Origin of the sequence: Pseudomonas sp. LAIL14HWK12:I1, assembly GCF_003202095.1 — a bacterium.
GTDB lineage: Bacteria > Pseudomonadota > Gammaproteobacteria > Pseudomonadales > Pseudomonadaceae > Aquipseudomonas > Aquipseudomonas monteilii.
The window spans coordinates 1-57,671 of record NZ_QJKG01000009.1 but is presented as its reverse complement, the minus strand read 5'-3'; the positions used below and the strand labels follow the sequence as shown (position 1 = coordinate 57,671).

Below are 57,671 nucleotides of genomic sequence, written 5' to 3'. Positions count from 1 at the left end.
GCATCAAGATCGATTTGCCTTGGCCAACGATACCCTCGATAACGCACCTGCCGGCTACAACCTCTTTAATCCCCTGAATCGCACGGCTACTAGCTTTACTGACTAGGCGTGGTGGATAATAAAAATCCGTAAGATTTACGCCCTTGTCGCGAGACCACATGGTTTTGACAGTATTTATATTTAAAATAATGCTCGTCAGATTACTCACCGAGTTAACGGCATTCCACTTCATTTTCCTGTCGGCAAACCTAGCGGCAAGCCCATTGATTACTGTTGACACCACAGGTGTCAACGCTTTGGACAAAACTGCCGCACTGACTTCGATAGTCATGATATACGTCCCTGCAAGTAAAATTTAGTCAGAACTAGCATTCAACCGTGGCAATCATTTCGGTCGTCATTGCCTCCCCCTGGCGGGGCACCTTATCACCGAGAAGATTACGGCTGCGAGTAGATCTGGTCAATCACCCGCCTGCTATGGCCATGCACCGCCTAGGCTGCCTTGTGCTGGGTCTTTTTTTCTTGGTCATGGTCAGCATCTGCAGCGTGAAGAGGGAAGCTTGGATTACTTGGAAATTATTGCGAGAAGCCGTATTCCGCGTAGCGACCCATTGGCTATCATGCTAACTCGTTAAAAGCGATAATCGACACGCAGACTAGCGCTGCGCGGTGACCCGGGGTAGTTGGAGTTTATCACTGCCCGCCTTGGCAGAAACGAAATACTCACGATTAAACAGGTTATCGACATTCAGCGTCACGTCGTAGTGCTCGCTTCGATATCCGCCGGCCAAGTCAGCCGTCGTGTACGAACCAAGCGACACCTTGTTGTTCGGTGAGGTAAAGCGCTCACCTTCATAGCGCCCTCCACCTGCGACATAGAACCCTCCGCCTACCCGCCATATCACCAGAGGCGTAGGGAACAATCAGTCGAATCTTTACGCATGATGGGATGACTGGCTATCTCTGCGCGAGCCCAGGTATCCCAAAAGCGCGCAAGGCTTACAACCCCCCAACCGGCAAGACCCATCTGTTCGGCAAATTGCAAGGACACTGCCGGGGTTTGCTCCAGCCATTGCTCCAAGTCATCCGCGTCATAGGCTCGAACGTCTGCCCACTCTCGTTGGCCCTTCTTTTGCGACAACCAATCAGCTTTTTTTACCCAACGCCTCGGCGTCACAAACACAAAAGCTATTTTAGAACGCTCTTGCTGATCTACTTTTTCAACACGCTTCTGATAATCCGAATTGGCTTTTGCCTGGACGTCTTGATCGCAGCCGATTTCCCAGCGGGACAAGCCGAGCGGAATCCAGGCATTACACTCTTGATGGAAAACTGTTCCATCCCACCCGGGGACGTAGGTGGAGTCGCCTGCTGGGAACGACAGGAGAGCCGTCACCGACGGCTCGCAGCAAAGCCGCCTGATCAAGCGTGGCAGCGCCGCTTGCGCCTCCTTCGCATGAGTATTGGCCCAATCGACGATGTGAGAGGCTGTAATTCGCATGGTTTACCCCGAGGCAGGACCAGTCCCAGTACAAGTCACTGCGAGTGTACTATTTGGACGGGCACAGATGCGCAGGGGAACACTGGAAACGCCTGGCTACGCAGGGCTTTGGCGCCATAGAAGAATGGGTTCATGACCGGGGCGATGGCAGATAGACTCTAACAATTGTGCGTCACCCGCGCCGACCTAGCAAAGCGTTGGCCTCAGGGCGTATTGTTCATGAGTCACGTCGTCGAGGAAGCTGCCGTGAAACGTACCCTGATTGGGATAGCAGAGGCTGGAGAGCCGCTGTTGCGACAAGCATTTGAGGCACTGCGCCAGTTGCATGAAGCCGAGGATGCGGGTGTGTCCGAGCCTGAAGTCGAGCGTCTTCGGCTGCTGGCCGACTCACTCTACCAAGCGGTCATTGATTTTCAGCTGATCAACGCTGGGCATTCCCCATCGACCATCCATTGAGGCGCAGACGAATGGCTCAGAAACCAGCGGTACTTTACCCTGATCATCGAATGTATACAGACGCCGTGGAAGCGATGAGGCAATACCACGAAGCCCAAGCCTCCGGCAGTCCCGCCGAGCAAGTCGAGCGGTTGCGAAAAATCGCCGAATCGCAGTTTCAGGCAGTAAACGAATACCAACTTAAAGCCTTAGGATGCAGCGTTCGCCAGCCGCATTGATGGTGACGACTGACTGTAGGCCCTATTACAGCCAGTGCAAGTAGCTGCACGCTTCTCGACTGATACGAAACGTGGCATCCGAACACCTGTTGCAGCTGCTTGCTACCTTTAAGGCTGGCCAACACCCCATAGAAGCGGCGTTAAGAAATAAACTGTAAAGCAAGCGCCAAATATTTCATGCCGTTCAATCCAAGCATTGACGAATAGACCACCTATCCACTAAGTAAAGTGCGCAAGGTACTGATAATATTGGAGTAATTCGACCAAACCGTTGTTTTCTGCTCAAGCGCTTCAAGCTTAGACACTGCAGCAGAATCAAGGGCGGTCGTAATATTGATAGTCCCAATATGAGTCTGACCCTGCGGCGGTGGGGTATCAACACGCTTCACGTCAGCACCTGGATTGAGAGCACTGTATCGCTCCTTAGACACAAGAAATATATCAGGGCGCAGCGCTTCGTAAGAAACGCTGCCCCCAACCTCGATTACCTTGCGCATCCTCTTCAACTCAGAGTCGATGCGTATAGCGATCGACGCATATATAGTATGACTAATTTCATTTTTTCTAACGTGCTCTCGCCAGCCGTATAAGTCCACTGGATTATCAAACGAATAAAGATCGGAGAGCCCGATATAGTTCAAGCGATTCAGAGCAGAAGCACCCAAGGCTATCGCACACGAGTGGACTTCAATGGCCAGCACACACAATTCTGGCGGCCCGAACGAGCCTGAAATGTCGTCATCCCGTTGAGTGGGATAGTTCTTGATAAGCAGACTAAAATACTCATCGTGAGCCTTCTGCAACAAATCAATGACTGCAATTTTCATCGAAACCCTTAACCCTCCATAAACCAACGGTGTTTCTATGCTAAAACAAGACATGAACGTTAGGCCACCTTCGAAGCCCTACTGTCATCCTCATCGGGCAGATAACCAAGCTCCTGAAGTCCCGCGACAATACCTGGAGCAAGACCATTCTTTTTTTGGAAGTATTACCCCAACAATAATGCCAGCACCAAAGTGGTCACGACCAAGGAAAGAATGAGTAACCCATGCTCAATCCTCCAAACAGCTACGCTAGTAAAAAATTAAGCACCGCCCCACGACAGGCACATCATCCAAAATTTCGCGATAGCCAAGCTGCTCCGAGCCGACCACCGACAACATAAAAAGCAAGAAGAACAAGAAAGACAAATCTAATAATTTGGCAGTTCTAGAAACAAACTGACCGAGCAGCGGCTTAAACCACAAAATCGAAGCCCAACGATGGCGCTTGAATTTCGAACAAGAGGTCGATAAAGGGGGTCAGCTCGGCGGCTTTATTTACGCCGCATACTGCATTCAAGACAGCGGAATATTGAAAGCGCATCACATCTTCGTTAATTGTGATGCGCTTTATATCAGCATATTATGGCTTGCTCAAACGAAGAGTAAGCTGCTGACCTTAGAGTGAACACCTTTTTCAGCACCTTCTAGCGGATCGCACTCTCAGTTTATACTGATGATTTATGAAAGCAAATGCGCTTCTGAAAGCTTGATCGCTCGACCCTTTTCTTGAATGTTATCTGGAGCAGCCCGGACAGCCAGTTTAGTACCCACCTTGATCCTGCGCCACCGCTGAAAATCGCCATTCACTAAATTGTCAAAATGCACAAAATATTCTTGTCTCTTTTCGCATGTGGCGAACAAAAATGTGTTGGTCCCCCCCACGCGACCTTTAGGAATCCGGGTGACAGTTGTAATGGTAAGATCTTTGTCCTGCGCTTCGAACTCATGAAGGTCATCATCCGACCCGATAGAGGCAATTTGCGCCCAAGAATTTTCCTTGAAGGGATTATTAGGCAGGTTTAGCTTCGAAAGACTTTTGATTAGCTGGTAAACATAATCGCTTTCACGATACTTAACATATTCAGTTGAGTTAATGAGGTGTTTGCTAATAAAGTCCAAGGTGGCAGTCGCAAATTGGGAGTCGTTTTTGTACTCTTTGCGATCCAGCAAAAAGGCCAGTTCATTAAAAATGTTTTTCGCCAGAAGACAGATGCTTTTGGTATATCCATCATTTCTGAAGACATCGTCCAAAATTTTTATTGCACGCTGCAATGTGAGCGACGTGAACTTTGGATCATCGTTTGCAAAACCTTCTGCTTGACGTTTTAAGGCGCTTGCTCGGAACGCACCATAAAGACCTCGCAATTTACCTTTAGTTTTCCACTCAACCGTTTCATCAATTAGGCGGTCATGCTTGTGATCATACAGAAGGGTGAGAAATCTCCCATTAATGACCTCGATTGCAAATGATGCATCGCCATCAATTTCGTCTCCCCAGCCATCTTTGATAAGCTCGTTGAATACGTCGCGTGATTCCTCGTACTCATTGATAGAGTGAAAATGCATGGCCAAGAAAAGTTTATTGCTAGGGTCTTCTGGATCCTGCTCAACTGCTTTTTCGTACCGAGCTCTAGCCAGGTCTTTTGCATTCAAAGCTTCGTAAATCTTCCCGTAGCCTCGGTTGAAAATTGCGGTGCTGTTATAAAGATGATCGGCCTCGGCAAACTTTTTACTCAGGAGGATCGCTCTTTCTGGTTTCAAATAAAACTTCTGCATCGAGCGATTAAGTTCGGTGAGGAGGATTTTCAAGCTTTGATGAAGGGTAATAGGTATGTAGTCCCAGCGATGAGCGGGGATTCTTTGGTGGGCTTGGCGAGCATCAATTTCCCGAGCTTGGGCTTTACGTCTACTTACGAGGAGCTGTATTTCGCGGCGTGTATTGATATTTTTTGCATTTGTCAGCAGCAGGTCTGTAATAGAGCCGCTAAGCTTAAAAACTTCGCCGTCATCGGTGATTTCCCGGCCTAACAGACTTGTATTGCTAAGCTCAAAAATTGCAGATGCTAATTCGTCGCGAGACAACTCTAGAAGTTCGCATAGGTCAGAGCGATCACTATTTCCTGCTACGAACAATGCTTCCAAAATCTTGATAGAATTATGCGAGAGGCTTTCAATTAAGTTGTTATACGAAAAATCAGCGATTTCCTTGTTCGCCACATTTATTGACTGAGGAATGTCTTTCCCAGAAATAAACAGATCCAAAGTTAAGCGTATTGCTAATGGATTGCAATGACACTTGTTTGCGATTTCTTCCAGCTTTGCTTCTGGAATGGATCCGCCGCCCCGACGAGTAGAATACATTCGCGCCAGAAGCGATGCTGATTTTGGTTTCAGAGCTTCAAGACTAATAATACTTGCATTGTTAATAGAGATTCGGCTTGTTACAAGCAGCCGCCAGGCTTGGGGCAAGGAATAGTTAAACTCTTCAAACTCTCGCGGATGATCTATCAGAAGGGTTTCAAGGTTATCTATAAATAGAATTATTTTAGAGCTGCCAAAAGCAGAATAGCTTTCTTCGAGAGTCGCGCAGTCTGCTTCAAAAACTCTGTTCAGCTCAGAGAGAATACTGGATTTTATCTCGTCAATCGTCTCAACAGCGTCGAGTTTTTTGAGGCCGTCAGCGGTTAACATTTCGGTTTTCATCGAAATGAATATACAGCAATCACACCATTCGCTCGTTTCAGGTATTTTCACAAGCTTGTCAAGTAGATCCAGTGCAAGCGCCGTTTTTCCAAGTCCTCCTGGGCCAATAATCGCCACAGTATTTACACGTGGATTCTTCAATAACTTTAAGAGGTCGCCGCCTTCTTTTTGCCTGCCAACCAATCCCGTAATTGCGTGATCAAAACGATCCGGCATATTATTCTTGATTTGCCAGATTGATTTGGATAGCCACTCCTCTGGCGGATCAGTAATCTCTCCCTTCTCAGCTGAGGCTAGGGATCGCCTAACGCTTTCTAGGCCTAGAATGTCAACAATTGGATCTGACGCGACAGCCGCCAATCGATACCAGTACGGATCAATAAAGCGCCTATTAGGATGAGATACCGAATTTCGAATTTCATAAACCTCATACTTTACAAATAGCTCCCTCAGCGCAACTAGGTAGCTGTTTGCTGAGGTGTCTTTTGTTAGCTCTATTAAGATTTGAAATAACTCGTCAAGATATGTAGCCTCGATCACATCCTTAACTTTTGTCGCATCGAAAGCTCGCCGACTGTCTTTTTCTCTATCTGCAATATCTTGAATTAGCTGCTCTGGAAATCTTGAAACGTCTAGCTCACTTTCAAGCACAAAGCTTCCCAAAGCTTGCTCCATATCATGGAGAACCATTGCCGCTTTTCTTCTATTGAGAGTATTGCTCATAAAGATTCCATTCTACTCTAGAATTTTGATGCTAGATGGGAGCCGGCACAGCTTTCAACAAACGAATTGATAGGAGCGCCTTCAGCTTCAACGTCAAGGCCTTTTGATATCACATCGCTAAGCTGCTTTCCACTCCGGCGGCGTCTAGTAGTAGCGAACCAACAAGGAAAATAGGCGCGCCTCGCAACCGGGTCACTTGCGATAACGCCAAAGCGAAGCAGCTAGGCAGCTTGGCGGATGCGATCCTGTGACCACCGCTTGCAGGGGCGAAGCCCACGGTGCCAATAGCCACCGCATGGAACGCGCCGAAGGCCTGCTGCCGCTGCTGGAACACTGCATCAAGACCCCAGGCGTGCGCGTCATCGACTGCCCAATCGGAAGATATGACAGTTGAGATAGCCCCAATACGGTCGCGATTGACCCATGTGCCTGCGTACGAGGTATCCGCGGGACCTCGGTGCAGGAGATGACCGACGATCAAACTTGTGAAAGAAATTCAACGCGCCCATTCGCCGAACGGTGCGTGGGACTCAATGTAGCGCGCGGCCGATTGCACATCACGCCAACCGACATAGGCCATCAATGCCTCGGTGCTCCACTGATTGCGGCTGGCCCAGGTAGCGAAGCCACGACGCAGCGAATGCGCCGAATAGCCCTCGGCCTCGATCCCGCTACGCAGTAGAGCCCGGCGCAACAGACGCGACACACTGTTGGCATTAAGTGGCTGCACGCCGAGATGCCCCCAGCGATCAATGCCACGAAACAGTGGGCCTTTCTCAATACCGCTGAGCGTTAGCCACTGTTCGATGGCTTGTACCGGACATAGGCGCTTCAGCGCCGGCATGGTCAGATTGCGCCCGCGGTTGTCCCGGTCGGTCTTGCTGCTTGCCAGGAACACGTGCATGCCTACTCCCGCCTCGATCCGCACGTGCTCGGCCTGCAGTCGGCACAGCTCGTCGCCACGAAAGGCGCGCCAGAAACCGAGCAGGATCAGCGCCTGGTCGCGGGCGGCACGCAGTCGAAGTGCGGGTAGTGCACTGTGCACGTCGGCGCTCAAGCCCTCAATGCTGGCTTCCAGCACCTTGAGCGGCAACGCCGGCGCCTGTTTCACCGGCTGCGGGTGCAGCGCCTGGATGCCGCGCAAGGTGTCGCGCACTTGGGCCGCCTTGGTCGGGTCGACAAAGCCGCGCTGCTGGTGCCACTGGGCGAGTGCCGCGAGGTGCGTGCGTAACGTGCTGGCCGACAGCCGTGCCCCGAAGGCTGCCAGGTAGCGCACCACGCTGACGCTCGACGCCGGCAGCAGCCCGCCCCACTCCCCTTCGAAGTGCTCGATGGCCTGGGCGTAGCGGCGCGCGGTGCTGGCCCGGCGTGCCGCCTGCTGATACCGCTCCGCGTCGCTCACCTGACCTCCCGTGTATCGCGCTTACGCGCTCAATCCCGCAAAACGCCTATCAGGTTCGAGAAATCTGCATTCTCGAACGCCACTCCGTCCGAATCCCGGTCGCGTTTCGGGCACCGTTACAGCTGTAATCGCATACTCCGTAAACCAGTACGAAATCGTAGGAGAGCCGCCATGGCGCGCGGTGGCATCAACCTCGCTGTGGTCAGAACCGCTCGCGAAGCCCTGCTCGCCCGCGGCGTACATCCGAGCATCGATGCGGTGCGCGTCCAGCTCGGCAACACCGGCTCCAAAAGCACCATTCAGCGTTACCTGAAGGAACTCAGTGCCGGTGAACGGGCGCAGCGCCCTCCTACGCCGGATGAGGAACTGCAGGGGTATGTCGAGGACCTCAGCGCCCGCCTTAATGCGCTGGCCGCCGAGCATGTCGCCGAGGATCGACGCCAGCTCGCCCTTGAACGCATCGCCCAGGAACAACAACGCCTCCAGCAACAGGCGCAGCTGGACCAGTTACAGCAGGCCCACGCCACCCTGCTCCAAGAGCTGGGGGCGCTGCGCGCGTATGAGCGGACGCTGCAAGCGCAACTGCGCGAAGCCGACGGCGAGCGCCGGCGCTTGGTACAAGTCGACCGCGACTTGCAGCAATTACTGGAAGAGCGCGCCCTGCGAGTGCAGACGCTGGAGGACAAACTGCGCCAAGCGCGTGAGGCCCTCGCGCACTACCGCCAACAGCACCTGACGCAGCGCCAGGAAGAGCTCCAGCGGCATGACACTCAAACACAGCAACTGCAGCACGAACTGCGTGAACTCCGATTGGACCTGCAGCACAAGTTGGAAGAACTGAGTAGCTCATCCCGGGACAATGAGCGACTAGTCAGCGAATTGCGCGCCGAACGGCAACAAGCCCACCGCCGTGACCAAGATCAAGCACATCTCCGTCAACTGCACCAGGACACTGACGCTGCATTACGTCTGGCCCAAGAACGTCTCAACACGTTGTCGGCGGCAAATGCCAGTCTTCGCGAACGGGTGAAACGCCATATCCTTAAAGATCGCCATGTCCATCGGGAGCTACGCGCCCAAAAACAGCGGGTTAGCGAACTTCAAAACCTGCTCAATGAGCACCCTGCAGCGAAACCACTGGAAGGGTGAGGTTCCTACAACGACCAGCCGCTACTGGCCGATAACCGCAAGCGATGCCGGCTTATGCTTGCTTAGCGCCCGCATCGAGCCGGTACCGATCGCGCTGGTGGCGCTTGAGCGCCTCTGCGACCCGCCTGAGCAGCTTCGACGGCACCACTTCTTTCGCCAGTTGCAACCAGGACGATGGCGATGACTCAGGCTGAGCCCGCGACAGCAGAAGGTGCACCGCCGTGCAGCCGGACAAGTCCCAGCGTTCGAAGCAATGAAAGTCCTGTAATACGTCCGCAACCTGATCCAACCCGTCCCCCAGCTGTTCGAAGCCTGCAAACGCAGAGGGCCAGCCCACAATAGGCTCAAAGAAGTGCTGTGCGTGCAGCGCATCCAGCAGTTCGTACAATCGCTGGCGGGCGCCGCAACAGGGCTCGCCCTGACAGACCAGTGCCAAGTAAATGAGGAAATGGAGGCTGCACCAGCGTCGCTGCGGGCGAATCCGCCAGTCTGTCGATCCCATTATGGCGATCACACACCCGAGGTTGTGCCAATCGGGACACTCGCACAGACGCCGCATGAGCACTGGCGCCGGATTAGGAAATACGTAGCCGGACCCCAGGTGCAGGCTCAGCGCCTGACCGTCGGTGTGCCGGCGCTTGTCCGAAAGCGTTTCCAAAACATCCCACAAGGGGTTTGTGACCACGTCCTGCAATGCCGGAAGCACAGCCTGCCACTCTTTCAAAAAGCGCTCTTGCGGCAGACTGCCTTCCCAATGTGCCGTGTATTTTTGGTTCCACGCGCCACGCGATGACAGATAAGGATGAAATCGCTGCGTGACAGCATCTCCGAACTGTGCCAGCCCGCGGCTACTCATCTCAACACCTGCCAAGGCTGGCACCGAGTGGCTCAACACCACTCCTTTGATAGGTCGGACGAGTGATTGACGATTCATGGCGGCGTATTCAGCAGAGAAACACCAAAAGTGAAGCAGGTTTGGGATTAGCTGCCAGGAGTGAACCGGTCAAACCACAACATCTGAATATAATACTCATAGAATTTCCCATACATTCAAAAGTTTGCAGTTGGTCGTCGGACCACTTACACGGAGTCGTACTGGTACGAAATACGTTCGATAATGAACATATCGGCTACTTCACGCACGCATGGCCAAGGTGAGGGGGTGATCATGAAGTCCTGTTACTGCCGACTCTGGATCGACAACTGTCAGACCATCCGATCCAGTACCGGCGTCGAGCTGCGGTTTACGCCTTCAAAGTCCTTGGAGCCCTTTGGCCTGCAAGCAAGCACTCACACCCTCACTTGGCTCGCGCATGTGTTCATGCAAGGCGATTCATGGTTTAACCCCAAAGAATTTATCCCACCTAGCGGACGTGGACATGCCCCGCATTACCCCAGCCGCAGACGCCCAGGCAGCAGTGGCCCGACCTCTGAAGCCATGCACCTCATGCCGGGCAGTCTGCAAGTGGTGATATTCGATCCACATTCGGGTCGCATAATAGGGACTGCGGCAATTCCGGCTTCGCAAGATACGTTGTTTTGGGGATTTCGAATATTCGCAGCGCTCGAAGCGAAGCGGGCGGCGCAACGCCGCCAGTTAGAAGCGCTGAACAGGCGTTTTCACTTGGACAATGCCGACGAGTTCATCAACGCCATCTTGAGCCGTGAACGTCAACGTCTCGGCGGCAAGTAACGAGAACCCGCATGATTGCCTGCGCTCCAGGAGTTCAGCTTATGGTTACTCCATATGATCTGAATGCGCCACATTCAGGCTACACACTTGAAATGCCCAAGCCGCTGAGATTTGGAAGGTCCCGCAAGCTGGTGACCTTCGTTGCCTCTCGCAAGAACCAAGTCTCCATTGGCTGCGAAACCTTGCTGGAAGCTGACTTCTGTATTCACTTGGAATACCAGTCAGCCGTCGCTGCCTATCAATCGCAACCCTTCACCATTCGCTTTAGCAAATCGAAAACCCGTTACACCCCCGACTTTCTGGCGACTTTGGTGGACGGCAACCAGGTTGTGTACGAAGTGAAAAGCGATGCAGGTGCCCGCAATCGAAATTGGCAGATACGGCGTGCGGTACTCGAGCAATTGTTCAGCCAAAACGACTTGCGGTTCGAATGCGTTGAACAGTGTCAGTTCGATCACCCTGTGCAGATCCACAACCTTCGGATGCTCTATCACTTGGGCTACGACGGCAATCTCGCCAGGGTACCATATATGCTTCGCCTACTTCAGGAGCAACCTGAAAAGTGCGCCTCCATCGCTTTTCTGCTAAAGCACGGCGTTTCGCAAGCTGACCTGACTTGCGCGCTATTTAATCAGCAGTTGCATTGCCATCTGCACCGCCCGCTAAACTTATTGAGCTGGGTGTGGTGACTGCGATGGATAGCCTGGAAATGCACGTCGGCGAGCACTATCAATATTACGGCTCGGATTACCAGGTGGTCGTGGCGGAGGGCAGTCGCTATCAGCTGCGCTCGCTCAAGTTCAGTAAGCAGATCGTGATCCAATCATATGAGCGGTTGGCAAAGGCCTGGTGTAAAGGCACCTTAGTCAAAACCCAAGAGGCACCGTTCGCTCCACGAGCAGATCTGATTCTCGACGCCTTGAATCCTCACCAGCAGACCGCCCTGGCCAAACGGTTACGCTATGTATTACCGGTGATAGAGCACTGGGGCGGCCATCTGCCCCGCCAACCGGTACTGACTCTGCTTACCGAAGTTGCCAAAAAAGAAGGCGAAACGAGACCGAGCTATGGCGCCCTTTACTTATGGGTCAAGGCTTACCTGAGCATGGGCGAGAATAAGCTCGCTCTCGTTCCCCGAACCCGAAGCTCGCCAATCCGGCGTGTGCTCAAGCAGCCCGAGATCGTACAAGAGATCATCAAGGTCAATCTAGCTCAATTGTTTTTTACACAGACACCATGCAAGAAAACCGACCTCATTTTCGCTATCCAGAGTGCCATTGAGGCCTGCAATGAAAAACGCCCACCTCACGATCAGCTGACCTGTCCTTCTACCAGCACGCTCTACCGTATTATTACCGAGTTGGATCGGTACGAGACCGACTGTCACCAGCTAGGTTACCTTCGTGCCATAAAAAAACAGAAATGGAGCCGTAAGTGCAAACGACCCTTTGCAGTGTTTGACTTAGTCGAAGGCGATACGCATACGTTCGACGTGGAAACGGTTGATGGAAAAGGTCAGCTCATCGGACGTGTTTTCCTGACCGTGTTGATCGAAGTACGCACCCGAATCATCTTGGGATGGGACATTTCCTATAATCCGGGGAGCGCCGAAAAGACGATCCGCGCGCTGAAACAGTCCCTGTTGAGTAGCAACCCCTTTGGTGGGCTGGCTCGCCGTTATCGATTGGACAATGGCAGCGAATTCGCCAATGTCCGACTGAAAAGCGTTCTCAACGACCTAGGCGCAGATGTGACCTACTGCGAACCTAGGAATCCGGATCAAAAACCGCACCTCGAAAGTTTCTTCAAGACTTGGACCACCTCCATCGCCCATTGTATGCCCGGAACGACATTTTCGGGTCCAAACCCATATGATTCCGAAGCCAATGCCTGCCTGACGCTGAATGACGTTAGAAATAATTTCGAACATTGGCTTAAGACTGTCTACCATCCAGGTTCCCATGACGGCTTGGGTAAATCGCCCCAAGAAGCTTGGGACGAAGAGCAAGTTAATTCCACCGCTTTCGAACAGAAACGGTACAGCGAAGAGGATCTTAGGCGCCATCTGCTGTGTGTCGCCTATATCAAACCTAACAATGGCCGATTGCGTTATAAAGGACTTGCCTGGACGGGTCCTGCCGTAAGCTATCTGGCCACCCTGTACTCCGGAAAACCACGGCGACTGCGGTTGCTGTATGACATCTCCGAGCTTGGCACAGCGTGGGTTTGCGACCCCAATACGCCTAGCGAGCTGTTCGAAGTCATGGCGGTCGATCCCGATTATCAAAATGGCCTGACCATGCATATGCATGAATTAATAAGCGCTCGTCTGAGGGCCCGCAAGCAATCCCCCTGTTACAGAGCCGCATGCGAGGCGCGGGTTGAGATCATTCGCGAACTGGCCAGCGAAAAAAACAAGACTCAACGGAAAACATGCAAGCGCGCAGAAGAGCGTGGAGATTTCAAATCGAAGCGGAATTTACCCGTTCCCTCTGTCGCTCTAGAGGCTGACGGCAACAGTAGGCGTCAATTGCATCCTGGTACCCCATCAGATTACGCGAGCCTGGTGACCAACCATGATTGATGAATTGAAGGCTGAAGCCCTGAGCGAATTCAGTAAACAGACCGTGTTCTTTCCCAGTTATCAGTTTGCTTATTCGCAGCTCTGCAAGGCTCTGGAAGCTACCGAACTGCGTAAAACGGCGAGCTGCGCCTTCATCATCGGGCCGTCGGGTTCAGGAAAATCCCGTCTTTGCGAGTTATACACCGGTTCTTTTGAACCACCGCATACGGAGCGAGATGAAGACGGCATATACAAAATCATAACCGCTCTTTATTGCACGGTACCAGCTCCGGTGACGATCAAGGGAATATGCACCACGCTACTCAAAAAGCTCGGTATTTACCCGGCACATGGCGACGTGCATGCACTTAACGAATTACTTCTCGATCGCCTGAAAAAATGCCGGGTCAAAGTCATCATCTTGGACGAAATTCAGCGACTGCTAAAACCGGAAGCGGAAAAGTCTCGCGGCGTGACGCTAGATTGGCTGGTGACCCTGCTGAGCAGGAGCGAAATTCCCATCATGCTGGCAGGTACTGAAGAGTGCAAGCTTCTACTCAGGGGAAAAAAAACTTCCTCACCCTTTATTAGGAGATATTGCTACGTCGCCTACCTGGAACACTTTGAATTCAGCGAACTCAATACGTCGGATTACTACATGACACTTAAAGTTCTTGATCAAGAACTATACAGACTCATGAATTACAAAGGAGAAATCCATCTCCATGATCTCACGGTCATGGCGCCGCTCTACGTGGCAAGCGTTGGAGACTTGGAATATCTTCGCCAAATTGTATACGAAGCTGCTTCCAACGTCCTATGCCGCAACGCAAGCACTCTTATTCGCCAGGATTTTGTTGAGGCGTGCCGCAGCCTTCATCTTCCAAAACAGCTCAGCGAGACCAATCCGTTCGACTTAACGCTGAGCCAATGTCTTGAATTGATATCAGTATACAACGATGAACAAGCTCTTCTACGTGCCAATACCGCTTACTGATGAAAGCCCATACAGTTTAATCAGAAGAGCAATGCTGGCTCACGGTTTTCACTCAGTTCATGAGTTTAGCTCAGTTTGCTTGAGGCAATCAGCACTGGACCATCTCGCGATAACACAAACGGCTCCGATTACCCGGTTCCTGGCAGCAGAAGCAGACACCTTTGCCACTACCCTTCTTGATAGCTTTTACCAAATAGTAAAACGCGCTCACGCTCGACATCTGGTAGTTAGCGGAGTTGAAGTACCTATAAGATACCTACGATTGACGTCATTTGCCTTCTGTGACGAATGCTTTAAAGAAGGTTGGCAGCGTCAAATTCAAGACTTCACACTCGCAGAGTTTTGCCCGTATCACCAGAAAAAATACTTGATGCGCTGTCCAGCATGCGGAGGCGCCATAAAATGGTGGCATGTGCTATCTGGACGATGTCATTACTGCGACCATATGCTCACATGTCGCTCAGCCTCGTCTAGAGAGTGTAGACCTGAAGAATATCTTGTACAAAGCCTAAGAACGCAAAACCAAGCGTACTTTGACAAGATTTTCCAAATACTACGTCAGTTGGGCAGCCCAACGGCCAAAGCACCTGTCGCTCCTGAAGCGACCCGCTGTCAGATAAATGAAGCAGCAATGCTCATTGCTAATAGCGACGTTCAAGGACTACTACAACACTTATCCTCCTTACATAACACCTACCCTGAAATCGACAAATTGTGGATAGCCGCACGCTTTTCAGGCATCCACACCCCTGCAAAAACTGAAGCCATCAACATGTTTTTAGAACAGGATACTGCAACCCGCGAAAAAACTCACAACACCACACCCTTTCTATTAACCTTCAAACAAATCAAACGCAAACTGCAAAAGGAAGGCGTTTATTTCCCCAACCCTAGACAATTACGCTTGAGTCTGAATCCAACAAAAAGACTCTTCAGCATTGATGACATTTGCGCAGCATACGCGGCACATGAACAATATCAAGACATGGGTGCAGGACGCCTACCTAAACCCAAAGCAGAACTTTGCACTGCCAAAGAAGCTGCCTGTCGACTATATATCAAGCCGCAAGTGATACAGACCTATGCTCGACATGGTCTAATCTCATATTATTCAGGAGGTCACAATAAAAAATTCTTCCTTACAGATGACATCGACGGCCTTATCAGTCGACTACAACCCCCTCGTTACATTGCAGGGACTTGCGACATAAAATTGAGAACGCTACACAGAGCGATCATAGAGCTTAATCTTGAACCCACCTACAGCTACGGACTTCACTGGTCAAATTGTTTATTTACCATGGATGACATTCAGTCAATAAAGACCCTATTGAATGACAATACAGAGCACACCCGTCAGTCCTTCCGACTCATTCTCCCTGAACTGCCGGCCGACCCCATATTCTTCAAAAACTACTCAACATACACTGGAGCAGTTAAACTCCTAAAAATCCAAAGCACAACCCTGCACCAACTTATAAAATGGCATTATCTGCATAATTGCTTGATATCCAAGAACAAAATCTACATCCCCAATACCGAGCTTTTAAAATTTCGAAACAAATATATCAACAGCAAAACTGTCGGAAAAGAACTAAAAATACCTACATTTATGCTATTCGATGTATTGCAGGCATTAGGCATTCAGCCAATAGTCTTTCCTGAAACCGGCCTGATTAGAGCTGACTTGTTATACAAAAAGAGCGAGATCTCAAAGATCCAGTCTACGTTATCTATGGAAAGCCCTAACGAGCCACAAAATTATTTAACCATCGACAGCGCCCGCAAACGCTTCGGCGTTAATGAGGACACCATAGTATTCCTCGCGCACCACAACTTCATTAGCCACCTACAGGGAAGACGAAAAATCTACTTCCGCCCAGGTACGGTGGACCTTTTTTTCAAAAAATTTTCAGTCCTTGAGCAACTACTTGCCTTTTTAGGGTTCCCCTCACGCCCAACATCTAAACTTATTGACACACTATACAAATATGCTTCTCGTGAAATTTCAGTCAAAAGCAATACGGCAGAGTTCTATCGATTCAGTCAATATATATTATCATTCCTAGACGCCGAAACACCTGTAGACTCCCCACTTCTGAGCATAATCAAAGAGGCAGCGAGCCAAAGTTCATCTATCGTGCGCCATATTTCACCAAACTGTATTTTACTCAGCCAAGCTCTAAAGCAGTACCAAATGACGAACAATGATTTCATTGGAACATTCGTAATAAAAGGTTTCGTATCAACAACAAAGTTCAACGGAGAAAAATACTTAACGAAAGAAGCCTTCGAAAAAATCCAATGCATTCTTCAAACCTACATCACCTGCGCAATGGCTGATCGCTTGTATTTTTACAAAACTGATACCAGCAGGTGCTTAATCGCGCGGGGAGTTTTAAAAGTAGAAGTGAATGTATCTGGGTTAATCGCCAAGCCATTATTACGCCTTGACAAAGTATTAAATTATCTCAGTCACAACCCTGTAAGCTCATATCTAAAGATCGCGCAACCTTAGGCACTTCCACGCCAACTCACTCACCAAACTCACGACACGGACTGAATCGCCCTTGGTTTCGTAGACACCTCCAAGCCTCATAATGAGGCCCAAATTGCCAAACCCTCAAGGTGCATCCCAGCGACTACTACGCTTGGTTGGCCGAGCCTCAATCTGCCCGAGCCAAAGAAGATCAGCGCCTGCTTGGCTTGATCAACCAGGCCTGGTTAGAAAGCGGCGGCGTGTATGGCTATCGCAAGATTCACGATGACCTGCGAGAGCTAGGAGAGATCTGTGGGCGAAATCGAGTCGGTCGCTTGATGCAGGCAGAAGGGCTGCGTTCGCAAACGGGCTATCGCCGTCGTCCTGAGTTTTATGGCGGAAAACCAACAGTGGCATCGCCCAACCATCTGGCCCGGCAGTTCAAGGTCAGTGAGCCGAATAAGGTCTGGGTGACCGATATCACCTACATCCGCACCTATGAAGGGTGGCTGTACCTGGCGGTAGTGCTGGATCTGTTCTCTCGCCAAGTCATTGGTTGGTCAATGAAGCCCAGGATGAGCAGCGACCTGTCAAACCCATGCCAAACTATTCACTTGCTTTAACCCTATAGCAATACGTATTCAGCAACATAAATTTTTTTGAAAAAATCGGTTCAAGGCTTCTTGAAATGCACGCCAGATGAGGTCAGCTGTGTCAATTCTGGTTGAAATTGATCGAGAAGACCTGGGTGAACTGCTCAGTGCGATCAAGGCGGTCCTGGCTGGATATAACTATTTCCCCAGCCAGGCAATCAATAACAACCCGACTACCGGCACCGACTTGCAACTTTTCCGCCAGGTGAATGACCGCGAACTGATGGTACTGCAACTCTTCGCCCAAGGCCGCAGCAACAAGGAAATTGCCAAAGGCATGTTCCTCAGCAGCAAAACCGTCAGCACCTACAAAAAGCGCCTCATGCACAAGCTTCAGGTCAACACGCTGGTGGATCTGATCGAGATGGCCAAGCGCAACGCGCTTGTCTGAAGGTGGTCATGGCCCGCACTATCGCCCGCCTGCTGCTCGCCCTGCTGCTATCAAGCGGCGCGACACAGGCTACCACTCGCGAAGCGTCGTCCTACACGTTGCTGGCAAGGTCATCGGCCGGTCCGGCCCAGCTCCTGTTCACGCCCGAACAACGGTTATGGCTCGAAGGCCGTCAGGAACTGGTACTGGGAACGTCGGCGCCCGACTACCCACCGTTCGACATCACCAGTGGCGGCCGCGCCTACCAAGGCCTGACCGCCGAGTATGCAAGCCTGGTCGGCAAGGCCCTGCAGTTACCCGTGCGGGTGCTGCGTTTTCCCAGCCGGCAAGCGGCGGTGGAGGCGCTCAGGCAGGGTGATATCGATTTACTCGGCAGCGCCAATGGCTACGAAGCGGCCAACGACGGCCTGGTGCTGTCACAGCCCTATGCCATCGACCAACCGGTACTGGTAACGCGCGAAGATGAAAACCGGGCGATGGACACGGACCTGACCGGCATGCGCCTGGGCATGCTCTACCACTACCTGCCCAAACAGGAAGTACACAGCGCCTACCCCAAGGCCGAGCTGCTGGCCTTCGGCTCTTCCAGCCAGGCACTGAATGCCGTGGCATTCGGCCAGGCCGACGTGTTCATCGGCGACACCATCTCCACGCACTACCAGCTCAATCGCGGCCACCTGCCACGCCTGCGCATGGCCAACTTCGGCCAGCACAAGGCCGTCGGCTTCGGTTTTGCCTTGCGCCAGCAAGACACACTGCTGCTGGAGCTGGTGAACATTGTCCTCGACAGCCAGACGCCGGCCATGCGCACCAGCATTTTCAAGCGCTGGAGCGCTGGCAGCGACCAACTGCTGAGCGACCGCCAACTGCAATTGAGCGAGGCCGAGCAACAGTGGCTGCAGCAGCATCCGGTGATGCGCGTGGCGATTGATGACACGGCTGCACCCCTCTCCTATTTCGATGATTCGGGGCATTTTCGCGGCATCACTGCCGACCTGCTGGAGCTCATCCGCCTGCGCACAGGCTTACGCTTCGAAGTACAACGTGCCAGTGGCATTGCCGACATGATTGCCCGCCTCAAGGATGGCCGGGCCGATGTCATCGCCGCATTGGCCAGCGCCAGGGCGGCGGGGGACGACCTGCTAATCAGCCGCCCCTACCTGGAAAGCGCCTACGTACTGGTCAGCCACAAGGACAACAAGGCACTGGGCTCGCTGGAACAACTGAAAGGGCATCGCATTGCCATTACCCGCTACAGCGCCATGGATGCCATGCTGTCCCGGTACTATCCGCAGATCGGCTGGGTCGAGACCGAAAGCGCGTTCTACTCCATGGCGTTGCTCAACAGTGGTGCCGTCGATGCAGTGATTACCACCCTGATCGATGCCAACCACGCCTTGGCCAGCAACCCGGAACTGGTGATCCGCTCGTCGGTGGGCAGCGAACCCGCCAACTTCGCCATGGCCACCATGGCCCCTTCACCGGCCCTGCTGTCGATCCTCGACAAGGCACTGCTCAGCATCTCACCGGAGGAGCTGGGGGTTATCAACAACCGCTGGCGCGGCTTTAGCCGACACGAAGACAGCAACGCCAAGGGTTACAGCCGTCTCGCACTGCAGGTCGTGCTGGGCACTGCCGTGCTTCTGCTGCTGGCCTTGCTCTGGAACGCTCGCCTGCGTCTGCAGATTCGTCAGCGCCACCGCGCCGAACGCGCCCTGAACGACCAACTGGCATTCATGCGCGCACTGCTCAACGGCACCCCCCACCCCATGTATGTGCGTGACCGCGAGGGCTGCCTGAAAAGCTGCAACTACAGCTACCTGGAAGCCGTGCAGGCCCGGTCCGATGAGGTCATTGGCAAGCAACTCGAAGACAGCCTTTTCGCCAATCCCGAGCAAACCCGTCAAATCCAGGCCGACTACCTGAAAGTCATGGCCGCCGGCTCGCCGTTGATCATGGACCGCCCCCTGCGGATCAAGGGACGCGAGCTGACCATTTATCACTGGATTCTGCCGTACCGCGACTCACTGGGAGAAATCCAGGGCATCATCGGCGGCTGGATCGATATCAGCGATCGCCGCCAACTGGTGCTGGAGCTGCGCCAGGCCAAACAACAGGCCGACGATGCCAACCGCGCCAAAAGCACCTTCCTGGCCACCATCAGCCACGAAATACGCACCCCGATGAATGCCGTGATCGGCATGCTCGAACTGGCGGTGAAGCGCGCCGACCAAGGTCGCCTGGACCGTGGCGCACTGGAGCTTGCCCACCATTCGGCCAAAGACCTGCTAGGCCTGATCGGCGATATCCTCGATATCGTGCGCATCGAGTCCGGTCACCTGACCCTGGCGCCGGAGGCCGTAGACCTGGCCGCATTGGTGGAGTCAGTGGGGCGCATCTTCGAGGGCCAGGCGCGGCAGAAAGGCCTGGCACTCGAGGTGATGATCACGCCGGCCGCGCGCTGCCATGCCTTGCTCGACCCCCTGCGCTTCAAACAGGTGCTGTCCAACCTGGTCAGCAACGCCATCAAGTTCACCGAGCATGGCCAGGTGCGTATCAGCGCCGACCTGCAGGACAACGGCACCAGCACGCCCGCCGTACTGCAACTGGAAGTGCGTGACAGTGGCATCGGCATCCACGCCGACGACCTGCAACGCCTGTTCACCCCGTTCGTCCAGGCCAACCCGCATAGCCAGGGTGCGCGCGCAGGTACCGGGTTGGGCCTGACCATCTGCCGCAACCTGTGCGAAATGATGGGTGGCGACCTGACCCTCAAAAGCCTCGAAGGGGTCGGCACCCAAGTCTGCCTGAAAATGCCGCTGCAACAGGTTGATGCGCAAGTGCAGCCGGCCCCCCTGATCGAAAAGCTTGATGTGCCCGACCCGCGGCTGAACGTGCTGGTGATCGACGACCATCCGGCCAACCTGCAACTGATGGCGCAGCAGCTTGCCTACCTGGGCCTGGAGCACGCCAGCGCCCGCGATGGCCGTGAAGGCCTGGCCACCTGGCGGGCGGGCAACTTCGATGTGCTGGTACTTGACTGCAACATGCCGCACATGAACGGCTACCAGCTGGCGACAGCCGTGCGCACCGAAGAGCGCCATGGCAACCGGCCACGCTGCACCATTCTTGGCTATACCGCCAACGCTCAGCCAGAAGTACGCCGCAAGTGCCTGAGCGCCGGCATGGACGACTGTTTGCTCAAGCCCATCAGCCTGAGCACCCTCAGCCAGCGCCTGGCCGGCATCAACCCGCGCCGGCAGCGCAAGCGCCGACGCCCCCTGTATCACCTGGATGGTCTGGCTGCAGTAGTCGGGCATGACCCCGCCGACCGCCGGCGTTTTCTGCAGACTCTGCAGCAGAGCCTGCAGGCCGATCTTTCCACCTTAATGGCGCTGCACCCAGAGCACGACGCCGATGCGATTGCCGAACAGGCCCACAAAGTGCTCAGCGCAGCGCGCATGCTCGAAGCGCCCGACCTGATGGCCGCCTGCGAAGCACTGGAGTCTGGTGGCTTGCCTACTGCCCAGTTGCGCCTGCGGCGTCAGGCACTGGCGCGGCACATGCGGCGAGTGGAGCTGGCCCTGGCCAAAGAATTACCCCCAAGCACCGATACGCAGGCAGCCAGCCGTGTTAACTGGTAGACTGCGCGGCGTTATTACCTAAGAGGATTGTTTCATGGCCACAAACCGCTCCCGTCGTCTGCGCAAGAAGCTGTGTGTCGACGAGTTTCAGGAATTGGGCTTCGAGCTGAACCTGGAATTCAAGGAAGATCTGGATGACCAGGCAATCGATGCTTTCCTCGATGCGTTCCTGGAAGAAGCCATGGACGCCAACGGCCTGGACTATGTAGGCGGTGACGATTTCGGCCTGGTGTGCTCGGTCAAGCGCGGTTCGGTCAGCGAAGAACAACGCGCCGCCGTAGAAGCCTGGCTCAAGGGCCGCAGCGAACTGACCAAAATCGAAGTCAGCCCACTGCTGGACGCCTGGTACCCGGAAAAGCCGATCAACAAGGCTGAGTGATACTTGCCTGTCTGATCGCTGAAAAGGCCACCCACATGGGTGGCCTTTTTTATTGCCGATGCTTTTTATCCGCCATGCTTTTCCGTCGAACGTGGCGCATCGTCGCTACGCTTGGGGCATAATGCGTACTCTTTCGTCCTGGGGCCATCATCTCTTACAGCCCCTATGCCCTTTTCCCTCGCTGCAGGGTATTTATTCATTATGATCAAAACGCTTCGCCCCCTCGTTCTTGCCGGCCTGCTGTTGCCACTCGCATTGCCCAGCCACGCCGCCGCCGTCAACACCACCCTGCCCGCCAAAGTGCAGCAGGCGCTCAAAGCCAACAAGCTGCAGGACACAGCGCTGTCGCTGGTAATGTTGCCGCTTGACGGGCCCGGTACCCCGACCGTGTTCAATGCCGATGTTTCGGTAAACCCGGCCTCGACCATGAAACTGGTTACCACCTATGCCGCCCTCGAGCTGCTTGGCCCCACCTTCCAGTGGAAAACCGAGTTCTACACCGACGGTACCCTGAGCAATGGCGTGCTCAACGGCAACCTGTACCTCAAAGGTGGAGGCGACCCGAAGCTGAACATGGAAAAGCTCTGGTTGCTGATGCGTGACCTGCGCGCCAATGGCGTGCGCACCATCACCGGTGACCTGGTGCTGGACCGCAGCCACTTCGTGCAGCCCAACCTGCCGCAGTTCAACGATGACGGCGGCGATGAAAACAAGCCGTTCCTGGTCAAACCCGACTCGCTGCTGGTCAACCTCAAGGCCCTGCGCTTCGTGGCCCGCAACGATGGGGGCAAGGTTACCATCGCGGTCGAACCCCCTATTGCCAGCATTCGCATCGACAACCAGGTCAAGGCCGTGGCGTCCAAGCAGTGCACGGGTGATGTGCGCTACAACCCGGTACCTCAAGCCGATGGCATCAGCGTAACCGTCAGCGGCCAGCTGGGTGACGGCTGCAACTCGCAGACCTACCTGTCGCTGCTCGACCACCCGACCTATGCCGCCGGTGCCGTGCGCGCGATCTGGAACGAGCTGGGTGGCAACATCCAGGGCGGTGACCGCATCGAGAACGTGCCCAAAGGTGCACGCCTGCTGGCCCGCGCCTTCTCGCCAGACCTGGTGGAAGTGATCCGCGACATCAACAAGTACAGCAACAACACCATGGCCCAGCAGCTGTTCCTGAGCCTTGGCGCGCAGTTCCGCACCGATGCCGACGGCGACGACGCCCGTGCCGCGCAACGCGTGGTCCGCCAGTGGCTGGCGAAGAAAGGCATTACCGCGCCGCACCTGGTGATGGAAAACGGCTCAGGGCTGTCGCGTGCCGAACGGGTCAGCACCCGGGAAATGGCCGAGATGCTGCAGGCCGCCTGGAAGAGCCCCTACGCCGCCGAGTTCATGAGCTCGATGCCGCTGGTAGGCATGGACGGCACCATGCGCAAGCGCCTCAAGCGCACAGCCATGACCGGTGAAGGGCACATCAAGACCGGCACGCTGAATACCGTGCGGGCGATTGCCGGTTTCAGCCGTGACAGCAACGGCCACACCTGGGCAGTGGCGGCAATCCTCAACGACCCGAAACCATGGGGGGCTTCGCAGGTGCTCGACCAGGTGCTGCTGGACCTGTATCGCCAGCCGAAGCTGGCGGGCAGCACTGCAGCCAACTGATTGGTTAGCCCGTACCGGCCCTTTCGCGGCTATAGCCGCGAAGAGGCCGGTACGGGCAGCCAAAAACGTTCAGGCTGACTCGCCTTCCACCCTGTCCCGCCCCGCCTGCTTGGCTGCATACACTCCCGCATCCGCCCGCAACAACAGGGCATCGGCGCCCTCCCCCGGCCGCCATCCCGCCACACCAAAACTGGCCGTCACCTTGCCCACGCCGTCCACCGGCACATTGCGCAGCCCATGCCACAACTCCAGTGCCAGCAGCCGCGCCTGTTCGGCATCACTGCCCGGGCACAGCACCATGAATTCCTCTCCACCCAACCGGCAGAATACATCGGTACGCCGCAAGCGCTGGCTGATACGCTGGCACAGGCTGCGCAGCACCCGGTCGCCGACGGCATGGCCGAAGCGGTCGTTGATGTGCTTGAAGTGATCGATATCGAGCATGATCACGGCCAGCGTCAAGCCATCACGCTGAGCCCGCTCCAGTTCGACCTTGAGCCGTTCCTGGAAGTAGCGGCGGTTATGAATGCCGGTCAGTGAATCGGTCACCGACAGCGCCCGCAACTCTTCCTCCACACCCTTGAGGTCCGAGATGTCCGTCAGGTAGCCATGCCACAAGGTACAGCCCTGTTCTCCCACCTCCGGCGTCGCTTCGCCACGCACCCAGCGCAGGCCGGCACGTGGCAGGCACACCCGGTATTCCTCGCGCCAGGGTGCCTGGTGCTCGGCCGAGTAACGTACCGAACGGCGCACGCGCTCCAGGTCATCGGGGTGGATACGCTCGAACACCCCCGAGGCATCTTCGCGCAACTGCTGCAGGTCCACTTCGTAGATGTCGTAAAGGCCTTTGCTGGCGTAGGGAAAACACGAATGCCCATCGGCATCCAGGCGATACTGATAAATACCGCCCGGCACCTCGGCACTGAGCTTTTCCAGCAGCCGATCGCGCGCCGCCAGTGCCTCGTGTACCCGACGCCGCTCGGTGACATCGATGCAAATGGCCAGGTAGCCAACCCACAGGCCCTGTTCGTCAAGCATGGCCGTGACCAGCATGTTGGCCACCAACTGGCTGCCATCGGCGCGTAGCAAGGTCCACTCACCCGGCTCGGCGCCTCGCTCGTAAACGGTTTCTGCAAACAGCGCCTGGCCACCGGCGATGTGCCGGCCAAAACGCTGGCTGAGCGCATGCGCACGCAGGCTCAATTCGTCCGGCAGCACCAGGTCCTCCAGGCGCAACTGGCCGATGGCCTGATTGGCCGAGTAACCAAACATACGCTCGGCCCCCGTGTTGAACGTGCTGACTTCGCCCTTGAGGTTGGTGGCAATAATGGCCACCTGGGTCGCGGCCTCCAATACACTGCGCAACTGATTATGGGTACCTCGCAAGGACTGTTCGCTGACCCGCAACTCGGCGGTACGCTGCTCGACCAGGGCCAGGGCACGCTGGCGCTGGCTGAACAGGCTGTAGAGCAAGGCACTGAGCAGCAGGCTCAACAACCCGCCCAGCAGGCCGACCGCCAGTACCGCCGATGTGCGATTGGCCCGCACGAAGGCCTGGCTCGGCAGGATGCTCAGCTGGAAGTGGTGGTCTGCCAGGTGCAGCAGCGGGTTGCTGCTCAGCGACAAGGGGGCAACCTGGTTCTGCGAGTCGTACAGCACTTGCGGCCCTTGCAACCCGGACGGGTCGACGATACGCACCACCAGGTTGTCATCCGCTGCCACAGGGCGCCCATCGCTGACCATCTCGCGCATGCTCAACAAAGCCACCACATAGCCCACTGCAGCGCCATGCGGGTTGGCATCGAAAAATACGGGGGCTACCAGCACCAAGCCGCGCGCGTACGAAGGAATATCGTACATGGCCAAGGGCTCGGACACCGCCATGCTGCCAGATCCGAGCGCCCGCACCAGGGCAGCCTGGAGCTCACCCTGGCCGGCAAGATCGAGTCCATAGGGCAGCCCGGGCATTTCACCGGATTGGGTATACAACACAGGAAAGTAATGGTCGCGCAGCGGCGCGGGGTGCCACTGGCCTTGCGCATCCTGGTCACGGATCACATAGCCCGGGCCGGAATGCTCGCGGGCATGCTGCTCGAACTCGGCGCGCTGCGCGGCTTCGACACGCGGCGCCCAGGCGTAGGCCAGGGTACGCTGCAGCAACGGCCGGGCGTAACCGTCAAATTCGCGTGGTGTCACTTCGTTGGAAAAGCTGAAGAACCGCCGCAGGCCATCCAGGCGCTGCTGTTGTTCATCAAAACGCTCGGCAATACGGCTGTAGCGTTCGCTGGCCAGCAACTCAAAGCGCTGGCGCAGCTGCTGCTTGTAAAACGCCTGTGCGGCCAGCGCCAAGGCGGCCGTCAACAGACCGCCCGCCACCAAGGCCACCAGCGCCACCGCCCACGCGGACACCGTCTCTGTGCACAGGCCAGATAACCGCGCACGCACGCCACACTTTGACATACACCCATCTCGTCACGTCAGCGTCCTGCGGATTATCTTGCCCTGCCCACATTTATAGCCATTGGCCATTAGCCACGCAATGTACCTCGTCGGCTCAGCGCAGCTGCAGACGCCAGGCCCGGTGAATCCGGTTGTTACGGGCGAAGTCCGGGTCCAGGGTCTGGGCAGTGATTTCCTCCACCGCATAACGCGCCATCAGGTGCTCGTCCAGCTGGAACTTGCGGAAGTTGTTGGAGAAATACAACACGCCGCCCGGCGCCAGGCGGGCCATGGCCAGGTCCAGCAGTTGAACGTGGTCACGCTGCACGTCGAACACGCCTTCCATGCGCTTGGAGTTGGAGAAGGTGGGCGGGTCGATGAAAATCAGGTCGTAGCTGTCGCGGTTACCCTCCAGCCAGGCCATCACATCACCCTGCTCCAGGCGGTTGCGCTCAGAGAAGCCATTAAGCGCCAGGTTGCGCCGCGCCCAGTCCAGGTAGGTTTTCGACAGGTCGACGCTGGTGGTGCTGCGCGCACCGCCCTTGGCCGCATGCACGGTGGCAGTGGCGGTGTAGCAGAACAGGTTGAGGAAGCGCTTGTCGGCAGCCTCGCGCTGGATGCGCATGCGCATCGGGCGATGGTCGAGGAACAGCCCGGTGTCGAGGTAGTCGGTGAGGTTGACCAGCAGCTTGACGCCACCTTCGTTCACCTCCTGGAAACGGCCCTCGGTCGCCTGGCGTTCGTACTGGCGGGTGCCGCTCTGGCGCTCGCGGCGCTTGAGCACTACGCGCTGCGGCGAAATGCCCAGCGCCTGCGGGATGGCTGCCAACGCATCAAGCAGGCGCGCCTGGGCCTTTTCCGGGTCGATCGAGCGTGGCGCGGCATACTCCTGCACGTGCACCCAGTCCTGGTACAGGTCAACAGCCAACGCGTACTCGGGCATGTCGGCATCGTACAGGCGGTAGCAGTCGACCTGTTCGCGGCGAGCCCATTTGCCCAGCTGTTTGAGGTTTTTCTGCAACCGGTTGGCAAACATCTGCGCGCCTTCCGAAAGGCGTGCCGGTTCGCTGGCAACGGCGGGTTGCTGGCGGGTTTGCGCGCCCTCAGGTTGTGCTTCGCGACGCTCGCCGGTGACGAACTGGTCAGGCTGCACCTTGAACAGCAGCAGCTTGCACGGCAAGGCGCCGTTCCAGAACGCGTACTGCTTGTGGCTGCGAATGCCCATGCGCTTGCCCAGCTGCGGCGCGCCGGTGAACACCGCTGCCTCCCAGCCCATGCAGGCCTGGCGCAGGCGCTCGCCGAGGTTCTGGTAGAGGTACAGCAGGCTGGCTTCATCACCCAGACGCTCGCCGTATGGCGGGTTGCTGATGACCAGGCCTTTCTGGTTCTGGTCCGGGCGCGGCTCGAAGGTGCTGACTTCGCCCTGGTAGATTTTCACCCAGTCGCCAAGGCCGGCACGCTCGACGTTGTTGCGGCCCGGCTGGATCAGCCGCGGGTCGGCCTCGTAGCCACGGATCCACAGCGGAGGCTTGGCCAGGCCAGCCTGTGCACGCGCCTGCGCTTCGTCATGCACCTTGCGCCACAGCGCTGGCACATGGCCGAGCCAGGCACTGAAGCCCCAGCGCTCACGCTTGAGGTTGGGCGCGATGTCGGCGGCGATCATCGCGGCCTCGACCAGGAAGGTACCCACACCGCACATCGGGTCGGCCAACGCGCCCCCTTCAGCGGCAATGCGCGGCCAGCCAGAACGGATCAACACCGCAGCCGCCAGGTTTTCCTTCAGCGGCGCAGCACCTTGCTGCAGGCGATAGCCACGCTGGTGCAGGCTGTGGCCGGACAGGTCGAGGGAGAGAATGGCCTCGCCACGGTCCAGACGCAGGTGCACGCGCACGTCGGGGTCGATCTTTTCCACCGACGGGCGCAGGCCTTCGCGGTTGCGCAACTTGTCGACAATCGCGTCCTTGACCTTCAGCGCACCAAAGTGAGTGTTGTCGATGCCCGAACCATGGCCACTGAACTCCACCGCCAGGGTGCCATCGGCTGCCAGGTGGTCGGCCCAGTCGACCGCGTGCACGCCATCGTAAAGGTCGTCGGCGTTCTTCATGGAGAAGCGCTTGAGCACCAACAACACCCGGTTGGCCAGGCGTGACCAGACACACAGGCGGTAGGCGGTTTCCATGTCGGCGGCGCCGCGAATGGCCGAGGTGTGCTCACGCACTTCGTCCAGGCCAAGGCCTTTGGCCTCTTCGGCAAGCAGGCCTTCAAGGCCTTTGGGGCAGGTGAGGTAAAGTTCGAAACGGTCCGACATGAGTATTCCAGAGCCTTGGGCTATTGACTGACGAGGCAACGCATCACCCCGCGATGTTTGCCCGCAGGCCTTTCCAGCAGGCGTGCGGGTGGCCCTTCCCTGCACATGAACGTGCCGCGAAAGGCCAGGCCACCTGACCGATCTGCACTCGGCCCGGTGGCCAAGACAGCTTAGATCATCAGGCAGTATGAAAAATTCTGGCGATAACCGGGGCGATGTGACCCTTCGTCGCATTTCAAATTATTTCTGTCATCCGCAAGCAACGCTGGCGAAATGACGTCAATGTTCAGCAAACCCCGATCACAGCGGGCTCAACGCCAAACAAGGTTGAGTCGCATTTATTTACTTATCCCCTCACCCTAGGAAAGGTTACGTGCTTATGACAAATCGATCATTCACACCGTGACTCGCATTCGATAGAACTGGTCTCAGGCCGCTTCGCAACGAGGCGGCACCTTCAGCCCGCCACGCCGGCAGCGGGCGCAAACCGGCAGAAAGACTCTGCCCGGCCTCGGAGAGGCCGACGGGACATTACAGTCAACAAGTGAGGGCAACACCCTATGAGAAGACTTAAGCGTGATCCGTTGGAAAGAGCATATTCACGTGGCTACCAATACGGGGTCACCGGCAAATCCCGCGAACTTTGCCCCTTCAATCTTCCTTCTGTTCGCCAAGCCTGGATCAACGGCTGGCGCGAAGGTCGCGGTGATAACTGGGACGGAATGACTGGCACCGCTGGCATCCATAGACTCAACGAAAATCACGCCGTTGGCTGAACGAGGACACTGAATTCGAGTCACCATGCGCGCCCTATCCGGGCGGCGGGCTGCGGCCCAGGGGCCCCTTGACGGGGCCCTTTTTTATGCCTGCCGTTTAACCGCGCGGTAATGCCGCAATGGCATCGACCGCTTCACGGATCAACGCTGGCCCCTTGTAGATGAAGCCCGAGTAGATCTGTACCAGGCTCGCACCGGCAGCGATCTTCTCGGCAGCGTGACGGCCTTCGGTAATGCCACCCGCGGCAATGATCGGCAACTTGCCGCCCAGCTCGCCTGCCAGCACCTTGACAATGTGGGTGCTCTTTTCCAGCACCGGCGCGCCCGACAGGCCACCCGCCTCGCCACCATACGGCAGCCCCTCGACACCTTCACGGCCCAGCGTGGTGTTGGTGGCGATCACCGCATCCATGCCCGACGCCATCAGCGCGGCAGCCACCAGCGTAGTTTCTTCGTCACTCATGTCCGGGGCGATCTTGATGGCCAGCGGTACACGCTTGCCATGGGTAACCGCCAGTTGCTCGCGGCGTTCGGCCAGGGCGTCGAGCAACTGCTTGAGCGAATCGCCGAACTGCAGGCTGCGCAGGCCCGGGGTATTCGGCGAGCTGACGTTGACGGTGATGTAGCTGGCGGCGGTGTACACCTTGTCCAGGCAGATCAGGTAGTCATCCACGGCGCGCTCGACCGGGGTGTCGAAGTTCTTGCCGATGTTGATGCCCAGCACGCCGTTGTAGCGCGAGGCACGCACGCGGCCGAGCAAGTGATCGACGCCCAGGTTGTTGAAGCCCATGCGGTTGATGATGGCCGTCGCTTCCGGCAGGCGGAACAACCGCGGCTTGGGATTGCCCGGTTGCGGGCGCGGAGTGACGGTACCGATTTCGACGAAGCCGAAGCCCAGCTGGGCAAAGCCGTCGATGGCCGCGCCATTCTTGTCCAGGCCTGCGGCCAGGCCCACCGGGTTGGCGAAGTTCAAGCCCATGACCGAAACCGGCAATGCCGCCGGCTGCTTGCACAGCATGCCATTGAGGCCAAGACGGCCACCGGCACCGATCAGGTCCAGGGACAGGTCGTGGGAAGTTTCCGGGGAAAGCTTGAACAGCAGCTGGCGGGCCAGGGTATACATGGGCGGGCAAGGCTCGGGGTGAGTGAGGGGGCGATTATAGCCAGCCTGGGGCTGACAGGACAGCAAATCGTGGGGCCGCCAAGCACCCCGGCCACCCTTGGCACATCGGTTGCACCGGTTTGGCCCACAGCCTTATCCGTACAGGCGAGGAACCTTGTGAACACCGTACCCCGAGCAACGCCCCTGGCCTGGGTCAATGGCAGTGACGCGCCGGAAAAGCCCAGCCTGAACATCGGCTATATGGCATTGACCGACTGCGCCTCGGTGGTGGTCGCCGCCACCCAGGGCTTCGCCCAGCAATACGGCCTTACCCTCAACCTCAAGCGCCAAGGCTCCTGGGCCGGGCTGCGCGACAAGCTGGTCAGCGGCGAGCTGGATGCCGCGCACTGCCTGTATGGCCTGGTCTATGCCGTGCACCTGGGCATCGGTGGCGTACCGGCCAGTGACATGGCGGTGCTCATGGGCCTGAACCAGAACGCCCAGGCCATCAACCTCTCCCCTGCCTTGCAGCGCAAAGGCGTGACCAACCCTGAAGCATTGGCGCGCCTGGTGCACCAGCATGGCGCACGCCTGACCTTCGCCCAGACCTTCCCCACTGGCACCCACGCCATGTGGCTGTATTACTGGCTGGCCAGCCAAGGCATCCACCCGCTGCGCGACGTGGACAGCGTCGTGGTGCCGCCGGCCCAGATGGCCGCGCATATCCAGGCGGGGCGCATCGACGGCTTCTGCGTGGGTGAGCCTTGGGCCGCCGATGCTGTGGCCAAGGGCCAGGGCTTTACCCTGGCCACCAGCCAGTCGATATGGCCAGACCATCCGGAAAAGGTGCTGGCGTGTGCTCGCGCCTTCGCCGAACACTACCCCAACAGCGCCCGCGCGCTCATCAAGGCGATCCTCGCCGCCAGCCGGTTCATCGAGCAAAGCCCCGAAAACCGCCGCAGCACTGCGCAACTGCTTAGCGGCAACGCCTACCTGGACACCCCGCTGGACAGCATCGAGCCCCGCCTGCTCGGCCACTATCAGGATGGCCTGGGCAACCAGTGGCAAGACCCGCACGCCCTGCGCCTGTTCGACCAGGGCCGAGCCAACCTGCCGTACCTGTCCGACGGCATGTGGTTCATGACCCAGTTCCGCCGCTGGGGCCTGTTGCGCGAAGACCCCGACTACCTCGGTGTGGCTCGGCAGGTTCAGCAGTTGGCGCTGTACAGCGAGGCGGCGCAAAGCCTGGGCGTCGCGTGCCCCGAACAGCCGATGCGCAACAGCCTGCTGATCGATGGCATCCGCTGGGACGGCAGCGATCCTTATGGCTATGCCCGCAGCTTCAGCCTGCATGCCCTGGGCGACCTGCCCGATGCCCGCGTCGGCGCGTGAGGGGGACCAACATGTTGCGCATTCTGCTGATCGACGACACCCAGAACAAACTCGGCCGCCTCAAGGCGGCGTTGATCGAGGCCGGCTTCGAGGTTACCGAAGCCCCAGGCCTGACCATCGACCTGCCCGCCTGCGTCGAAACGGTGCGCCCGGATGTGGTACTGATCGATACCGACTCACCGGACCGCGACGTGATGGAACAGGTGGTGCTGGTCAGCCGCGACCAGCCGCGCCCCATCGTGCTGTTCACCGACGAGCACGACCCTGGCGTGATGCGCCAGGCGATCCAGGCAGGCGTCAGTGCCTACATCGTCGAAGGCATCCATGCTGCCCGGCTGCAGCCGATTCTGGATGTGGCCATGGCCCGCTTTGAAAGTGACCAGGCGCTTAGGGCGCAGCTGCTGGCGCGCGACCAGCAGTTGGCCGAGCGCAAGCGTATCGAGCAGGCCAAGGGTTTGCTGATGAAAATGAAGGATTGCAACGAAGAACAGGCCTACACCCTGATGCGCCGCCAGGCCATGAGCCGGCAGCAGAAGCTGATCCAGGTGGCCGAGCAGATCATTGCCATGCACGAAATGCTGGGCTGATGCAGCCGGCGATAGGGCCATCACAGGAAACAACAGTTGGCCCGGCTCTTGCTGAGGTTATTGCACCGGTAGCCAACGGCGGTTGCCCCACTTAAATCCCGACAAAGACGTCGCTCTCCCCTCCACGACCGTGGAGCGGGTGGCGGCGTCTTTTTCGTTCCGTTGCATTGCCGAGTGAGGTGTTCGATGAGTACCAGCTTCTGGAAATCCGGGCATGTGCCCACGCTGTTCGCCGCGTTCCTGTACTTCGACCTCAGCTTCATGGTCTGGTACCTGCTGGGCCCGCTGGCGGTGCAGATTGCCGCCGACCTGCAACTGAGTGCACAACAACGGGGCCTGATGGTGGCCACGCCGATCCTGGCCGGGGCGATCCTGCGCTTCGCCATGGGCGTGCTGGTTGACCGCCTGTCACCCAAAACAGCCGGGCTGATCGGCCAGGTGGTCGTCATCGTCGCCTTGGCGGGCGCCTGGCACCTGGGGGTGCACAGCTACGAACAGGCCCTGCTGCTGGGCGTGTTCCTCGGCTTTGCCGGTGCGTCGTTTGCCGTGTCGTTGCCGCTGGCTTCACAGTGGTACCCGCCGCAGCATCAGGGCAAGGCCATGGGCATCGCCGGTGCCGGCAACTCCGGCACCGTGTTCGCCGCCCTGCTGGCCCCGGCGCTGGCTGCCGGCTTTGGCTGGAACAATGTGTTCGGCTTCGCGCTGATTCCGTTGTCGCTTGCGCTGGTGGTGTTCGCCCTGCTCGCGCGCAATGCGCCACAACGCCCCAAGCCAAAAGCGATGGCCGACTACCTCAAGGCCCTCGGCGACCGTGACAGCTGGTGGTTCATGTTCTTCTACAGCGTCACCTTTGGCGGTTTCATCGGCCTGGCCAGCGCCCTGCCCGGCTACTTCAGCGACCAGTACGGCCTGAGCCCGGTCACCGCCGGCTACTACACCGCCGCCTGCGTCTTCGCCGGCAGCCTGATGCGCCCGCTCGGCGGCGCCCTGGCCGACCGCTTCGGCGGTATCCGCACCCTGTTGGGCATGTACAGCGTGGCAGCCATCTGCATCGCGGCAGTCGGTTTCAACCTGCCGTCCGCAGCCGCCGCTCTGGCGCTGTTCGTAAGCGCCATGCTTGGCCTGGGCGCCGGTAATGGTGCGGTATTCCAGTTGGTACCACAGCGCTTCCGCCAGGAGATCGGCGTGATGACCGGGCTGATCGGCATGGCCGGCGGTATCGGTGGTTTCCTGCTGGCAGCCGGGCTTGGCACCATCAAGCAGCACACCGGTGACTACCAGTTGGGGTTGTGGCTGTTCGCCAGCCTTGGCCTGCTGGCCTGGTTCGGCCTGCATGGCGTGAAACAACGCTGGCGCACCACCTGGGGCTCGGCAGCCGTGACCGCTGCACGGGTCTGAGGGGCACCCATGAGCCTGCAACTGAAGTTCGCCCAAGCCAGCGCCACCGGGCCACGCGAGGAAAACCAGGATGCCCTGCGCCTGGTTACCCCGGCGCCGGAGCTGGCCGCCAGCAAGGGCTACCTGTTCGCCCTCGCCGACGGCGTCAGCCAATGCGCCGATGGCGGCCTGGCAGCACGCGCCAGTTTGCAGGCACTGGCGCTGGACTACTACGCCACCCCCGCCACCTGGAGCGTGGCCCAGGCGCTGGACCGCCTGCTGCTGGCTCAGAACCGCTGGTTGCGCGCCCAGGGCAGCGGCCAGCCTTTGCTGACCACACTCAGCGCACTGGTGTTACGTGGCCGGCGCTTCACCTTGGCCCATGTGGGTGATTGCCGGGTTTACCGCTGGTACGCCGGGCGCCTGCAGTGCCTGAGCGAAGACCATGTGTGGGACCAGCCGGGCATGCAGCATGTACTAAAACGCGCACTGGGCCTGGACCAGCACCTGCTGGTGGATTACCTGGAGGGCGAGCTGCAGCCAGGCGAGCGCTTCCTGCTGGTCAGCGACGGGGTCTGGGCCAGCCTGGGCGACCAACACATCCAGGCCGTGCTGCGCGATCAGACCGACTTGCAACTGGCCGTCGACACACTGGTTGCCAGCGCGCACCTCAATGGCAGCCAGGACAATGCCAGTGCCTTGCTGGTGCACGTCGAACAACTGGGCACCGCCAACCTGGGCGATACCCTGGCGCAATTGCAGCAGTGGCCGGTGCCCGGCGCGCTGCGAACAGGCCAAGTGATCGATGACTGGCAGGCCGACTGCCTGCTTTCACAAAGCCGCCAGTCGCTGCTATACCGGGTGCGCGACAGCCAAGGCCAACCTTGGCTTCTCAAGACCCTGCCTGCCGAACGCGAACAAGAGCCCGGTGCTGCGCAAGCGCTGTTGCTCGAAGAGTGGTTCCTGCGCCGGGTTGCAGGCCGCCACTTCCCCGAGTTGCATGCGGCCAGCCAGCGGCAACACCTGTACTACGTGATGCGCGAGTACCCCGGCCAAAGCCTTGCCACCCTGCTGGCCGAGCATGGTCCGCTGCCCCTGCCGCAGTGGCTCGAAATGGCCCGGCAACTGCTGCAGGCGGTTGGCGTGTTGCACCGGCGCAACCTGCTGCACCGCGACATCAAGCCAGACAACCTGCACCTGGGCAGCGATGGCCAACTGCGCCTACTGGATTTCGGTCTGGCCTATTGCCCCGGCCTTTCCGAAGACCCGTTGCACGACGTGCCCGGCACGCCCTCGTACATCGCCCCGGAAGCGTTCGACGGCCAACCACCCAGCCCGCGACAGGACCTGTATGCCGTGGGCGTGACGCTGTATCACCTGCTGACCGGGCACTACCCGTATGGCGAGGTGGAAGCCTTTCAGCGCCCGCGCTTCGGTCAGCCGGTCAACGCTGCACGCTACCGCCCCGACTTGCCGGAATGGCTGCAGCACAACCTGCAGCAGGCGGTGGCGGCCGATCCGGCGCAGCGCTTCGAAACGGCCGAACACTGGTTGTTGCTGCTTGAGCGTGGCGACCGCCAAGAGCTGCCTGACAGGCCACGCCCCTTGCTGGAACGCGAGCCGTTGAAGGTATGGCGCACCCTGGCCCTGCTGTCGTTGCTACTCAACCTGATCCTGCTGCTTGGCCTGCTCAAAGGCTGAGCACACCCTGCCAACGAGGAATACCCGATGAATGCAAAAGTCTGGCTGGTAGGCGCCGGCCCTGGCGACCCTGAACTGCTCACCCTCAAGGCCGTGCGAGCCTTGCAGCAAGCGGCAGTGGTAATGATCGACGACCTGGTCAACCCGGCGGTGCTGGAGCATTGCCCGCAGGCCCGGGTGATTGCCGTGGGCAAGCGTGGCGGCTGCCGCTCCACGCCACAAGCGTTCATCCAGCGCCTGATGCTGCGCCATGCTCGGCAAGGACGTTGCGTGGTACGGCTCAAGGGTGGAGATCCGTGCATTTTTGGCCGTGGCGGCGAAGAGGCACTGTGGCTACAGGGGCATGGTATTGAGGTGGAGTTGGTCAACGGCATCACGGCCGGTCTGGCAGGCGCCACGCAATGCGGGATTTCGCTGACCTCACGCGGGGTGAGCCGAGGGGTGACGCTGGTAACGGCGCATACGCAGGACGACAGCGAGCTGAACTGGGCAGCCTTGGCCCAGGGCGGGACAACGTTGGTGGTGTACATGGGGGTCGCGCGACTGGAGCAGATTCGCCAGGGGTTGCTGGAGGGTGGCATGGCACCCGGAATGCCAGTGGCGATGATCGAGAATGCCTCATTGCCGCAGCAGCGAGAGTGCAGGAGCGATGTGCGGGGGATGGTCGAAGATGCACAGGGATTTGGTTTGCGTAGCCCGGCGATTCTGGTGATTGGCGAGGTGGTTGACGAACGACAGGTTCAGAGACTGTTGGCAGTCGCCGGGTAAAATCCGAGCAAAGAAAAACCCGGCCGAGGCCGGGTTTTTCATGAAACATCAGGCCAATTACTTGGACTGAGCTTCTACCTGAGCTTCAACGCGACGGTTGATAGCACGGCCTTCTTCGGTGGCGTTGTCAGCAACCGGACGGGTTTCGCCGTAGCCTACCGAGTCAACACGGCTGGATTCTACGCCGTACTGCTGGGTCAGCACTTGCTTGACAGCGTTGGCACGACGCTCGGACAGCTTCTGGTTGTAAGCGTCTGGACCCACGGAGTCAGTGTGACCTTCAACCACGGTGGTGGTTTGTGGGTACTGCTTCATGAAGTCAGCCAGGTTTTTGATGTCGCCGTAGCTGTTTGGCTTGACGACCGACTTGTCGAAGTCGAACTTCACGTCCAGCTCAACACGAACGACTTCGGCAACAGCCGGGCAGCCGTCGGCGTCAACGGTAACGTTGGCCGGGGTGTCTGGGCACTTGTCGACGTTGTCGCAAACGCCGTCGTTGTCGGAGTCGGAGCAGACTTCAGCAACTGGAGCCGGAGCGGCTGCGGCTTGCTTCGGGCTACCGCCGAAGTTCAGGCCAACACCAACGCTTGGAGCCCACTCGGTGTCGCCCTGGTCGATGTTGTACTGAGCTTCAACGCCGGCACGGGCGTAGAACATGTCGGTGATGTACCACTTGGCGCCAGCGCCAACGTTGGCGAAGGTGGAGTGGTCACGACCGCCACGGCCGGTCTGGCCCAGCGACTGGTGCGAGAAACCAGCGGAAACGTACGGACGGATAGCGTCGTACGGGTTGTTGAAGTGGTAAACGGCGTCCAGGGCGGTGTTCGAGCCCTTGATGTTCTTGCCGTCTTCGCCACGAGCGTTGTGTACTTCGTCGTAGCCCAGACGCAGTTCAACGTCGTCGGTCAGGAAGTAACCGATCGAGCCGCCGAACAGGTTGCCGTCGTTCTTGAAGTCGCGCTGGCTGTCGAAGAATTCTTTTTTGTAGAAAACTTCGGTCTCGACGGCGCCTTGACCTTGTGCCATAGCGCCAATCGAAGTGGCGGCTACGAGCGAACCAATGGCCAAGCCCAAGGTGTTTTTCAATTTCATCCGTTAAATCCCCATCTGGTGATAGTTAAGCCGTCCCACCACGAACACGGGGGACAACTCGACGGCAAGTCTAGCAGAACTCGCCGATTCGTTAGAGATATTTGCACGCCACTAAGTTTCATCGAGGCCGGCAAATTTCTCCCGAAGCTTGTCTAGCGCGCGTTTGTAGCGCATTTTTGTCGCGCTCAGGCCCATGTGCATGATGTCGGCAATTTCCTGAAATTCCAGTTCTGCGACAAAACGAAGCACCAGAATCTCCCGGTCAATCGGGTTCACATGCACCAGCCATTTGTCCAGCCCGCCTTTTTCTTCCGGCTTCGGGGCCTTGTCCTCGGACGCCTCTTCGACAGGGTCCAGACTCAAGGCATCCATCAACCGGCGTTTACGGCGCTCCTTGCGGTACTGGGTAATGCACTCGTTGTAGGTGATGCTGTAGAGCCAGGTCTTGAACTTGGATTTACCTTCGAAGTTCTTCAGGCCGTACAGCACTTTCAGCATCACTTCCTGACAGACATCGTCCGCGTCCCGGTCGTTCCCCAGATAACGCGCACAGACGTTGAACAGGGTCCGTTGGTAGCGCCGCATGAGCTCTTCATAGGCGCGGGTAACGTGGTACAGCTCCTCATGCGAACGCGCCACCAACTCTTCGTCCGTGAGCTCGCGGGGGTCATAACGCATGGGCGGCGAATGAACTTTATTCAAAACGGATCTGGCCGACAGTCAGGTCAATGTCGCCGCGCGACCCCGTGGGTCGAATTTCGCGGCGGCATACATTAACAGCTTTTGTGCGGTTAGCGGCTATTGACACGCTGCTCGAGCAACTCGCGGTTGGACAGCGACACCAGTTCGCCATCATCGGTCAGCAGCGTTGTCTTGACCGTGCCGATTTCCTCGATGTGCCCTTCAACCTCTCCAATCCGCACCTGCTGGCCGACCTGATACAGCTCGCGCACGTAAATGCCGGCCAGGATCTGCCCGGCGATCTCGCGACTGCCAAGGCCCATGGCCAAGGCAACGGCCAGACCAACGGTAATCAGCCCGATGACGATAACGTGGTTCAGCAGGTCGGTTTTCACCTCCAGCTGGCTGATGGCCACCGAGATGCTGATGATGATCACCAGGCCCTGGGTAATGCGCCCAAGCCCTGCCGAGTATTCCAGGCCGATGCCTTCGGCAGCGCCGCGCACCAGGCCATTGGCAATTTGTGCCAGCAGCACGCCGGCCAGCAGCACCAAGGCCGCGCCGAACACCTTCGGCAGGTACAGGGCAAGCATGTCGAGGGTGGCCGACACCCGCTCCAGGCCCAGCGACTCGGCGGCCGAGACCAGGAAGATGAGCAGCACGAACCAGTAGACGATCTTGCCGATCAGGGTCGAGATCGGCACCTGAATGCCGACCCGGCCAAGCATCTTGGTGAGGCCGGTGCCGGCCATCAGGCGGTCCAGGCCAAACTTGGCCAGCAGCTTGGACAGCAGTGTGTCGAGCAGCTTGGCCACCACGAAACCGAGCAGCACCACGACCAGCGCGCCGAACAGGTTGGGGATGAAGTTCGCTACCTTGGTCCAAAGGGCAGTCATTGCGGTGACCAGGCTCTGGGTCCAGAGATCGAGTTCCATATTCAATCGGCCTTATCTGCTTTGCTGCCGGTGGCAGCGTTGCGGGAAGAGTGTCGACGCACCGGCGCGACATGCGCCGAGCCATTATTGACGGCGATGAGCAGCGCCTGGCTCCAGCGGCCAAGCAGGCTGAACAGATCACCCGCGCCAACCTGGCGGTTGGCGGTTTTCAGTACGCGACCCAGGCAAGCGGCGTCGTCCCGGTCGTCCCGGTCATTGCCGGAGGGTGACGCCTTGAGCAGGTCGCGCAGGGATTCTTCAAACGGATCGTGCATGGGCACCTCGCGCAGTGTCAGCAAGAGACGAGATGGCCGGGCAATGGGTCACACATCCCATTGGTACGAATGTTTCAAAATGCACACCTAAACCCATCGCAACCGCCGGAACAGCCACCACTGCCCCACCGCCAGCCCCAGCACGACGATGCAGGCGAACAGAAAGCCCAACGGATTATCCGCCCCCGGAATACCGCCGACATTAATGCCCAGCAGCCCGGTGATGAAGCTCATGGGCAAAAAGATGCAGGTGATGATGCCAAAACGGTACATGGTGCGGTTCATCCGCTCGCTGCGCCGCCGATCTTCGCTTTCCAGCACCAGCGCAGCGCGCTCGCGGGTCAGCTCCAGTTCTTCGAGGTAGCGGATCAGGCTGTTATTGAGCTCGTTCCAGTAATCGGCGTCGGCATTGGCGAACCAGCTCCATTTACTGCGCGACAACTGGGCGTAGATTTCCCGTTGCGGAGCAAGGAAACGGCGCAGGCCGGCGGCACGACGGCGGATCTGCTGCAGGCTGCCATGCTCAGGGGTGTACCGCTCGTCGGTTTCGACCTTTTCTTCTTCCAGGTCGACCAGTTCGGCCAGATCACTCACCAGGCCCTGAACCTTTTCAGTGAGCAGTTCGCCCATCAACAGCAACAGTTCGGAGGCCGATTTCGGCCCCCTGCCCTGTTCCAGTTGCTGGAGAATTTCGTCACTGGCACGCAACGGCCTGAGGCGCAACGAGATAACCCGCTGTGCCTCGGCGAAAATACGTACCGAAACCATGTCTTCAGGCTCGGCACCCGGGTTGAGGTTGACCCCGCGCAGGAACAGCAGCAGCTGTTCGTCCGCCATGGGCAGCAGGCGCGGCCGGGTATTTTCTTCCAGCAGCAGCTCGCAGGCGAACTCGCTCAGGCCACTGTCATGCAGCAGCCAGGTACGGGTTTGCGGATGGCTGCGGTCCCAGTGCAGCCACAGGCTCTGCTCTGGTTGCAGTTGCAAGCTGTCCAGTTCGGTACGGGCAATCGAGCGCGCGCCGCCTTTACCATCGAGCACCAGGGCATGCACCAGCCCCCACTGCGCGTTGTCTTCCTCGAACATCAAAGCTCCATCAGCGCGTGGGGCGCATCACTCCGGCATTTTCAGCGGGCTTGGCGAAACCAGTACGCCATTGTTGTCGGCATACACGTACTCGCCCGGGCGGAAGGTAACGCCGGCGAAGGTCACCACCACATTGAGGTCACCGATACCACGCTTGTCGGTTTTCATCGGGTGGCTGGCCAGGGCCTGCACGCCGACGTCGGTCTGGATCAGCACATCGACGTCACGCACGCAGCCATAGATCACCAGGCCTTCCCAACCGTTTTTGGCGGCTTTTTCCGCAAGCATGTCGCCCAGCAGCGCACGGCGCAGCGAACCACCACCATCGACCACCAGGACCTTGCCCTTGCCGTCGAGTTCGACCTGCTCCTTGACCAACGAGTTGTCCTCGAAGCACTTGATGGTGACGATCTGGCCACCGAACGAATCGCGGCCGCCAAAATTGCTGAACATGGGTTCCAGCACGTGTACCAGGTCGGGGTAGGCGTCACACAGGTCGGGCGTTACGTAATGCTGCATGGGAAGCTCCTGTCAGTCACAACGAAAGCGGGTATCGGCCAAGGCTACACCTTGGAGGCCGTTGCAGTCATCCGGGACCGGGCAGTCATTTGTATTCATCCTGTACCGGCCCTTTCGCGGGCACGCCCACGAAGAGGCCGACCCAGTCGATGCAAGATCAACTGACTGGCAAAGGTTCCTGAGCCACGGTGGAGGCATGCACCGGCAGCAATGGATCACGCAACCAGCGCTCCACCAACGGCCATACCTGCGCCTGCGCAGCCTTGCTCACCAGCATGTCGACATGCCCAAAGGCCTCAAAACCTTCCTCACGCCCCAGTCGCAGGAACTGCTTGCGCTCGCCCCCCAACTGCTCGAACAGCTTGCGGCAGGCCCACACCGGGTCCTGGAAGTCCCCCGCGCCGGCCACTGCCAGCAGCGGCACATCCACCTCTGCCAGCCCCGCCCACCAGTCGTTCTGCTTGTCGCCAAAGCGTCCGAACAGGCCATGCCAGCGCATGCTTTCCAGCGCCAGGCCAATCGGCTCGTCTTCCGGCCCACGTTTGAAGCGAGGCCCGGATATCTGCCCCCAGCGCTTGAGCACCAGCTTCGCCCCCCACACCAGCGGTGGCACCTTCAACGGCCAGTAGACACGGCTGATCTGGGTGCCGAACAGCGCCACGCTGGCCACCTGTTCGGCACCCAGGAAACCACCCCCAAGCGCCGCCACCAGGGTGGTGCCGCCCAAGGAATGGCCAACCCAGTGCGGCGCCTGGCCCGACTGCTCGCGCACGAACGCGGCAATCAGTGGCAGGTCATCACGGGCATATGCCGCAACGCTGTTGTGCCGCCAGGCACGGTTGCGTGGTGACAGGCCGTGACCGCGCATTTCCGGGATCCACACATCAAAACCGGCACGGGCGAGGTAGGCGCCCAAGCCAATACCTTTGGGCGAATACCAGAAACGCCGGTTGGAAAAACTGCCGTGCAGAAGAATGACCGGCACGCCCTGGGCACGGCCATGGTCGGCCAACCCCAGGCGGGTGATGGCCAGCTCGACGCTAGGGTCCGGGCCGTTGCCAGCCTTGATCCGGTACACGTCTTCGCTGAGGTCGCCGCGGCGCTCGGCACTGAGCAGGGCCACGGGGAATAGAGTGCTGCTGCTTTGCATAAGGTTGCTTGGTGCACAAAAAAGGGCGGGATCCATTGCTGGAACTCGCCCTGGAAAAAACCAGGCGGGGGTACGCCAGACGTCCCCCCGCGTTTTACAGCATCAGGCCGCGCCTTGGCCTTCGGCCAGGAAGAACCAGGTTTCGAGTACCGAGTCCGGGTTCAGCGACACGCTTTCGATGCCCTGCTCCATCAGCCATTTGGCCAGGTCCGGGTGGTCCGATGGGCCCTGGCCGCAGATGCCGATGTACTTGCCGGCCTTGTTGCACGCGGCAATGGCGTTGGCCAGCAGCTTCTTGACGGCAGGGTTACGCTCGTCGAACAGGTGGGCGATGATGCCCGAGTCACGGTCCAGGCCCAGGGTCAGCTGGGTCAGGTCGTTGGAGCCGATCGAGAAGCCGTCGAAGTACTCCAGGAACTCTTCGGCCAGGATGGCGTTGGACGGCAGTTCGCACATCATGATCACGCGCAGGCCGTTGTCGCCGCGGGCCAGGCCGTTTTCGGCGAGCAGGTCGACCACTTGGCTGGCTTCGCCCAGGGTGCGTACGAACGGCACCATGATCTCGACGTTGGTCAGGCCCATCTCGTTGCGCACGCGCTTGAGGGCACGGCACTCGAGCTCGAAGCAGTCACGGAACGATTCGCTGATGTAACGCGAAGCGCCACGGAAGCCCAGCATCGGGTTTTCTTCTTCCGGCTCGTACAGCTTGCCGCCGATCAGGTTGGCGTACTCGTTGGACTTGAAGTCCGACAGGCGCACGATGACCTTTTTCGGGTAGAAGGCCGCCGCCAGGGTGCTGATGCCTTCGACCAGTTTCTCGACATAGAAGCCGACCGGGTCGTTGTAACCGGCAATGCGCTTGTCGACGCTGTCTTTCAGGTCGGCAGGCAGGCCGGCATAGTTCAGCAGTGCCTTGGGGTGCACACCGATCATGCGGTTGATGATGAACTCCAGGCGCGCCAGGCCGACACCGGCGTTGGGCAGCTGGGCGAAGTCGAAGGCGCGGTCCGGGTTACCGACGTTCATCATGATCTTGAACGGCAGCTCCGGCATGGCGTCGACGGAGTTCTGCTTGACGTCAAAGCCCAGCTCGCCTTCGAAGATGAAGCCGGTATCGCCTTCGGCGCAGGACACGGTCACGCCCTGGCCGTCTTTGAGCACCTGGGTGGCGTTGCCGCAACCGACCACGGCCGGAATGCCCAGCTCACGGGCGATGATCGCCGCGTGGCAGGTACGGCCGCCGCGGTTGGTCACGATGGCGCTGGCGCGCTTCATCACCGGTTCCCAGTCCGGGTCGGTCATGTCGGAAACCAGTACGTCGCCCGGCTGGACCTTGTCCATTTCCGAAACGTCGTTGATCACGCGCACTTTGCCGGCGCCGATGCGCTGGCCGATGGCACGGCCTTCGACCAGCACGGTGCCTTTTTCTTTCAGCAGGTAGCGTTCCATGACGTTGGCGCTGGAACGGCTTTTCACGGTCTCAGGGCGCGCCTGGACAATGTACAGCTTGCCGTCATCGCCATCTTTGGCCCACTCGATGTCCATCGGGCGCTGGTAGTGCTGCTCGATGATCATGGCCTGTTTGGCCAGCTCGCTGACCTCGGCATCGCTCAGGCAGAAGCGTGCGCGCTCGGCGCGGTCCACTTCCACGGTTTTGACCGAACGGCCGGCCTTGGCTTCTTCGCCGTAGACCATCTTGATGGCCTTGCTGCCCAGGTTGCGGCGCAGGATGGCCGGGCGGCCGGCCTGCAGGGTGTTCTTGTGCACGTAGAATTCGTCAGGGTTGACCGCACCCTGCACCACGGTTTCACCCAGGCCGTAGGCGCCCGTGATGAACACCACATCGCGGAAGCCCGACTCGGTGTCGAGGGTGAACATGACGCCGGCGGTGCCGGTTTCGGAGCGGACCATGCGCTGCACGCCAGCAGACAGGGCCACCAGCTTGTGGTCGAAGCCCTGGTGCACGCGGTAGGCGATGGCGCGGTCGTTGAACAGCGAGGCGAACACTTCCTTGGCCGCGCGGATCACGTTGTCGACGCCACGGATGTTGAGGAAGGTTTCCTGCTGGCCTGCGAACGAGGCGTCCGGCAGGTCTTCGGCAGTGGCCGAGGAGCGCACGGCAACCGCCATGTTGTCGTTGCCGGCAGCCATCGCGGCGAAGGCGGTTCGGATTTCCGAATCCAGACGTGCCGGGAACTCGGCTTCCATGACCCACTGGCGAATCTGCGCGCCGGTTTTGGTCAGGGCATTGATGTCATCCACGTCCAGCGCGTCGAGCGCGGCATGGATCCGGTCGTTGAGACCACTCTGTTCGAGAAAATCGCGGTACGCCTGCGCCGTAGTGGCAAAGCCGCCCGGCACCGATACACCAGCACCTGCAAGGTTGCTGATCATCTCGCCCAGGGATGCGTTCTTGCCCCCCACATGCTCCACATCATGGACGCCGAGCTTATCGAGGGAAACTACGTACTCTACCAAGGTGATCTCTCCACTAACTGTGTTGGAAAAGCTCAAAAGGCGCCCGCCTGTCTTCTGTGACTTGGCCGGGCGTTTGTGGCCTGTACCTGGAAAATAAGTGAGAATGCCGACAGCCGCATTCGGCAAACCGAACTTATCATATCCAAGAAACGTCATCAGCTTAAGGCCCAGATCGCAAATGAAACGAACCGCGTTCTTCATCTCCGACGGCACCGGTATCACTGCCGAAACCCTGGGCCAGAGTTTGCTCGCGCAATTCGAGAGCATTCCGTTCAACAAATTTACCCGCCCGTACATCGATTCGCCGGACAAAGCACGGACCATGGTCCAGCAAATCAACGCCGCCGCCGAGCGTGACGGGGTGCGCCCGATCATCTTCGACACCATCGTCAATCAGGACATCCGTGAGATCCTGGCGACGTCGAATGGCTTCATGATCGACATCTTTTCATCGTTTTTATCCCCGCTCGAGCAGGAATTGACCGCCCATTCGTCGTATTCCGTGGGTAAATCGCACTCGATTGGCGGTAATTCCAACTACATGGAACGCATCGAGGCGGTGAACTTCGCCCTGGACAACGACGACGGCGCGCGTACCCACTACTACGACAAGGCCGACCTGATTCTGGTTGGCGTGTCGCGTTGCGGCAAGACCCCTACCTGCCTGTACATGGCCATGCAGTTCGGCATCCGCGCCGCCAACTACCCGCTGACCGAGGACGACATGGAGCGCCTGCAGCTGCCGGCGGTGCTGAAAAAGCACCACAACAAGCTGTTCGGCCTGACCATCGACCCCGATCGCCTCACCGCCATCCGCCACGAGCGCAAGCCCAACAGCCGCTATTCCAGCTTTGCCCAGTGCGAGTTCGAAGTGCGCGAGGTGGAGAACCTGTTCCGCCGGGAGAACATTCCCAACATCAATTCCACGCATTTTTCGGTGGAAGAGATTTCGGCGAAGATTCTGGTGGAGAAAGGGGTGGAGCGCAGGTTCAAGTAAGCCTGTTCTGGCCCTTTCGCGGGCATGCCCGCGAAGAGGCCAGCACAGGGATAAAAAAACCCGGCATCTCTGCCGGGTTTTTCATTTCAGCTCAAGCTCAGGACGGCACCACCGCCGCCTGCCCGCTCATGGCCAGGTCGACCAGCTCGCGGTTGGCCACCGCGTACATCGCATAGTCGGTGCCCGTGGCATTGCGCAGGTCGTCCAGCATGGCGCGCCAGCGCTCCACCATCACCCGGTGCTGCTCGGCCCACAGCGCCACGCGGGCGTCCATGTCTTCCGGTGCATCGGCCATCTGCAGTACCGAGATGGTGATTGCCCGTTGCTGCAGGTCAATGTCATCGCGGAACGCTTCGCGGGCCAGGGCCTGCCAGTTGTTTTCCACCGGTAGGTTGCTGATTTCCTGCAAGTACCAGGTCAGGTCCAGCGCGCTGCCCACCGCAAAGAACGCCTTGGCCACCTGCGCCGGCTCATGGCCGGTGACGTCGGCGGCTTCGATGATCGGCAGCAGGGTGTACAAGTGGCTGGTACCGGCCACCATGCGCGCCAGCAACTCCGGCACACCGGCGTCGACAAAGCCCTGGTAACGCACCATCCAGCGTTCGCGGGTCGGGCCTTCCAGCAGCTCGTCCAGCTTGAGCCCCAGCTGCGCGATCTTCGGCCCGAAGTGTGCGGTGTCGCGCCCGGCATCCTGCTCGTTACGGCGGCTACGCAGGAACCAGCGGGTGGCACGGCGGCCCAGACGCATCAGCTCGTCCATGAGGGTGAGCTGGATTTCTGCGGGCACCTGGTAGTCCAGGGCCTCGATCTGGCGGAACCAGTGAGGCAGATGGAAGATGTCGCGCACGATCACATAGGCCCCGGCCACGTTGGCCGGGCTCATACCGGTCGACTCCTTCAGGCGCTGGACGAAGGTGATGCCCATGTTGTTGACCAGGTCGTTGGCGATCTGGGTACTGACGATTTCACGCTTCAGGCGGTGGCGGCGCATGGCCTCGGCGAACTTGCTGACCAGCGACGGCGGGAAGGCGGTTTCCATGTCGCGGGTCAGGTAGTCGTCGTCCGGCACCAGCGACTTGAGCAGTTGCTCCTTGAGGTCGATCTTGCTGTACGAGATCAGCACCGACAGCTCGGCGCGGGTCAGGCCCTGGCCGGCAGCCAGGCGTTCAGCCAACTGCTCTTCGGACGGCAGGAACTCGATGGCGCGGTCCAGCTTGCCACGGCCTTCCAGGTCGGCCATCAGGCGCTTGTACTCGGCAATCCGCTCGCGGGCGCGGCGGGCCGCCAGCGACAGCGCCTGGGTCTGCTTGTAGTTGTTGCCCAGCACCAGGTTGCCGACTTCGTCGGTCATGCTGCCCAGCAGCTGGTTACGCTGCTTCTCGGTCATGTCGCCACCCTGCACCACTTCGTTGAGCAGGATCTTGATGTTGACCTCGTGGTCGGAGCAGTCAACGCCGCCGGCGTTGTCGATGAAGTCGGTGTTGGTGGCGCCGCCGTTCAGGCCAAATTCCACCCGGCCAAGCTGGGTCATACCCAGGTTACCGCCCTCGCCCACCACCTTGCAGCGCAGCTCATTGCCGTTGACCCGCAGCGCATCGTTGGCCTTGTCGCCGACATCAGCGTGGCTTTCGCTGCTGGCCTTCACGTAGGTACCGATACCGCCGTTCCACAGCAGGTCGACCGGTGCCTTGAGCAACGCGTTCAGCAGCTCGGTCGGGGTCAGGCGGTCGGCCTCGATGGCAAAGCGCTCTTTCATCTGCGGGCTGATGGCGATGCTTTTGGCACTGCGCGGGAAGATACCGCCGCCTTCAGACATGATGCTGGTGTCGTAGTCGCTCCAGGCCGAACGCGGCAGGTCGAACAGGCGCTTGCGCTCGGCAAAGCTGGACGCAGGCTCGGGGTTGGGGTCGATGAAGATGTGCAGGTGGTTGAACGCCGCCACCAGTTGCAGCTTGTCGGACATCAGCAGGCCGTTGCCGAACACGTCGCCGGCCATGTCACCCACGCCGATGACGGTGATCGGGTCTTCCTGCACGTTGATGCCACGCTCGCGGAAGTGGCGCTGCACACCCACCCAGGCGCCGCGTGCGGTAATGCCCATCTTCTTGTGGTCATAACCGGCCGAACCGCCCGAGGCAAAGGCGTCGCCCAGCCAGAAGCCATAGTCGATGGCAATGCCGTTGGCGATGTCGGAGAAGGTTGCAGTGCCTTTGTCGGCCGCCACCACCAGGTACGGGTCATCATCGTCGTGACGCACCACGTTGGCCGGCGGCACCACGCCACCGTCCTTGAGGTTGTCGGTGATGTCGAGCAGGCCGGAAATGAAGATGCGGTAGCACGCCACGCCTTCGGCGGCGATCTCGTCCCGGCTACCGCCCAGTGGCAGGCGGCGCGGCAGGAAACCGCCCTTGGCGCCGACCGGCACGATGACCGAGTTCTTCACCTGCTGGGCTTTGACCAGGCCCAGCACTTCGGTGCGGAAGTCTTCTTCACGGTCAGACCAGCGCAGGCCGCCACGGGCGACGTTGCCAAAGCGCAGGTGCACGCCCTCGACCCGAGGCGAATAAACGAAGATCTCGAACTTGGGCACCGGCTTGGGCAGTTCGGGGATCAGCTTGGGGTTGAATTTGAAGCTGAAGTACGACTTGTTCTGGCCGTTGGCATCCGGCTGATAGAAGTTGGTGCGCAGGGTGGCCTTGATCAGGTCCAGGTAGCGCCGCAGGATGCGGTCTTCGTTGAGCACCTGCACGTCGTCGAGCGCGGTCAGGATGGCTTGTTCCAGGCGCTGCTGCTTGTCGTCGAGGTCGTCCTGGGTGAGCTTGCGCGCCAGGTAGAAGCGGGTCTTGAACAACCGGGTCAGCTCGCGGGCGATGTCGGTGTGGTTGTTCAGGGTGCTGGCGATGTAACCCAGGTCGAAGCCCAGGCGGATCTGCTTCAGGTAACGGGCGTAAGCGCGCAGCAGCGCCACGTCACGCCAAGGCAGGCCAGCGGTGAGTACCAGACGGTTGAAGGCATCGTTCTCGGCATCGCCACGCACGATGTGGATAAACGCGTCCTGCAGGGTGTCGTTGAGCTGCTGGATATCCAGGCTCAGGCCTTCGCTGTAGGTAAAGGCAAAATCGTGAATCCAGTACTCGCGGCCACTGGCATGGCGCAGGCGATACGGGAACTCGCCCAGCACGCGCAAGCCGAGGTTTTCCAGAATCGGCAGCACGTCGGACAGCGCCAGCGGGGTGTCAGCGTGGTACAGCTTGCAGTGCAGGATGCGCTCTCCCACCTGGGTCAGCGGCTGGTAGAAGCTCATGGCCAGCGGCTTGCTTTCCGACAGGTTCAGCACATGTTGCAGGTCGACAACGGCCGAGTGCGCGGCGAAACGTTCGCGGTAGCCGGCCGGGAAGCCCTTGGGGAAATCGGCGAGGATGTTGGTGCCTTGGGCTTCGCCGAAGTTCTCCACTACCAGCGTCGAATAATCGTCATGCCACGAGCGGCAGGCCTGGATGACTTCGCGTTCCAGCTGCTGCGGGTCGATGTCGATGCGGTTTTTCGGGTCTACCCGCAGAATCAGTTGCACACGGGCCAGCACCGATTCGGAGAAGAAGGTCCAGAACTCGCAGTCGCTGGCCTTCAGGCGCTCCATCAGTACTTGCTGGATTTTCTGTCGCACTTCGGTGGAGTAGATCTCCCGCGGCACGTACGCCAGGCAGTAGCAGAAGCGGCCGTACGGGTCCTTGCGCAGGAACACGCGGATCTTGTTGCGCTCCTGGATCTGCACGATCGCCATGACGGTGGTGAACAGCTCGTCGATCGGCGTCTGGAACAGGTCGTCGCGCGGCAGCACCTCCAGCACCTGGGCCAGTTCCTTGCCGAGGTGGGCCTTGGGGTCGAAGCCCGAGCGGCGCTCGACTTCGGCTACCTTGACGCGGATGTAAGGGATGGCATGCACGCTTTCGCCATACACCGACGAGGTGTACAGGCCCATGAAGCGGTGTTCCTTGATGACCTTGCCATCGGCGTCCAGCTGGCGGATCGACACGTAGTCCGGGTAGGCCGGGCGGTGCACGCGGCTGGGCAGCGCGGCCTTGGCGAACGACAGCAGCAGCGGTTCGTTGAGGTAGGCCACGGCGTAGTCTTCGATGCGCAGCTCTTCGGCCGTCAGGCCCACGCGCAGGCGGCGCGGCAGGCCGAGGAACGACTGCTCGTCGTAAACCATCTGGCCGCCATCGGCGTCGCCCTTGACGGTGAATTCTTCATAGCCCAGGAAGGTGAAGTGGTTGTCCAGCAGCCACTCGAGGAAGGCCTTGACCTCGCCCTTTTCGTGTTGCGCCGGGCCGAAGGCGGTCTGTTCCACCTCGGCCACCACGTCACGCAGCTTGGCCTTCATCGGCTCGAAATCGGCGACTGCCACCCGCACCTCGGCCAGCACCTGCTCGATTTCGCGGGCCAGCACGGTCAGCTCTGCGGCATTGGCGCAGCGGTCGATCTCCAGGTACATCAGCGACTCGTGGCGCACGCCCTCACCCTGGGTACCCTTGGGCAGCAGCTCCAACAACTCACCCTTGGCGCCACGGCGCACGCTGAGCACGGTGGTTTGCAGGGTGTGAATGCTGTAGCCACGGCGGTTGAGCTCGGTGCGCACCGAGTCGACCAAAAACGGCAGGTCGTGGTGCAGCACTTCGACCACGGTGTGGGTCGATTGCCAGCCGTTGCGCTCGTAATCAGGGTTGTACACCCGCACTTGCGGGTATTCGGGGTCGAAACGTTCGATGATGCGCCAGGCTGACAGGGTGCAGCCGGCCAGGTCGGAAAGCCTGCGCTGGGTGAGTTCGTCCAGAGAGATGATGCCGAAGAACTGCTCGGCGAACAGCGCCACTTGTGGCAGGGACTGTTCGCTGATGTGCTGCGCCAGGGCCGCTTGCAGTTGATGCTGGAAGTCGGCTTTGCTGGCTGCGGTGAAGAACGCCATCTGTGGTACTCCGCTTGGGCTTTGTAATAGTTGAAGCGTCGCTGCGTGCGCCGTGTACGGATCAACGATAGCCAACCCGTGGCAAGGCGGACGGTAAAACCAGACGTTGAACGTGCGCGGGCACGCCCAGGGCTCGCCGAAGCTTAACGACTGATCGGTCATCAACGCTTGCAGCGCTGCGACAATTTCGGTCAAGGGGCGGTAACTTTACGTTTATGCCTGTACGCAAGACTGTCAGAATTCCCTTCCATTCACTTTGATCCGAGCCCGCTCATGCAAATCAACACCGCCCTGCTCTTCGCCACCCCTTGCGATGACGAGGAAGACAACATGGCGACCCTGTGCTGCCACAGCGACAAGGGCCAGATGTTTCTGCTTACCCGCTACCCGGACGAAGACACCGTCGACCTGACCCTGGATGACGAGCCATCGACGCTGGACGGGCTGAAAGTGACCCTGAGCGCCAAGCGCCTGCTGATTGAAGTGGCAGCCGGCGACCGCGATGCGCTGAAGGGGGATGAGGTGCTGGAGATCAACCTGACCAGCGACCTGAGTGACTTGGACGAGGTTAAAGAAACCCTGGAGAACATCTTGGCCGGGACCGGGACATTCGTCAGCGAGTTGTGAGCCCGCATTTACTGCAACGCTGTCTGCATCTCTTGCGCCTGCACCCGCAGCGCCTCGCAAAACGGCTCCACCGCCGCCGATGCCGGCCTGTGGTCTGGCCGTATCAGCATCACCTGGTACGGCACCGACACCCGTAACCTGCGGATCGGCAACCCGCCCTGCGCCGCCTCCAGCCCGCTCAACGGGTTGATGATCGCCACCCCCAACCCTTGCCTGACCATGGCACACACCGAGGCGGCACTGGTGGTCTCGATCACCGTGCGGCGGTTTACCCCCGCCGCGCGAAAGTGCTGGTCCAGGCGCTGGCGGTAAGTGTCCAGGCTGGCCAGGTTGATGAAGTCCACTTCGTGAAAGTCGGCAAGTTCCAGCTCGGCTTTTGCCTGTAGCGAGTGATGCGCGGGCAGCACGCACACCATGTTGGCGCTGAACAGCAGCTCGCCATAGGCACCGCGCGGTATCTGCTCGACCTCGGTCAGGCCAAGGTCGTGCTGCTGGGCCACCAGAGACTCTTCCAACAATGGCGATTCCTGCGCCAGGATACTCACGCTTACGCCTCGATGCTGTTGGTGGAAACGCTGGCAAGCCTTGGGCAGCAACGTCTGAGAGAACAGCGGCAGGCAAGTGATGGCCAGCCTCCCCTGCTCGAAATTGCGAATGGCCTGGGCAAAGCGATCGATCCGCTCCAGCCCGACGTAGGCGCGCTCGACCTCTTCGATCAACAGCAATGCCTGGGCTGTCGCCACCAGGCGCCCACCCTCGCGCTCGAACAGGTTCAGCCCGGTTAACTGCTCCAGCCGCGCCAGCTCGCGGCTGACTGTGGGCTGCGAGGTAAACAGCAGGCGCGCCGCACCGGTCACACTGCCAGCGGCCATGATGGCGCGGAACACTTCGATATGGCGGACAGAGAGTTTCACAGCAGTACCCGGCAAAGTCAGCAATGGGTATATCAGATATGAATGACCGGCAGAAAAATAGCTATTTTTCTGAATTCCTGGTTTGGCTCATCCTCGTGGTCATCCTTATATGAGTAGCGCCACCATGACCGCACCTTTCTCCCTCCTGGCCGAAGCTGTCCGCCAGCACGGCTCGCCGCTGTGGGCGTACGACGCCAGCACCATCGCCGAACGTGTCGAGCAGTTGAAGGTGTTCGACACCGTACGCTTCGCCCAGAAAGCCAACCCTAACCTGCATGTGCTGCGCCTGATGCGCGCCCATGGCCTGGTGCTGGATGCCGTATCGCTGGGTGAGATGGAACGGGCCTTCGCAGCGGGTGCCCGCGTGGACGGCGACCCTGCCGGCGTGGTGCTGACCTGCGACGCGCTGGACCGGCCGACCCTGGAGCGCGTGGTGGCCTCGAAGATCGAAGTGAACGCGGGCTCCATCGACATGCTGCGCCAGCTGGGTGAACGCTCGCCCGGCCACCGCGTGTGGATCCGCATCAACCCGGGCTTTGGCCATGGCCACAGCCGCAAGACAAACACCGGCGGCGAGAACAGCAAGCACGGCATCTGGCACGAAGAGCTGGAGGAGGCACTGGTCTGCATCAAGGCCCATGGCCTGCACCTGGTGGGCGTGCACATGCACATTGGTTCTGGTGTGGACTACCAGCACCTGGAGCAGGTGGCTCGCTCGATGATCGAGCTGATTGGCCGCCTGGGCGTGGATATCGAAGCGTTTTCCATCGGCGGCGGGCTCTCCACCCCGTACCGCAGCACCGACAAACCGGTCGACCTGCAGCGCTACGCCCAGACCTGGGCGGTGGCACGCAAGGAAATCGAAGCGATGCTCGGCCACCCGGTGCGCATGGAGATCGAGCCTGGGCGCTTCCTGGTGGCGGAGTCGGGCTACCTGGTGGCCGAAGTGCGCGCCGTGAAGCAGGTGGGGCGCAATACCTTCGTGATGATCGACGCCGGCTTCAACGACCTGATGCGCCCGGCGATGTACGGTGCGTACCACGGCATGACCCTGCTCGATGCCAACGGCCAGCCAGTGGAACGCCCCCGCCAGCCGACCGTGGTGGCCGGGCCGCTGTGCGAGTCGGGGGATGTGTTCACCCAGGATGACCAGGAACTGACCCCACAAGATCTGCCCCAGGCGCAGGTGGGCGATTTGCTGGTGATTCACGATGCCGGGGCCTATGGGGCGTCGATGTCGTCGAACTACAACAGCCGGCCGTTGCTACCGGAGTTCCTGATCGAGGAAGGGGCGCTGCGCATGATTCGCCGGCGGCAGACCGTGCAGGACCTGCTGGGCCTGGAGGCGGGGTTCTAATCTCAGTGCTTGGGGCTGGATCGCAGCCCCAATGGACAAACCCTCCTTGCAATCACCTTGGCTCATCGCGACAATGCGATCAATTCCTATTCATATTGCGAATTTGACGCCATGTCGACGCTCGATCACCAGGCCCTTCACCTGCTCTACAGCGAAAACAACAGCTGGCTGAAAGGCTGGCTGCGCGCCCGCCTGGGAAACGCAGCCGATGCCTCCGACCTGGCGCACGATACGTTCCTGCGGGTCATGACGGCCCGCAGCCAGCTACCCATTCGCGAACCGCGCAGCTACCTCAGCGCCATCGCCCGCTCCCTGCTGATCGACAAAGTGCGCCGCCGCGCCATCGAAAAAGCCTACCTGCAAGCCCTGGCCCTGCGACCGGAGCCGGTGGAGGTATCACCAGAGGTTCGCCTGTCGATCATCGAAATGCTGATGGCCGTGGACAGCCTGCTTGACGAACTCGGCCCCAAGACCCGTGCCATCTTTCTCGCCGTGCAACTGGAAGGCCTGACCTACGGTGCTGCGGCCGAGCGCTTCGGTGTATCGGTCACAACGGTGAAGAATCACCTGATCAAGGCCATGACCCGCTGCCTGCTGGCCGTCGAAGGCTGAACGGCATGGACGTCAAAACCCTGGAAGCCGCTGCCACTTGGTACGTGCAGCTCAACGATGGCGACAGCAATGAAGCCCGCACCCACGCCTGGCGCCAGTGGCTGCAGGCCAGCCCTCAGCATGCCGCTGCCTGGGCGCGCGTTGAAAAGCTTCAGCAACAATGGGCCATGGTGCCGCCACACGCGGCGCTGTCCAGCCTGGGGGCGGCGCAGACGCAGCGGCGCGATGTGCTGAAAGTGCTGAGCCTGCTGCTGGCCATGGGCGGCGGTGGCTGGCTGGCAACCGAGCAGGTGCCCTATCGCGCCTTGATGGCGCAACAACGTACCGCTACCGGCGAGCGGCGCGCTGTAGAGCTGGCGGATGGCTCGCAGCTGGAGCTGAACGTGGGTACCGCGCTTGATGTGCGCTTTGACAGGAAAGTGCGGGCAATCCAGCTGTACCAGGGGGAGATCCTCGTGCGCCCGGCCAGCGACATTCAGCAGCGCCCGTTCATCGTGCACACCGACGACGGCAGCGTGCTGGCCCACAGTACCGAGTTCAGCGTTCGCAAACTGGCACAACAGACACGCGTAGGCGTGTTGCAGGCCAGCGTCGATGTACGCCCGCAGCGCCATCCTGACCGGGTGCTGCACGTGCAGGCCGGGCAGCAAACGCGCTTTGACCAGCAAGACTTCACCCTTGCCCATGCCCTGCCCGCCGACTCCACGGCCTGGCTACAGGGCATGCTGAGCGTGAACGACTGGCGCCTGGGCGACTTCATCGAAGAGCTGGGCCGCTATCGGCCGGGCGTGCTGCGCTGCGCCTCATCAATCCAGGCCATGAGCATTTCCGGCGCATTCCGTATCGACGATACCGATATTGCGCTGGCCAACCTGCCGAAAACCCTGCCTGTAAAGGTGCGCTACCTCAGCCGCTACTGGGTGAATGTGGAACCCGCCTGAACGGCTGGTGAAAAAACTTTCGCTCAAATCTTGCTGATTTTGATTCTCGTCCGTCCCTGACACAAGCCGCGACGACAGCGACTTTCTGCCATAACTCGGAAGGATCACCCAATGCCTCACCTGCACCCCACCCCTACCACGCTGAGCCAGGCCGTGCGCCTGGTGCTGTTCGGCATGTCCCTGGCCAGCGCGCCAGCCTTGCTGCTGATGCCTGCCCAAGCCATGGCCCAGAGCCAGACTGCCTACCACGTCGCGGCTGGCCCGCTGGGCAACGCCATCACCCAGTTTGGCGTGCAGGCGGGTGTGACCATTTCGTTCGACACTGAGCAAACGCGCAACCTGAACAGCGCAGGCCTGGAAGGCAGCTACAGCATCGAGGAAGGGCTGGTGCGGCTGCTGAGCAACAGTGGCTTGCAGGCACAACGCCAGGGTAATGGCGGCTATGTGCTGGTGCCTTCAGACAACGGTTCGGCGATGGAACTGGGGCCACTGAACATCGATGCCAACCGGCTGGATGCGACCAGCGAAGGCACTCAGTCTTACACCGCCCGCGCCGTGACCATAGGCAAGGGTGTGCACACGCTGAAGGAAACCCCGCAGTCGGTCACCGTCATGACCCGCAAGATGCTCGACGACCAGAACCTCAACACCCTGGAACAGGTGCTGGACAAGACCCCGGGCATCACCGTGTACGACTCGCCCATGGGCGGCAAGTATTTCTACTCCCGCGGTTTCAACCTGGACGGCCAGTACCAGTACGACGGCGTGCCGCTGGATGTGGGTGGCAACTACGTGCAGGCCAACAGCTTTTCCAGCGACATGGCCTTCTATGACCGCGTCGAAATTCTCAAGGGTGCGGCTGGCATGATGAAGGGCTCCGGTTCCTCCGCCGGTGGCGTCAACTTCGTGCGTAAACGCGGCCAGGAAAAAGCCGCTACCACCGTCACCCTGTCTGCCGGTAGCTGGGACAACTACCGCGGCCAGGTCGATGTGGGCGGCCCGCTCAACGAATCCGGCACGGTGCGTGGCCGGGCCGTGGCGGCGCTGCAGGACCGTCAGTACTTCTATGACATTGCCAAGCGCCAGGACCAGATTCTGTACGGCGCCATCGACTGGGATGTCAGCCCCGACACTACGCTGGGCTTTGGCCTGGCCTATGAGGATGTCGATGCCACACCGTGCTATGCCGGTGTGCCACGCTACGCCGATGGCAGTGACCTGAAGCTGTCGCGTTCCACCTGCCTGGGGGTCAGCTGGAACGACCTGCAAAGCCAGCGCATTACCGGCTTTGCCGACCTCAAGCACCACTTCAACGATGACTGGACGCTGAACTTTGCCTCGATCTACACCCACAACAACCAGAACATCGAATACGCCTACTCCGAAGGCACGGTACCGGTCGGCGCCAGCACCGGCAGCATGAGCGTGCGAGCCGGTCGTTTCGACTACGACCAGGACGACTATGGCTTCGATACCTATGTCGATGGCAAATTCGAGGCGTTCGGCCTGCAGCACGAGCTGATCATCGGCGCCAACGCCAGCCGGCAGAAAACCCATGACTACTTCGCGCTGATGCTGCTGGACGGCAAGCAGAACCCATTCGACCCGTCTGCACATTTCCCACACCCGTCCAAGTCCGATTACCTGGTCAACCCGACCCGCGGTGGCAGCGTGCCAACCGACTCCACCACCACGCAATACGGCACTTACGCCAACCTGCGCCTGAAGCTGGCAGAGCCGCTGACCCTGGTGCTGGGTGCACGGGTCAGCTGGTACCGCAACAAGAGCGACTCCTATACCCAGTACTATGATTACTGGGTGAATAACCGCAGCGAAGAAAACGGCCAGGTCACGCCGTTCGCCGCCGTGCTGTACGACCTGAACAACCAGTGGACCGCCTACGCCAGCTACGCCGACATCTTCCAGCCGCAAAGCGACAAAGTGGACGCCGAGCGGCAGTCACTCCAGCCCAAGACCGGTGCCAACTACGAGATTGGCATCAAGGGCGAGCTGCTTGAGGGTGCCCTGAATACTTCGTTCAACCTGTTCCGCACCGTCGAGAATCACCGCGCAGAAAGCGACTACATCGAGACCTGTCCGTCAGGCGACGGCTATTGCTACACCGACAGCGGCAAGGTGCGTGCGCAGGGCTTCGAAGCCGAGATCAGCGGCTCGCCCATCGAGCGCCTGCAACTGTTGGCAGGCTACACCTACACCCAGACCAAGTACCTGAAGACCATCGAGGACACCGACCCCACCGAGCTGACCTTCACCTCCAGCTTCATCCCGCGGCACATGCTCAAGGTGTGGGGTGACTACCAACTGGGCGGCGCCTTGGAGCGCTGGACCTTGGGTACCGGTTTCAACAGCCAGAGCGAGAACTTCCGTACCACCGGCAAGACCCGCGTCGAGCAGCCTGGCTACACCGTGTGGAACGGCCGCGTGCAGTACCGGCTTGACCAGAACTGGACCGTTGCCCTCAACGGCAACAACCTGTTCGACAAAAAGTACTACGCCACTATCGGCGCGCCGGGCTGGGGCAACTTCTATGGCGAACCGCGTAACTTCATGGTGACGTTGCAAGGGGCGTTCTGAAATGCACCAGGGCCGCTTTGCGGCCCTTTTGATTTGCCAGGTCGCCTACAACAAGCCTCTCAGGTTCGCTCTCCCGCCGACTTTCCGTAGCGTGACGAATGCCCCTTCGTGGAAGTGATAACCGGTGAAAACACCTACCGAAGTCAATACCACCGCATTTTCAGAAAACTCCTACGCGCGTATCGGAAGCGCAAAGCTCCAGCAAGAAGTGATTCCTCGCTAGGGTCCAGGTTCGGGTCGAATGCAGCGCGTTGCATGCATTTGCTGATCACTCCTGCTCACTGGAGCACATCCATGGATTCATTGAACGAAGCCCTAGAATTGTGCCGGCGCATCACCACCGGCTACCGTCCCGCCCTGCGCAACAGCCCGGTCGCCGACTGCACCCGCCGCTTCGAGCTGCTGCCCCTGCGCTACGCCGCTGTCGGCGGCAACCCGGCACAACGCGCCCGCCTGCCCAAACTGCCGGGTTATCTCAGCCCGTTCCAGGACGTGGGCGAGATGACCCACTCCAGCTACGCCATCCGCCCCCTGCGTGAGGGCTTTCTTTACCTGCTGATCAAGC

General features: G+C 59.2%; 45 protein-coding genes and 3 pseudogenes (1 of these 48 running past the window's edge). 28 read left to right on the top strand and 20 right to left on the bottom strand.

The features are described from left to right. The 3 genes from D906_RS20975 to D906_RS20965 all read right to left on the bottom strand — a co-directional run. A protein-coding gene (locus D906_RS20975) for an NACHT domain-containing NTPase (RefSeq protein ID WP_027615659.1) crosses the window boundary here: on the bottom strand, positions 1-331 show its beginning. Its footprint begins 1,448 nt before the window's first position; only the first 331 of its 1,779 coding nucleotides appear in the window; it begins with the start codon at positions 329-331; its stop codon lies off the left edge, out of view. Positions 332-656: 325 nt separating this feature from the next. Then, on the bottom strand, positions 657-905 hold the full coding sequence (locus tag D906_RS20970) for a TonB-dependent receptor domain-containing protein (protein WP_256204602.1): 249 nt from the start codon (positions 903-905) through the stop codon (positions 657-659). After that, a complete protein-coding gene (locus tag D906_RS20965; RefSeq protein ID WP_143503507.1) occupies positions 902-1,501 on the bottom strand; it encodes a hypothetical protein in 600 nt (199 codons plus the stop codon). The genes D906_RS20970 and D906_RS20965 overlap by 4 nt, the downstream gene beginning before the upstream one ends. A gap of 246 nt (positions 1,502-1,747) precedes the next feature. On the opposite strand from D906_RS20965, the gene D906_RS20960 reads away from it, so the two are divergent. Both D906_RS20960 and D906_RS26900 read left to right on the top strand, forming a co-directional pair. After that, positions 1,748-1,957 (top strand): hypothetical protein, encoded by a 210-nt coding sequence (locus D906_RS20960; RefSeq protein ID WP_027615657.1) that lies wholly within the window; start codon positions 1,748-1,750, stop codon positions 1,955-1,957. A gap of 11 nt (positions 1,958-1,968) precedes the next feature. Next, entirely contained in the window at positions 1,969-2,175 is a 207-nt protein-coding gene (locus D906_RS26900; RefSeq protein WP_081741882.1) for a hypothetical protein, read from the top strand. Positions 2,176-2,387: 212 nt separating this feature from the next. On the opposite strand, the gene D906_RS20950 is transcribed toward D906_RS26900, so the two are convergent. Further along, positions 2,388-3,002: a hypothetical protein gene (locus tag D906_RS20950; RefSeq protein WP_027615656.1), complete on the bottom strand. Its 615-nt coding sequence runs from the start codon at positions 3,000-3,002 to the stop codon at positions 2,388-2,390. Positions 3,003-3,447: 445 nt separating this feature from the next. On the opposite strand from D906_RS20950, the gene D906_RS26500 reads away from it, so the two are divergent. After that, complete coding sequence (locus D906_RS26500) at positions 3,448-3,627, top strand: hypothetical protein (protein ID WP_143503506.1); 180 nt, start codon at positions 3,448-3,450, stop codon at positions 3,625-3,627. Between the two features lie 53 nt (positions 3,628-3,680). Here the strand turns inward: D906_RS26500 and D906_RS26495 are convergent, their stop codons facing one another. Continuing rightward, positions 3,681-6,428, bottom strand: a complete 2,748-nt coding sequence (locus tag D906_RS26495) for an NB-ARC domain-containing protein (protein ID WP_143503505.1) — start codon at positions 6,426-6,428, stop codon at positions 3,681-3,683. A gap of 268 nt (positions 6,429-6,696) precedes the next feature. Between D906_RS26495 and D906_RS26550 the strand changes: the two are divergent. Continuing rightward, positions 6,697-6,822 (top strand): annotated as a pseudogene (locus D906_RS26550) (hypothetical protein); the annotation flags it as partial. Positions 6,823-6,924: 102 nt separating this feature from the next. Here D906_RS26550 and D906_RS20935 read toward each other — a convergent pair. Next, positions 6,925-7,830, bottom strand: a complete 906-nt coding sequence (locus D906_RS20935; RefSeq protein WP_027615653.1) for a site-specific integrase — start codon at positions 7,828-7,830, stop codon at positions 6,925-6,927. A 171-nt stretch (positions 7,831-8,001) separates the two neighbouring features. Between D906_RS20935 and D906_RS20930 the strand changes: the two genes are divergently transcribed. Then, the gene (locus D906_RS20930; protein ID WP_033694712.1) at positions 8,002-8,979 is read left to right on the top strand and encodes a DNA-binding protein; all 978 of its coding nucleotides are present in this window, start codon (positions 8,002-8,004) and stop codon (positions 8,977-8,979) included. A 52-nt stretch (positions 8,980-9,031) separates the two neighbouring features. On the opposite strand, the gene D906_RS20925 is transcribed toward D906_RS20930, so the two are convergent. Continuing rightward, positions 9,032-9,871, bottom strand: coding sequence for a hypothetical protein (locus D906_RS20925; protein WP_050591048.1), 840 nt, complete (start codon positions 9,869-9,871; stop codon positions 9,032-9,034). A 270-nt stretch (positions 9,872-10,141) separates the two neighbouring features. Between D906_RS20925 and D906_RS26490 the strand changes: the two genes are divergently transcribed. The 10 genes and pseudogenes from D906_RS26490 (at position 10,142) to dacB (ending at position 23,437) form a co-directional block, all read left to right on the top strand. Then, complete coding sequence (locus D906_RS26490) at positions 10,142-10,672, top strand: hypothetical protein (protein ID WP_143503504.1); 531 nt, start codon at positions 10,142-10,144, stop codon at positions 10,670-10,672. An 11-nt stretch (positions 10,673-10,683) separates the two neighbouring features. Next, positions 10,684-11,361 carry a Tn7 transposase TnsA N-terminal domain-containing protein gene (locus D906_RS20915; RefSeq protein WP_256204597.1) on the top strand — a complete coding sequence of 226 codons (678 nt, stop codon included), beginning with the start codon at positions 10,684-10,686 and terminating at the stop codon, positions 11,359-11,361. 5 nt (positions 11,362-11,366) lie between these two features. After that, positions 11,367-13,256: a DDE-type integrase/transposase/recombinase gene (locus D906_RS20910; protein WP_027615649.1), complete on the top strand. Its 1,890-nt coding sequence runs from the start codon at positions 11,367-11,369 to the stop codon at positions 13,254-13,256. Next, a complete protein-coding gene (locus D906_RS20905) occupies positions 13,249-14,232 on the top strand; it encodes an ATP-binding protein (RefSeq protein ID WP_027615648.1) in 984 nt (327 codons plus the stop codon). The genes D906_RS20910 and D906_RS20905 overlap by 8 nt, the downstream gene beginning before the upstream one ends. Continuing rightward, positions 14,195-16,750, top strand: coding sequence for a TniQ family protein (locus D906_RS20900; protein ID WP_027615647.1), 2,556 nt, complete (start codon positions 14,195-14,197; stop codon positions 16,748-16,750). The genes D906_RS20905 and D906_RS20900 overlap by 38 nt, the downstream gene beginning before the upstream one ends. Positions 16,751-16,845: 95 nt before the next feature. Further along, positions 16,846-17,304: pseudogene (locus D906_RS20895) on the top strand (IS3 family transposase); the annotation flags it as partial. Between the two features lie 142 nt (positions 17,305-17,446). Then, positions 17,447-17,755: pseudogene (locus D906_RS20890) on the top strand (LuxR C-terminal-related transcriptional regulator); the annotation flags it as partial. Between the two features lie 8 nt (positions 17,756-17,763). Continuing rightward, positions 17,764-21,399: an ATP-binding protein gene (locus tag D906_RS20885; protein ID WP_027615646.1), complete on the top strand. Its 3,636-nt coding sequence runs from the start codon at positions 17,764-17,766 to the stop codon at positions 21,397-21,399. Positions 21,400-21,433: 34 nt separating this feature from the next. Further along, positions 21,434-21,778, top strand: a complete 345-nt coding sequence (locus tag D906_RS20880; RefSeq protein WP_003248695.1) for a YggL family protein — start codon at positions 21,434-21,436, stop codon at positions 21,776-21,778. A 201-nt stretch (positions 21,779-21,979) separates the two neighbouring features. Continuing rightward, positions 21,980-23,437, top strand: coding sequence for a D-alanyl-D-alanine carboxypeptidase/D-alanyl-D-alanine-endopeptidase (gene dacB / locus D906_RS20875; protein ID WP_016714859.1), 1,458 nt, complete (start codon positions 21,980-21,982; stop codon positions 23,435-23,437). Between the two features lie 69 nt (positions 23,438-23,506). Here the strand turns inward: dacB and D906_RS20870 are convergent, their stop codons facing one another. Both D906_RS20870 and rlmKL read right to left on the bottom strand, forming a co-directional pair. Then, positions 23,507-25,897, bottom strand: coding sequence for a diguanylate cyclase (locus D906_RS20870; RefSeq protein WP_027615645.1), 2,391 nt, complete (start codon positions 25,895-25,897; stop codon positions 23,507-23,509). 94 nt (positions 25,898-25,991) lie between these two features. Next, positions 25,992-28,184 carry a bifunctional 23S rRNA (guanine(2069)-N(7))-methyltransferase RlmK/23S rRNA (guanine(2445)-N(2))-methyltransferase RlmL gene (gene rlmKL / locus D906_RS20865; RefSeq protein ID WP_019096175.1) on the bottom strand — a complete coding sequence of 731 codons (2,193 nt, stop codon included), beginning with the start codon at positions 28,182-28,184 and terminating at the stop codon, positions 25,992-25,994. 560 nt (positions 28,185-28,744) lie between these two features. Between rlmKL and rmf the strand changes: the two genes are divergently transcribed. Further along, positions 28,745-28,960 carry a ribosome modulation factor gene (gene rmf / locus D906_RS20860; RefSeq protein ID WP_003248687.1) on the top strand — a complete coding sequence of 72 codons (216 nt, stop codon included), beginning with the start codon at positions 28,745-28,747 and terminating at the stop codon, positions 28,958-28,960. A gap of 97 nt (positions 28,961-29,057) precedes the next feature. On the opposite strand, the gene D906_RS20855 is transcribed toward rmf, so the two are convergent. Beyond that, positions 29,058-30,083 carry a quinone-dependent dihydroorotate dehydrogenase gene (locus D906_RS20855; RefSeq protein WP_019096174.1) on the bottom strand — a complete coding sequence of 342 codons (1,026 nt, stop codon included), beginning with the start codon at positions 30,081-30,083 and terminating at the stop codon, positions 29,058-29,060. A gap of 156 nt (positions 30,084-30,239) precedes the next feature. On the opposite strand from D906_RS20855, the gene D906_RS20850 reads away from it, so the two are divergent. From D906_RS20850 to cobA, 5 genes are all read left to right on the top strand, one after another. Beyond that, a complete protein-coding gene (locus D906_RS20850) occupies positions 30,240-31,454 on the top strand; it encodes a CmpA/NrtA family ABC transporter substrate-binding protein (RefSeq protein ID WP_026020289.1) in 1,215 nt (404 codons plus the stop codon). Between the two features lie 11 nt (positions 31,455-31,465). Then, a complete protein-coding gene (locus tag D906_RS20845) occupies positions 31,466-32,041 on the top strand; it encodes an ANTAR domain-containing response regulator (RefSeq protein ID WP_019096172.1) in 576 nt (191 codons plus the stop codon). Between the two features lie 186 nt (positions 32,042-32,227). Beyond that, positions 32,228-33,439 carry a NarK/NasA family nitrate transporter gene (locus D906_RS20840; protein ID WP_019096171.1) on the top strand — a complete coding sequence of 404 codons (1,212 nt, stop codon included), beginning with the start codon at positions 32,228-32,230 and terminating at the stop codon, positions 33,437-33,439. A 9-nt stretch (positions 33,440-33,448) separates the two neighbouring features. Further along, complete coding sequence (locus tag D906_RS20835) at positions 33,449-35,119, top strand: bifunctional protein-serine/threonine kinase/phosphatase (RefSeq protein WP_027615644.1); 1,671 nt, start codon at positions 33,449-33,451, stop codon at positions 35,117-35,119. A 27-nt stretch (positions 35,120-35,146) separates the two neighbouring features. Next, positions 35,147-35,887, top strand: coding sequence for a uroporphyrinogen-III C-methyltransferase (gene cobA, locus D906_RS20830; protein ID WP_027615643.1), 741 nt, complete (start codon positions 35,147-35,149; stop codon positions 35,885-35,887). A 57-nt stretch (positions 35,888-35,944) separates the two neighbouring features. Here cobA and D906_RS20825 read toward each other — a convergent pair whose 3' ends face one another. The 8 genes from D906_RS20825 to ppsA all read right to left on the bottom strand — a co-directional run bounded on the left by D906_RS20825 (position 35,945) and on the right by ppsA (position 44,100). Next, complete coding sequence (locus D906_RS20825; RefSeq protein ID WP_016714850.1) at positions 35,945-36,979, bottom strand: OmpA family protein; 1,035 nt, start codon at positions 36,977-36,979, stop codon at positions 35,945-35,947. A gap of 111 nt (positions 36,980-37,090) precedes the next feature. Beyond that, positions 37,091-37,657 carry an RNA polymerase sigma factor SigX gene (gene sigX, locus D906_RS20820; RefSeq protein WP_003248665.1) on the bottom strand — a complete coding sequence of 189 codons (567 nt, stop codon included), beginning with the start codon at positions 37,655-37,657 and terminating at the stop codon, positions 37,091-37,093. Between the two features lie 113 nt (positions 37,658-37,770). Then, a complete protein-coding gene (locus D906_RS20815; protein WP_019096168.1) occupies positions 37,771-38,595 on the bottom strand; it encodes a mechanosensitive ion channel domain-containing protein in 825 nt (274 codons plus the stop codon). Positions 38,596-38,597: 2 nt separating this feature from the next. Beyond that, the gene (locus tag D906_RS20810) at positions 38,598-38,870 is read right to left on the bottom strand and encodes a hypothetical protein (RefSeq protein ID WP_014591816.1); all 273 of its coding nucleotides are present in this window, start codon (positions 38,868-38,870) and stop codon (positions 38,598-38,600) included. A gap of 87 nt (positions 38,871-38,957) precedes the next feature. Continuing rightward, a complete protein-coding gene (locus D906_RS20805) occupies positions 38,958-39,953 on the bottom strand; it encodes a zinc transporter ZntB (RefSeq protein WP_016714848.1) in 996 nt (331 codons plus the stop codon). 27 nt (positions 39,954-39,980) lie between these two features. After that, positions 39,981-40,472 carry a ribonuclease E activity regulator RraA gene (gene rraA, locus D906_RS20800; protein ID WP_016714847.1) on the bottom strand — a complete coding sequence of 164 codons (492 nt, stop codon included), beginning with the start codon at positions 40,470-40,472 and terminating at the stop codon, positions 39,981-39,983. A gap of 157 nt (positions 40,473-40,629) precedes the next feature. Continuing rightward, positions 40,630-41,622 carry an alpha/beta fold hydrolase gene (locus D906_RS20795; RefSeq protein WP_026020288.1) on the bottom strand — a complete coding sequence of 331 codons (993 nt, stop codon included), beginning with the start codon at positions 41,620-41,622 and terminating at the stop codon, positions 40,630-40,632. 102 nt (positions 41,623-41,724) lie between these two features. Then, entirely contained in the window at positions 41,725-44,100 is a 2,376-nt protein-coding gene (ppsA, locus tag D906_RS20790; RefSeq protein WP_025754479.1) for a phosphoenolpyruvate synthase, read from the bottom strand. A 178-nt stretch (positions 44,101-44,278) separates the two neighbouring features. On the opposite strand from ppsA, the gene D906_RS20785 reads away from it, so the two are divergent. Continuing rightward, positions 44,279-45,097 carry a pyruvate, water dikinase regulatory protein gene (locus tag D906_RS20785; RefSeq protein ID WP_016714844.1) on the top strand — a complete coding sequence of 273 codons (819 nt, stop codon included), beginning with the start codon at positions 44,279-44,281 and terminating at the stop codon, positions 45,095-45,097. A 97-nt stretch (positions 45,098-45,194) separates the two neighbouring features. On the opposite strand, the gene D906_RS20780 is transcribed toward D906_RS20785, so the two are convergent. After that, positions 45,195-50,060, bottom strand: a complete 4,866-nt coding sequence (locus D906_RS20780; protein WP_025754480.1) for an NAD-glutamate dehydrogenase — start codon at positions 50,058-50,060, stop codon at positions 45,195-45,197. A 273-nt stretch (positions 50,061-50,333) separates the two neighbouring features. On the opposite strand from D906_RS20780, the gene D906_RS20775 reads away from it, so the two are divergent. Further along, positions 50,334-50,687 (top strand): hypothetical protein, encoded by a 354-nt coding sequence (locus D906_RS20775; RefSeq protein WP_019096165.1) that lies wholly within the window; start codon positions 50,334-50,336, stop codon positions 50,685-50,687. A gap of 8 nt (positions 50,688-50,695) precedes the next feature. Here D906_RS20775 and D906_RS20770 read toward each other — a convergent pair whose 3' ends face one another. Continuing rightward, entirely contained in the window at positions 50,696-51,601 is a 906-nt protein-coding gene (locus tag D906_RS20770) for a LysR family transcriptional regulator (protein WP_025754481.1), read from the bottom strand. Between the two features lie 124 nt (positions 51,602-51,725). Here D906_RS20770 and lysA point away from each other — a divergent pair, with 124 nt between their 5' ends. The 5 genes from lysA to D906_RS20745 all read left to right on the top strand — a co-directional run. Beyond that, the gene (gene lysA, locus D906_RS20765; RefSeq protein ID WP_025754482.1) at positions 51,726-52,958 is read left to right on the top strand and encodes a diaminopimelate decarboxylase; all 1,233 of its coding nucleotides are present in this window, start codon (positions 51,726-51,728) and stop codon (positions 52,956-52,958) included. A 111-nt stretch (positions 52,959-53,069) separates the two neighbouring features. After that, positions 53,070-53,570, top strand: coding sequence for a sigma-70 family RNA polymerase sigma factor (locus D906_RS20760; RefSeq protein ID WP_019096162.1), 501 nt, complete (start codon positions 53,070-53,072; stop codon positions 53,568-53,570). Positions 53,571-53,575: 5 nt separating this feature from the next. After that, on the top strand, positions 53,576-54,511 hold the full coding sequence (locus D906_RS20755; protein ID WP_019096161.1) for a FecR domain-containing protein: 936 nt from the start codon (positions 53,576-53,578) through the stop codon (positions 54,509-54,511). A 111-nt stretch (positions 54,512-54,622) separates the two neighbouring features. Continuing rightward, the gene (locus tag D906_RS20750) at positions 54,623-57,106 is read left to right on the top strand and encodes a TonB-dependent receptor (RefSeq protein WP_027615642.1); all 2,484 of its coding nucleotides are present in this window, start codon (positions 54,623-54,625) and stop codon (positions 57,104-57,106) included. Positions 57,107-57,400: 294 nt separating this feature from the next. Continuing rightward, the coding region (locus tag D906_RS20745; protein WP_033733636.1) for a toxin VasX at positions 57,401-57,671 on the top strand (271 nt) is incomplete at its 3' end.

Excerpts from the sequence above, each read along its gene's own strand:
- D906_RS20965 (WP_143503507.1), bottom strand. The coding sequence starts at position 1,501 with ATGCGAATTACAGCCTCTCACATCGTCGATTGGGCCAATACTCATGCG.
- D906_RS26900 (WP_081741882.1), top strand. The coding sequence starts at position 1,969 with ATGGCTCAGAAACCAGCGGTACTTTACCCTGATCATCGAATGTATACA.
- D906_RS20950 (WP_027615656.1), bottom strand. The coding sequence starts at position 3,002 with ATGAAAATTGCAGTCATTGATTTGTTGCAGAAGGCTCACGATGAGTAT.
- D906_RS26495 (WP_143503505.1), bottom strand. The coding sequence starts at position 6,428 with ATGAGCAATACTCTCAATAGAAGAAAAGCGGCAATGGTTCTCCATGAT.
- D906_RS20930 (WP_033694712.1), top strand. The coding sequence starts at position 8,002 with ATGGCGCGCGGTGGCATCAACCTCGCTGTGGTCAGAACCGCTCGCGAA.
- D906_RS20915 (WP_256204597.1), top strand. The coding sequence starts at position 10,684 with ATGATTGCCTGCGCTCCAGGAGTTCAGCTTATGGTTACTCCATATGAT.
- D906_RS20910 (WP_027615649.1), top strand. The coding sequence starts at position 11,367 with ATGGATAGCCTGGAAATGCACGTCGGCGAGCACTATCAATATTACGGC.
- D906_RS20905 (WP_027615648.1), top strand. The coding sequence starts at position 13,249 with ATGATTGATGAATTGAAGGCTGAAGCCCTGAGCGAATTCAGTAAACAG.
- D906_RS20900 (WP_027615647.1), top strand. The coding sequence starts at position 14,195 with ATGAACAAGCTCTTCTACGTGCCAATACCGCTTACTGATGAAAGCCCA.
- D906_RS20885 (WP_027615646.1), top strand. The coding sequence starts at position 17,764 with ATGGCCCGCACTATCGCCCGCCTGCTGCTCGCCCTGCTGCTATCAAGC.
- D906_RS20880 (WP_003248695.1), top strand. The coding sequence starts at position 21,434 with ATGGCCACAAACCGCTCCCGTCGTCTGCGCAAGAAGCTGTGTGTCGAC.
- dacB (WP_016714859.1), top strand. The coding sequence starts at position 21,980 with ATGATCAAAACGCTTCGCCCCCTCGTTCTTGCCGGCCTGCTGTTGCCA.
- D906_RS20870 (WP_027615645.1), bottom strand. The coding sequence starts at position 25,897 with ATGTCAAAGTGTGGCGTGCGTGCGCGGTTATCTGGCCTGTGCACAGAG.
- rlmKL (WP_019096175.1), bottom strand. The coding sequence starts at position 28,184 with ATGTCGGACCGTTTCGAACTTTACCTCACCTGCCCCAAAGGCCTTGAA.
- rmf (WP_003248687.1), top strand. The coding sequence starts at position 28,745 with ATGAGAAGACTTAAGCGTGATCCGTTGGAAAGAGCATATTCACGTGGC.
- D906_RS20855 (WP_019096174.1), bottom strand. The coding sequence starts at position 30,083 with ATGTATACCCTGGCCCGCCAGCTGCTGTTCAAGCTTTCCCCGGAAACT.
- D906_RS20845 (WP_019096172.1), top strand. The coding sequence starts at position 31,466 with ATGTTGCGCATTCTGCTGATCGACGACACCCAGAACAAACTCGGCCGC.
- D906_RS20840 (WP_019096171.1), top strand. The coding sequence starts at position 32,228 with ATGAGTACCAGCTTCTGGAAATCCGGGCATGTGCCCACGCTGTTCGCC.
- D906_RS20835 (WP_027615644.1), top strand. The coding sequence starts at position 33,449 with ATGAGCCTGCAACTGAAGTTCGCCCAAGCCAGCGCCACCGGGCCACGC.
- cobA (WP_027615643.1), top strand. The coding sequence starts at position 35,147 with ATGAATGCAAAAGTCTGGCTGGTAGGCGCCGGCCCTGGCGACCCTGAA.
- D906_RS20825 (WP_016714850.1), bottom strand. The coding sequence starts at position 36,979 with ATGAAATTGAAAAACACCTTGGGCTTGGCCATTGGTTCGCTCGTAGCC.
- sigX (WP_003248665.1), bottom strand. The coding sequence starts at position 37,657 with ATGCGTTATGACCCCCGCGAGCTCACGGACGAAGAGTTGGTGGCGCGT.
- D906_RS20815 (WP_019096168.1), bottom strand. The coding sequence starts at position 38,595 with ATGGAACTCGATCTCTGGACCCAGAGCCTGGTCACCGCAATGACTGCC.
- D906_RS20810 (WP_014591816.1), bottom strand. The coding sequence starts at position 38,870 with ATGCACGATCCGTTTGAAGAATCCCTGCGCGACCTGCTCAAGGCGTCA.
- D906_RS20805 (WP_016714848.1), bottom strand. The coding sequence starts at position 39,953 with ATGTTCGAGGAAGACAACGCGCAGTGGGGGCTGGTGCATGCCCTGGTG.
- rraA (WP_016714847.1), bottom strand. The coding sequence starts at position 40,472 with ATGCAGCATTACGTAACGCCCGACCTGTGTGACGCCTACCCCGACCTG.
- D906_RS20795 (WP_026020288.1), bottom strand. The coding sequence starts at position 41,622 with ATGCAAAGCAGCAGCACTCTATTCCCCGTGGCCCTGCTCAGTGCCGAG.
- D906_RS20785 (WP_016714844.1), top strand. The coding sequence starts at position 44,279 with ATGAAACGAACCGCGTTCTTCATCTCCGACGGCACCGGTATCACTGCC.
- D906_RS20780 (WP_025754480.1), bottom strand. The coding sequence starts at position 50,060 with ATGGCGTTCTTCACCGCAGCCAGCAAAGCCGACTTCCAGCATCAACTG.
- D906_RS20775 (WP_019096165.1), top strand. The coding sequence starts at position 50,334 with ATGCAAATCAACACCGCCCTGCTCTTCGCCACCCCTTGCGATGACGAG.
- lysA (WP_025754482.1), top strand. The coding sequence starts at position 51,726 with ATGACCGCACCTTTCTCCCTCCTGGCCGAAGCTGTCCGCCAGCACGGC.
- D906_RS20760 (WP_019096162.1), top strand. The coding sequence starts at position 53,070 with ATGTCGACGCTCGATCACCAGGCCCTTCACCTGCTCTACAGCGAAAAC.
- D906_RS20755 (WP_019096161.1), top strand. The coding sequence starts at position 53,576 with ATGGACGTCAAAACCCTGGAAGCCGCTGCCACTTGGTACGTGCAGCTC.
- D906_RS20750 (WP_027615642.1), top strand. The coding sequence starts at position 54,623 with ATGCCTCACCTGCACCCCACCCCTACCACGCTGAGCCAGGCCGTGCGC.